Origin of the sequence: Flavobacterium soyangense (assembly GCF_015277675.1) — a bacterium.
GTDB classification, from domain to species: Bacteria; Bacteroidota; Bacteroidia; order Flavobacteriales; family Flavobacteriaceae; genus Flavobacterium; species Flavobacterium soyangense.
Genome location: NZ_JADHEC010000025.1, coordinates 1 through 52,385 on the forward strand (window position 1 = coordinate 1; position 52,385 = coordinate 52,385).

General features: G+C 34.7%; 61 protein-coding genes. 13 read left to right on the forward strand and 48 right to left on the reverse strand.

Annotated elements, in window-relative coordinates; genetic code table 11:
- Positions 1-13: 13 nt before the first annotated feature.
- Together IR213_RS11150 and IR213_RS11155 are read left to right on the forward strand one after the other, a co-directional pair.
- Positions 14-5,314, forward strand: a complete 5,301-nt coding sequence (locus IR213_RS11150; protein ID WP_228479171.1) for a LamG-like jellyroll fold domain-containing protein — start codon at positions 14-16, stop codon at positions 5,312-5,314.
- A 167-nt stretch (positions 5,315-5,481) separates the two neighbouring features.
- Positions 5,482-5,736 (forward strand): hypothetical protein, encoded by a 255-nt coding sequence (locus IR213_RS11155; protein WP_194312398.1) that lies wholly within the window; start codon positions 5,482-5,484, stop codon positions 5,734-5,736.
- Positions 5,737-5,795: 59 nt separating this feature from the next.
- On the opposite strand, the gene hisS is transcribed toward IR213_RS11155, so the two are convergent.
- Positions 5,796-7,166 (reverse strand): histidine--tRNA ligase, encoded by a 1,371-nt coding sequence (hisS, locus tag IR213_RS11160; RefSeq protein WP_194312399.1) that lies wholly within the window; start codon positions 7,164-7,166, stop codon positions 5,796-5,798.
- A 180-nt stretch (positions 7,167-7,346) separates the two neighbouring features.
- Between hisS and IR213_RS11165 the strand changes: the two genes are divergently transcribed.
- Positions 7,347-8,588, forward strand: coding sequence for an ABC transporter permease (locus tag IR213_RS11165; RefSeq protein WP_194312400.1), 1,242 nt, complete (start codon positions 7,347-7,349; stop codon positions 8,586-8,588).
- 5 nt (positions 8,589-8,593) lie between these two features.
- Here IR213_RS11165 and prmC read toward each other — a convergent pair whose 3' ends face one another.
- Together prmC and IR213_RS11175 are read right to left on the reverse strand one after the other, a co-directional pair.
- Positions 8,594-9,448 carry a peptide chain release factor N(5)-glutamine methyltransferase gene (gene prmC / locus IR213_RS11170; RefSeq protein WP_194312401.1) on the reverse strand — a complete coding sequence of 285 codons (855 nt, stop codon included), beginning with the start codon at positions 9,446-9,448 and terminating at the stop codon, positions 8,594-8,596.
- A 10-nt stretch (positions 9,449-9,458) separates the two neighbouring features.
- Positions 9,459-9,947, reverse strand: a complete 489-nt coding sequence (locus tag IR213_RS11175; protein ID WP_194312402.1) for a GNAT family N-acetyltransferase — start codon at positions 9,945-9,947, stop codon at positions 9,459-9,461.
- A 104-nt stretch (positions 9,948-10,051) separates the two neighbouring features.
- On the opposite strand from IR213_RS11175, the gene ribD reads away from it, so the two are divergent.
- The 3 genes from ribD to IR213_RS11190 are packed head-to-tail and all read left to right on the forward strand — an operon-like array spanning position 10,052 to position 12,360.
- The gene (gene ribD, locus IR213_RS11180) at positions 10,052-11,116 is read left to right on the forward strand and encodes a bifunctional diaminohydroxyphosphoribosylaminopyrimidine deaminase/5-amino-6-(5-phosphoribosylamino)uracil reductase RibD (protein ID WP_194312403.1); all 1,065 of its coding nucleotides are present in this window, start codon (positions 10,052-10,054) and stop codon (positions 11,114-11,116) included.
- Entirely contained in the window at positions 11,109-11,717 is a 609-nt protein-coding gene (locus IR213_RS11185; protein ID WP_194312404.1) for an HAD family hydrolase, read from the forward strand. The genes ribD and IR213_RS11185 overlap by 8 nt, the downstream gene beginning before the upstream one ends.
- Before the next feature lie 34 nt (positions 11,718-11,751).
- Positions 11,752-12,360 carry an IMPACT family protein gene (locus IR213_RS11190; RefSeq protein ID WP_194312447.1) on the forward strand — a complete coding sequence of 203 codons (609 nt, stop codon included), beginning with the start codon at positions 11,752-11,754 and terminating at the stop codon, positions 12,358-12,360.
- Between the two features lie 49 nt (positions 12,361-12,409).
- Here IR213_RS11190 and IR213_RS11195 read toward each other — a convergent pair whose 3' ends face one another.
- Positions 12,410-12,814 (reverse strand): acyl-CoA thioesterase, encoded by a 405-nt coding sequence (locus IR213_RS11195; RefSeq protein WP_194312405.1) that lies wholly within the window; start codon positions 12,812-12,814, stop codon positions 12,410-12,412.
- 184 nt (positions 12,815-12,998) lie between these two features.
- Here IR213_RS11195 and dnaA point away from each other — a divergent pair, with 184 nt between their 5' ends.
- The 4 genes from dnaA (at position 12,999) to IR213_RS11215 (ending at position 16,623) form a co-directional block, all read left to right on the forward strand.
- On the forward strand, positions 12,999-14,426 hold the full coding sequence (gene dnaA / locus IR213_RS11200) for a chromosomal replication initiator protein DnaA (protein WP_194312406.1): 1,428 nt from the start codon (positions 12,999-13,001) through the stop codon (positions 14,424-14,426).
- Positions 14,427-14,433: 7 nt separating this feature from the next.
- On the forward strand, positions 14,434-14,904 hold the full coding sequence (locus tag IR213_RS11205; protein ID WP_194312407.1) for a low molecular weight protein-tyrosine-phosphatase: 471 nt from the start codon (positions 14,434-14,436) through the stop codon (positions 14,902-14,904).
- A gap of 21 nt (positions 14,905-14,925) precedes the next feature.
- Positions 14,926-15,648 (forward strand): SAM-dependent methyltransferase, encoded by a 723-nt coding sequence (locus IR213_RS11210; RefSeq protein WP_194312408.1) that lies wholly within the window; start codon positions 14,926-14,928, stop codon positions 15,646-15,648.
- 453 nt (positions 15,649-16,101) lie between these two features.
- Entirely contained in the window at positions 16,102-16,623 is a 522-nt protein-coding gene (locus IR213_RS11215) for a hypothetical protein (protein ID WP_194312409.1), read from the forward strand.
- A gap of 74 nt (positions 16,624-16,697) precedes the next feature.
- Here IR213_RS11215 and IR213_RS11220 read toward each other — a convergent pair whose 3' ends face one another.
- The 5 genes from IR213_RS11220 to dapF form a co-directional block, all read right to left on the reverse strand.
- The gene (locus IR213_RS11220) at positions 16,698-17,333 is read right to left on the reverse strand and encodes a peptidoglycan-binding protein LysM (protein ID WP_194312410.1); all 636 of its coding nucleotides are present in this window, start codon (positions 17,331-17,333) and stop codon (positions 16,698-16,700) included.
- 97 nt (positions 17,334-17,430) lie between these two features.
- Positions 17,431-18,345, reverse strand: coding sequence for a DUF2279 domain-containing protein (locus IR213_RS11225; RefSeq protein WP_194312411.1), 915 nt, complete (start codon positions 18,343-18,345; stop codon positions 17,431-17,433).
- A 2-nt stretch (positions 18,346-18,347) separates the two neighbouring features.
- A complete protein-coding gene (gene mltG, locus IR213_RS11230; RefSeq protein ID WP_194312412.1) occupies positions 18,348-19,388 on the reverse strand; it encodes an endolytic transglycosylase MltG in 1,041 nt (346 codons plus the stop codon).
- Between the two features lie 162 nt (positions 19,389-19,550).
- Positions 19,551-20,078, reverse strand: a complete 528-nt coding sequence (locus IR213_RS11235; protein ID WP_194312413.1) for a GNAT family N-acetyltransferase — start codon at positions 20,076-20,078, stop codon at positions 19,551-19,553.
- Positions 20,079-20,100: 22 nt separating this feature from the next.
- Positions 20,101-20,883, reverse strand: a complete 783-nt coding sequence (gene dapF, locus IR213_RS11240) for a diaminopimelate epimerase (RefSeq protein ID WP_194312414.1) — start codon at positions 20,881-20,883, stop codon at positions 20,101-20,103.
- Positions 20,884-21,017: 134 nt separating this feature from the next.
- On the opposite strand from dapF, the gene IR213_RS11245 reads away from it, so the two are divergent.
- Entirely contained in the window at positions 21,018-22,421 is a 1,404-nt protein-coding gene (locus tag IR213_RS11245; RefSeq protein WP_194312415.1) for a trypsin-like peptidase domain-containing protein, read from the forward strand.
- 45 nt (positions 22,422-22,466) lie between these two features.
- Here the strand turns inward: IR213_RS11245 and IR213_RS11250 are convergent, their stop codons facing one another.
- On the reverse strand, positions 22,467-22,925 hold the full coding sequence (locus IR213_RS11250; protein WP_194312416.1) for an Lrp/AsnC family transcriptional regulator: 459 nt from the start codon (positions 22,923-22,925) through the stop codon (positions 22,467-22,469).
- Positions 22,926-23,136: 211 nt separating this feature from the next.
- On the opposite strand from IR213_RS11250, the gene ald reads away from it, so the two are divergent.
- Positions 23,137-24,270, forward strand: coding sequence for an alanine dehydrogenase (gene ald / locus IR213_RS11255; RefSeq protein WP_194312417.1), 1,134 nt, complete (start codon positions 23,137-23,139; stop codon positions 24,268-24,270).
- 163 nt (positions 24,271-24,433) lie between these two features.
- On the opposite strand, the gene IR213_RS11260 is transcribed toward ald, so the two are convergent.
- Positions 24,434-25,855, reverse strand: a complete 1,422-nt coding sequence (locus IR213_RS11260; RefSeq protein ID WP_194312418.1) for an APC family permease — start codon at positions 25,853-25,855, stop codon at positions 24,434-24,436.
- Positions 25,856-26,162: 307 nt separating this feature from the next.
- On the opposite strand from IR213_RS11260, the gene IR213_RS11265 reads away from it, so the two are divergent.
- Entirely contained in the window at positions 26,163-26,375 is a 213-nt protein-coding gene (locus IR213_RS11265; RefSeq protein ID WP_194312419.1) for a hypothetical protein, read from the forward strand.
- A 156-nt stretch (positions 26,376-26,531) separates the two neighbouring features.
- On the opposite strand, the gene IR213_RS11270 is transcribed toward IR213_RS11265, so the two are convergent.
- From IR213_RS11270 to rpsL, 37 genes are all read right to left on the reverse strand, one after another.
- Positions 26,532-27,983, reverse strand: a complete 1,452-nt coding sequence (locus IR213_RS11270; protein ID WP_194312420.1) for a peptidoglycan endopeptidase — start codon at positions 27,981-27,983, stop codon at positions 26,532-26,534.
- A 229-nt stretch (positions 27,984-28,212) separates the two neighbouring features.
- On the reverse strand, positions 28,213-30,480 hold the full coding sequence (locus IR213_RS11275) for an aconitate hydratase (RefSeq protein WP_194312421.1): 2,268 nt from the start codon (positions 30,478-30,480) through the stop codon (positions 28,213-28,215).
- Positions 30,481-30,752: 272 nt separating this feature from the next.
- Positions 30,753-31,706 carry an AAA family ATPase gene (locus IR213_RS11280; protein ID WP_194312422.1) on the reverse strand — a complete coding sequence of 318 codons (954 nt, stop codon included), beginning with the start codon at positions 31,704-31,706 and terminating at the stop codon, positions 30,753-30,755.
- Positions 31,707-31,729: 23 nt separating this feature from the next.
- On the reverse strand, positions 31,730-33,160 hold the full coding sequence (locus IR213_RS11285) for a peptidylprolyl isomerase (RefSeq protein WP_194312423.1): 1,431 nt from the start codon (positions 33,158-33,160) through the stop codon (positions 31,730-31,732).
- A gap of 412 nt (positions 33,161-33,572) precedes the next feature.
- Complete coding sequence (carA, locus tag IR213_RS11290) at positions 33,573-34,670, reverse strand: glutamine-hydrolyzing carbamoyl-phosphate synthase small subunit (protein WP_194312424.1); 1,098 nt, start codon at positions 34,668-34,670, stop codon at positions 33,573-33,575.
- Between the two features lie 136 nt (positions 34,671-34,806).
- Positions 34,807-35,343, reverse strand: coding sequence for a 50S ribosomal protein L17 (gene rplQ, locus IR213_RS11295; protein ID WP_194312425.1), 537 nt, complete (start codon positions 35,341-35,343; stop codon positions 34,807-34,809).
- A gap of 40 nt (positions 35,344-35,383) precedes the next feature.
- A complete protein-coding gene (locus IR213_RS11300; protein ID WP_194312426.1) occupies positions 35,384-36,376 on the reverse strand; it encodes a DNA-directed RNA polymerase subunit alpha in 993 nt (330 codons plus the stop codon).
- 21 nt (positions 36,377-36,397) lie between these two features.
- Positions 36,398-37,003 carry a 30S ribosomal protein S4 gene (gene rpsD, locus IR213_RS11305; protein WP_194312427.1) on the reverse strand — a complete coding sequence of 202 codons (606 nt, stop codon included), beginning with the start codon at positions 37,001-37,003 and terminating at the stop codon, positions 36,398-36,400.
- A 91-nt stretch (positions 37,004-37,094) separates the two neighbouring features.
- Complete coding sequence (rpsK, locus tag IR213_RS11310) at positions 37,095-37,478, reverse strand: 30S ribosomal protein S11 (protein WP_024981527.1); 384 nt, start codon at positions 37,476-37,478, stop codon at positions 37,095-37,097.
- Between the two features lie 8 nt (positions 37,479-37,486).
- Positions 37,487-37,861 (reverse strand): 30S ribosomal protein S13, encoded by a 375-nt coding sequence (rpsM, locus tag IR213_RS11315; RefSeq protein ID WP_194312428.1) that lies wholly within the window; start codon positions 37,859-37,861, stop codon positions 37,487-37,489.
- Positions 37,862-37,863: 2 nt separating this feature from the next.
- Positions 37,864-37,980, reverse strand: a complete 117-nt coding sequence (ykgO, locus tag IR213_RS11320; RefSeq protein WP_073370549.1) for a type B 50S ribosomal protein L36 — start codon at positions 37,978-37,980, stop codon at positions 37,864-37,866.
- Between the two features lie 11 nt (positions 37,981-37,991).
- Complete coding sequence (gene infA, locus IR213_RS11325; protein ID WP_007136545.1) at positions 37,992-38,207, reverse strand: translation initiation factor IF-1; 216 nt, start codon at positions 38,205-38,207, stop codon at positions 37,992-37,994.
- 3 nt (positions 38,208-38,210) lie between these two features.
- Positions 38,211-39,557, reverse strand: a complete 1,347-nt coding sequence (gene secY, locus IR213_RS11330; protein WP_194312429.1) for a preprotein translocase subunit SecY — start codon at positions 39,555-39,557, stop codon at positions 38,211-38,213.
- A 13-nt stretch (positions 39,558-39,570) separates the two neighbouring features.
- Positions 39,571-40,023, reverse strand: coding sequence for a 50S ribosomal protein L15 (gene rplO, locus IR213_RS11335; protein WP_194312430.1), 453 nt, complete (start codon positions 40,021-40,023; stop codon positions 39,571-39,573).
- Positions 40,024-40,033: 10 nt separating this feature from the next.
- Positions 40,034-40,216: a 50S ribosomal protein L30 gene (rpmD, locus tag IR213_RS11340; RefSeq protein ID WP_027310825.1), complete on the reverse strand. Its 183-nt coding sequence runs from the start codon at positions 40,214-40,216 to the stop codon at positions 40,034-40,036.
- Between the two features lie 12 nt (positions 40,217-40,228).
- Positions 40,229-40,756 carry a 30S ribosomal protein S5 gene (gene rpsE, locus IR213_RS11345; RefSeq protein ID WP_144256165.1) on the reverse strand — a complete coding sequence of 176 codons (528 nt, stop codon included), beginning with the start codon at positions 40,754-40,756 and terminating at the stop codon, positions 40,229-40,231.
- Positions 40,757-40,762: 6 nt separating this feature from the next.
- On the reverse strand, positions 40,763-41,113 hold the full coding sequence (gene rplR, locus IR213_RS11350) for a 50S ribosomal protein L18 (RefSeq protein ID WP_194312431.1): 351 nt from the start codon (positions 41,111-41,113) through the stop codon (positions 40,763-40,765).
- An 11-nt stretch (positions 41,114-41,124) separates the two neighbouring features.
- Entirely contained in the window at positions 41,125-41,667 is a 543-nt protein-coding gene (rplF, locus tag IR213_RS11355; protein WP_194312432.1) for a 50S ribosomal protein L6, read from the reverse strand.
- 18 nt (positions 41,668-41,685) lie between these two features.
- Positions 41,686-42,084 carry a 30S ribosomal protein S8 gene (gene rpsH, locus IR213_RS11360; RefSeq protein ID WP_194312433.1) on the reverse strand — a complete coding sequence of 133 codons (399 nt, stop codon included), beginning with the start codon at positions 42,082-42,084 and terminating at the stop codon, positions 41,686-41,688.
- 73 nt (positions 42,085-42,157) lie between these two features.
- Positions 42,158-42,427 carry a 30S ribosomal protein S14 gene (gene rpsN, locus IR213_RS11365; protein WP_194312434.1) on the reverse strand — a complete coding sequence of 90 codons (270 nt, stop codon included), beginning with the start codon at positions 42,425-42,427 and terminating at the stop codon, positions 42,158-42,160.
- 3 nt (positions 42,428-42,430) lie between these two features.
- A complete protein-coding gene (rplE, locus tag IR213_RS11370; RefSeq protein ID WP_194312435.1) occupies positions 42,431-42,982 on the reverse strand; it encodes a 50S ribosomal protein L5 in 552 nt (183 codons plus the stop codon).
- 2 nt (positions 42,983-42,984) lie between these two features.
- Positions 42,985-43,299, reverse strand: coding sequence for a 50S ribosomal protein L24 (gene rplX / locus IR213_RS11375; protein WP_194312436.1), 315 nt, complete (start codon positions 43,297-43,299; stop codon positions 42,985-42,987).
- A gap of 10 nt (positions 43,300-43,309) precedes the next feature.
- Positions 43,310-43,678 carry a 50S ribosomal protein L14 gene (rplN, locus tag IR213_RS11380; protein WP_194312437.1) on the reverse strand — a complete coding sequence of 123 codons (369 nt, stop codon included), beginning with the start codon at positions 43,676-43,678 and terminating at the stop codon, positions 43,310-43,312.
- A 2-nt stretch (positions 43,679-43,680) separates the two neighbouring features.
- On the reverse strand, positions 43,681-43,941 hold the full coding sequence (rpsQ, locus tag IR213_RS11385) for a 30S ribosomal protein S17 (protein ID WP_194312438.1): 261 nt from the start codon (positions 43,939-43,941) through the stop codon (positions 43,681-43,683).
- An 8-nt stretch (positions 43,942-43,949) separates the two neighbouring features.
- Positions 43,950-44,141: a 50S ribosomal protein L29 gene (rpmC, locus tag IR213_RS11390; protein WP_073370563.1), complete on the reverse strand. Its 192-nt coding sequence runs from the start codon at positions 44,139-44,141 to the stop codon at positions 43,950-43,952.
- Positions 44,142-44,154: 13 nt separating this feature from the next.
- Complete coding sequence (gene rplP, locus IR213_RS11395; RefSeq protein WP_194312439.1) at positions 44,155-44,580, reverse strand: 50S ribosomal protein L16; 426 nt, start codon at positions 44,578-44,580, stop codon at positions 44,155-44,157.
- Between the two features lie 19 nt (positions 44,581-44,599).
- Positions 44,600-45,361 (reverse strand): 30S ribosomal protein S3, encoded by a 762-nt coding sequence (gene rpsC / locus IR213_RS11400; protein ID WP_194312440.1) that lies wholly within the window; start codon positions 45,359-45,361, stop codon positions 44,600-44,602.
- A gap of 6 nt (positions 45,362-45,367) precedes the next feature.
- Positions 45,368-45,781 carry a 50S ribosomal protein L22 gene (gene rplV, locus IR213_RS11405; protein WP_073370567.1) on the reverse strand — a complete coding sequence of 138 codons (414 nt, stop codon included), beginning with the start codon at positions 45,779-45,781 and terminating at the stop codon, positions 45,368-45,370.
- A 6-nt stretch (positions 45,782-45,787) separates the two neighbouring features.
- A complete protein-coding gene (rpsS, locus tag IR213_RS11410; RefSeq protein ID WP_194312441.1) occupies positions 45,788-46,066 on the reverse strand; it encodes a 30S ribosomal protein S19 in 279 nt (92 codons plus the stop codon).
- 6 nt (positions 46,067-46,072) lie between these two features.
- Entirely contained in the window at positions 46,073-46,897 is an 825-nt protein-coding gene (gene rplB, locus IR213_RS11415; protein WP_143391051.1) for a 50S ribosomal protein L2, read from the reverse strand.
- A 9-nt stretch (positions 46,898-46,906) separates the two neighbouring features.
- Positions 46,907-47,197: a 50S ribosomal protein L23 gene (gene rplW / locus IR213_RS11420; RefSeq protein WP_194312442.1), complete on the reverse strand. Its 291-nt coding sequence runs from the start codon at positions 47,195-47,197 to the stop codon at positions 46,907-46,909.
- A gap of 6 nt (positions 47,198-47,203) precedes the next feature.
- The gene (gene rplD, locus IR213_RS11425; protein ID WP_194312443.1) at positions 47,204-47,833 is read right to left on the reverse strand and encodes a 50S ribosomal protein L4; all 630 of its coding nucleotides are present in this window, start codon (positions 47,831-47,833) and stop codon (positions 47,204-47,206) included.
- The gene (gene rplC, locus IR213_RS11430) at positions 47,833-48,450 is read right to left on the reverse strand and encodes a 50S ribosomal protein L3 (RefSeq protein WP_194312444.1); all 618 of its coding nucleotides are present in this window, start codon (positions 48,448-48,450) and stop codon (positions 47,833-47,835) included. Before rplC ends, rplD begins: the two co-directional genes overlap by 1 nt.
- A gap of 103 nt (positions 48,451-48,553) precedes the next feature.
- Positions 48,554-48,859 (reverse strand): 30S ribosomal protein S10, encoded by a 306-nt coding sequence (rpsJ, locus tag IR213_RS11435; protein WP_040473603.1) that lies wholly within the window; start codon positions 48,857-48,859, stop codon positions 48,554-48,556.
- 11 nt (positions 48,860-48,870) lie between these two features.
- Positions 48,871-51,027 carry an elongation factor G gene (gene fusA, locus IR213_RS11440; protein ID WP_194312445.1) on the reverse strand — a complete coding sequence of 719 codons (2,157 nt, stop codon included), beginning with the start codon at positions 51,025-51,027 and terminating at the stop codon, positions 48,871-48,873.
- Positions 51,028-51,037: 10 nt separating this feature from the next.
- Positions 51,038-51,514 carry a 30S ribosomal protein S7 gene (gene rpsG / locus IR213_RS11445; RefSeq protein ID WP_194312446.1) on the reverse strand — a complete coding sequence of 159 codons (477 nt, stop codon included), beginning with the start codon at positions 51,512-51,514 and terminating at the stop codon, positions 51,038-51,040.
- Between the two features lie 74 nt (positions 51,515-51,588).
- Positions 51,589-51,972, reverse strand: a complete 384-nt coding sequence (gene rpsL, locus IR213_RS11450) for a 30S ribosomal protein S12 (RefSeq protein ID WP_007136570.1) — start codon at positions 51,970-51,972, stop codon at positions 51,589-51,591.
- Positions 51,973-52,385 lie beyond the last annotated feature (413 nt).

A 52,385-nucleotide genomic window follows, 5' to 3' on the forward strand; every position in this document is an offset into this window, starting at 1 on the left:
TAGTAAAACCACTTTGTCTGTCACTGTAAATGCTCTACCAATTGTAACTGCACCAACACAAGTATGTATTGGAAGTACTGCAACTTTATCTCCAACAACCAACGGAACTTGGACAAGCAGCAATACCGCAATAGCCACGGTAACCAATGCTGGAGTAATAACTGGTATATCTGCTGGAACAGCAACTTTTACTTATATTCAGACTGCAACAGGCTGTAGTAAAACCACTTTGTCTGTCACTGTAAATGCTCTACCCACAGGTTCTGCTTCAAATCAAACTATTTGCAATGCTAGAACGAGTAGTGTTGCTCTAAACTCAACTATAAGTGGTACAACATTTACTTGGACAGCTGGATTAATAACAACGCCAACTGGAGGTACAATAACTGGATTTAGTGGTTGTCCAGGGGCTTGTGGAACTTCAATTGCCCAGACCTTGACCAACACGGGAACAACTGCAGGTGCCGTTCGATACACTGTTACTCCAACAGCTAACTCTTGCTCTGGCTCAACATTTACAGTGGATATAACTGTAAATCCAAAACCAATAATAACTTTATCTAATGTATTAGCACAATGTTCAGCTACATTAACAGCTCCAACTTATACAGATGCTTGTGGAGTGACTGTAACCGGAACAACAGGAGATACAACTTCATATAATACTCAAGGAACATACACTGTCGTTTGGTCTTTTGCATTTGGAACAGTTATTACAAGCACACAAAATATTATTATTGACGACACCATTGCACCAGTCGCTAGCATTACAGCATTACCCACATTATCTTATTCAGGATGTCAAATAACTAGTTTGCCAATACCAACTGCACTTGATAATTGTATTGGTATCATAAACGGAATTCCTAACATTACTTTCCCTTTTACGACTCAAGGAGCTACAGTGGTCACTTGGACCTATAATGATGGTAACGGAAATACTTCTATCCAAACGCAAAATATTACGCTAACAGCGCCACCAATTTCTGGAGGTAATTTGTTAGGATATATTACCAGTTTAAGTCCAGCAGCCATTCCTAGCGACAATGTCGCCATCACTTCTTGTCCCGGAACAATAACTCCTGTTACAATAAATTTATCAAGTCAAATAGGCACCATTGTACGTTGGGAAAAATTCGAAGCTGGAGCTACAAATTGGAGTATAATTCCAAATACAACTACTTCTTATAATGTTAATTTTGACTTTAATAATACTAAATCCACTTTATTTAGAGTGCTGATTCAAGTTGGTGATTGTACGCAATATTCAAATATGATAAACGTACATGCTATTCCTCCAAATGTTCCACCTATTTTAGATCAAAGTTTATTCAACATATGTCTGAATGATCCAGTTTCATTGGTTGCTAGAAGTGGATATATTTCTACTGTAAAAGTGGGAGAAGGCGGAGATTTTAATTCGGGCCAGTTCCCAGATAAATGGGATCCAACCCAATGGAGAATAGATGGTCAAACAGCAGGAGCTCAATGGACTGCTTCAGGAAATAATACAAAATTTAACAACTGGTCAGGAACAAATAATCATCCTGTAGGAACTTTATACGAAATTGAATATGATTCCAATAATTTAAAATTTGGTATAGCACATGGTAATTACAACAGTGCAGGTTATATAACTAAGTTTGGTGTTGGCCCAACAACTCTTGAAACTCCTATTTTTAGCCTTGTAGGCTTAGGAACAGCAGCCGTTGCGTTTGACCAAGCATATAATCTCCATTCAGGAGATATAGCCAAATTGGAATTGTCTTTAGATGGCGGATTAACGTATACAATTGTATTACAAGATTTAATTGGAACCAGCCCACATGCTCTTTCTTGGGGAGATTCACACGGAATACCAGTTACTTATCCATATTTAGCGCCAGTCTCTAATAATTCAACAACTACTAAATTTAATTTTTCAAATGACAATTCCTCATTCGACATATCGGATTATATTGGAAATAACAACGTTAGGGTGAAGTGGACCTTTTTTGGAACTACAGACGAAAGTGCTTGGGCTATTGACAACATCACGATTCCAATTAGGCCTTATAGTGATGCCGTAGAATGGACCGACGGACTTGGTAGCCCAGGGCAGTATATCATACGAGATAAATTAGATGTTACCTATAATTTTGTTCCTACAGCACCTGGTGTTCATCAATATGGCGCAACTGCCTTGGTAAACGGATGCAGGGCATACGATCCAGCGGGAACGGCAATAGCCACAGTAAAAGTAAATTACGCCTATGCCGGTCAAGCACAAGCGTATACCAATGCTGAGTGCGGTGAAAGAACAGTTAATTTAAATGCTTACGACAATACTAAATCAGCGAATACTAATAACGATAATGGCGCCTACCCAACATTAGTCCGTAATAATTTTAGTGATGATCCGGGCACAGGTACAACAGGAAAATGGTCTGTTTTCAGTGCTTCAAATTCATGCGGAACATATAGTTTTTCTAATGACACCAGTCCAACTTCGTCCTTCTCGGGCGATGCAGGCGTCTATACTTTAAGATGGAAGCTAAATGGATCACCTTGCTATAGTGATGTTCAAGTAACATTGACAAGTTGTCAAGTTGTCGATTTTGACGGGGTTAATGATTACGTCACTTTCAAAGATAATTATGGTTTAGATAATACATTACTAAATACATTTAGTATTGAAGTTTGGGTTAAACCTGATCCACAACCTGCAGGTGCACCTAGTAATATTCAAACCATTATTTCTAAACGAAATGCAAATAGCTTAATTAACGGTTATGACATAAGACTTGTTGGAAGCGCATTATCTTTCAATTGGAATAATGGAAGCCAAATAACATCTCCTTTCCCTCTAACTACAAATAGATGGTACCATGTTGCAGTAACTTTCAGTGGTGGAATTTACAGATTATATGTAGACGGAATTGAAGTTATTAACGCTGCTGGTTCTGCTCCTATCACCAATACTTTTGCTTGTATTGTTGGAGCAATGGATCAAACAGGAAACCCTCCAAACAAACCTGTAAATTATTTCTCTGGATGGATAGATGAATTGAGAATTTGGGGTGTTGGTTTAAGTCCTGATCACGTTCGACAAATGATGAACCAACAAATCATAAGTAATGGCACGGCAGTTAGAGGTGAAATAATACCAATAAATATTAATGGCCCTGATGTTAATTTAGATGGAATCGACGACCAACCGTTATTATGGGCAAATTTAAATGGGTATTATCGTATGGACCAAATCGTTTGCGGATATCTTAAGCCTTACGGAGGAAAAGGTGTTGATGGCCAATTAAGAAATATTACAAGTGCCCAAGAACAAACTGCTCCATTACCATATACATCAATCAGAGATGGTAATTGGATGGATAAAGGCATTGGAACAACTCCATGGAAATATGGTGATTCTGTTTGGGATTATCCTAATAGCACAGGCTATAATGGAACTCCAATAGATTGGAATATTGTACAAACCGGACACAATATTAATTCTGGCAATAAAGACATCACCGTTTTAGGTTTAATTTCAACTGCAAATAAATTAACCATTGCAGATCCAATTGTAACTACGCCTATTGAAAAAAATGATGGCCAAGGTTTATGGATTACCCATTATTTAAAATTGAATGGAAACATTGATTTAGTGGGTGAATCACAATTATTAGAAAAAAGATATACATCAACCCAGTTCAGCGAAAGCATTTTAGACGTAACCAGTACAGGATATATTGAGCGTGATCAACAAGGCAAGAAAAATAGTTTCAATTATAATTATTGGTCATCACCAGTAAGCAATATTCAAGGAGTCATCAACAATACGCCATACTCGCCTTCAAGTGCTTTAAGAGATGGAACAAATTCTGCTAATCCATTGGCTATAACCTTTGGAGATGGTGCTTATTTTGCTGACGGTGCCTTATCAAACCCAATAAAAATTAGCAACCGTTGGATATGGTCATACAATTCCAAAACACTCGAAACAAATACAGATTGGCAAGATTATTTCCAATGGAACTATATTGGAAACACCGGGCTACTTAAAACAGGAGAAGGATTTACCATGAAAGGAACTGGCGGAATAGCTCCGATTACATCGACACAAAACTATGTTTTTGTTGGTAAACCAAATAACGGAACTATTGCACTCCCATTACCTTTTGACCAAACCTATTTAGTAGGAAACCCATATCCATCTGCCCTTGATGCCAATGAATTTATATTAGATAATTTAGCAGGTAGAGCCGGAGTCAATGTCTTCAATGGTGCACTTTATTTCTGGGATCATTTTGGCCTATCAAATGATCATATTTTAGCACTATATCAAGGTGGTTATGCAACTTATACTTTAGTTGGAGGCGTAAAAGCCATTAATGACAGCTCTTTAAATCTACATGATGGTGCTAGAGGATCAATTACGCCACAACAATACGTTCCGGTAGGACAAGGATTTTTTGTAGATGCCTATTTAGACCCTGCCATTTCAGGAACAACAGCAACGGTTACTGGAGGAACTATAAATTTCAAAAATAGCCAGCGTATTTTTAAAAGAGAAGATGCCAACCCAGCAACAGCAGCAAGTTCCGTCTTTATGAAAAAAAGAGGAGCCCCTAAGGGAAGTGCCGATGTAAAACCAAAAATTAGACTAGGCTTTGATTCTTCCATTGGTGCTCATCGACAACTTTTAGTTGGAGCTGACCGTAACACTACTAATTTATTTGATATCGGTTATGATGCTCCAATGTTTGACACCAATGAAAATGATATGTTCTGGGAAATTAGCGACAGTCAGTTTGTGATTCAAGGAGTTCCTGATTTTAATGTAAATCAAGTTCTTCCTCTAGGTATTGTAATTGCAAACGAAGGTGAAGTGACCATAAAAATAGATGAACTGGAAAACGTTTCATCAAATACCAATATTTATTTGCACGACACGCTAACAGGAATATATCACGACCTTAAAACTAGTGATTTTAAAATAGCTCTTGCCGAAGGAGAATACAACAAACGATTCTCATTACGATTCGAAAGCCAAACTAAAACTCTAGACGTAGCTGAAAACGATTCGAGTGATGGAATTGTCGTTTTATATTCTAACAACTATAAAACATTAATTATCAGAAATAACATACTGGATTCAACGGTAAATACTGTTTCTCTTTATAACATGATAGGTCAATCTATCAACAAATGGGATGTTGAAGACAAAGAGCAAACCAATATTCAGATTCCAATTAAAAATATGCCTTCTGGAATTTATATTGTAAAAGTCAAAACTTCGAAAGGGGAAAGCAGCAAAAAAATCATAATCAAATAATGAATGAGTAAGTGATTATTAAAAAAGCAGACAAGAAAAAACGTTAGATATATTAAGGAAACATTAACCTTTTTAGTGTTTTGCAAATGTTTTTTCTTAATACATTTGTCGTTAACTTTGGACTTTATCCCAATAAAAAATAAATATAAACCCATTACCCAAAAAACATGAAAAAAATCATTACCCTCTTAGCAATTGTTTTATTTACAATTAATGTTGGTGCACAACAAACAAAACATGTTGCTACAGAAACCAAAAAAGAATCTTGTTGCGCAAAAGCAAGTACTAATGCAAAAAAAATGAGTACTGACGAAGTTGCAAAAGGGAAAGCAAAATGTAAAGCCGAAGGAAAAGTTTGCACCGCTAATGAAAAAGCTAAATGCAAAAAAGATGAAAAAAAATGTTGCGCAAAAAAAGCATAGCGAAACATCTTAATCAAGAAAAAATGCCTCAAGAGGCATTTTTTTTATTCGAAACAGAATTATAGCAATGCTGCTTTCAGCCCTTCAAAATCAAGCAAAACCTGTTCACCGGAAATTAAATTTTTAAGGGCAAATTTTCCTTCATTCATTTCGGTTTCCCCAACGATGACAACATAGGGAATCGCGCGTTTATCAGCATGTTGAAATTGTTTTCCGACTTTTACATTATCAGGATAAAGTTCCACTTTTATTCCAAAACTTCTCAATTTTGTTATGGCTTTCATCGAATAAAAAGCTTCCTTTTCGCCATAATTAATAAACAAAGCTTTTGAAGTATAAGTCACGGTTTCAGGAAATAAATTCAATTCTTCGATAACCAAATAAATTCGGTCCAAACCAAAAGAAATCCCAACACCACTCACATTTGGCAGACCAAAGATTCCGGTCAAATCGTCATATCTTCCGCCACCACCAATGGAACCCATAGAAACAGATTTTGGTGGAGCCACTTCAAAAATAGCACCCGTATAATAATTTAATCCACGGGCTAAAGTCACGTCTAAATCTAAAATCGCTTTATTTAAACCAAGATTTGTAACATTATCACATATAAAACGCAATTCTTCAACTCCTTTCAACCCTTCTTCGGAACCAGCTAATAATGAGGAAAGTTTGCTGATTTTCTCCAAAATTGTTCCTGTAAAATTGAATAACGGTTGCACTTTTTCGATTGCAGATTCCGATATTCCTTTTTCAATCATTTCCTTTTTTACGCCGTCCTCGCCTATTTTGTCGAGTTTGTCTAAAGCAACCGTAAAATCGATTAATTTATCTTTTGCACCAATAACCTCAGCAATTCCCGAAAGAATTTTACGATTATTGATTTTAATCGTTACGCCTTCCAAACCTAATTCCATAAAAACCGAATCATACAATTGTACCAATTCGACTTCTTGCCACAAGGATTTTGAACCCACAACATCAGCATCACATTGAAAAAACTCTCTGAAACGCCCTTTTTGCGGACGATCGGCACGCCAAACCGGTTGGATTTGATATCTTTTGAATGGAAAATCAATTTCACTTTGATGTTGCACAACATATCGAGCAAAAGGAACGGTTAGATCGTAGCGCAGCGCTTTCTCGGAAATACTTGACGTCAATTTATTACTTTCTTTATTTTGCAATAATACAGGATTAGCTTTCGCCAAATAATCTCCCGAATTCAAAATTTTAAAAATCAATCGATCTCCTTCTTCCCCGTATTTCCCCATCAAGGTTTCGGAATTTTCAAACGAAGGAGTTTCTATTGGTTGGAAACCAAATTTCTCGAAATTGCTTTTTATAACGGATATAATATATTGACGTTTTGCCACCTCAGCTGGTGAAAAATCTCTTGTCCCTTTTGGAATGCTTGGTTTTTGAGCCATTTTAATTAATTACAAATTACGAATTCCGAATTTCAAAAAATAAAATTGATTTCTTCAAAATCGCAATTCGTAATTTGAAATTCTTAATTCTTACTGCAAATATCTTGTTTTTAAAATAAATATCACATCTTCTAAAGCAAACTTGTAACAAAAATTGTAATTTCGTGTCAAATAGCCACTATGTTTAAATTATTCCGAGAAAACGTCCGAATTGCTTTTGGTTCAATCAGAACCCAATTGTTGCGCACCATTCTTACCGTGCTGATTATTGCCATTGGAATCACTGCTTTGGTTGGGATTTTAACAGTTGTTTCGGCTTTAGAAAATACAATTTCCACAGATTTTGCTTCAATGGGAGCCAATACTTTTAACATCAATCAATATGAAACCACCACACGAAGACACGGAAGCGATTTTATAGAAAAAGTAAGCCCTATCATTTCTTATCCCGAAGCGGTAGCTTTCAAGAACAAATATAAATTTCCCCTTACCGAAACTTCAGTTTCTTTTACGGCAACTTCAACAGCCGAAATTAAATATGAATCCACTAAAACTGATCCCGAAAATACAATCGTGGGAGTTGATGAGTTTTTTATGGTCAACTCGGGTTTAGAAACTAGTTTAGGGAGGAATTTCACTGGGTTTGACATTCAAAACAATACCTATAATTGCATCGTAGGATCTGATTTTCAAAAAGGAATATTAAAGGATATTAATCCTATCGATAAAGTAATTTCGATTCGCGGCGCCAAATTTAAAGTTATCGGAGTCCTAAAAGAGAAAGGCTCCACCTTTGGCAACAGTCAGGATTTAAGGGTGTTAATTCCTATTCAGGTAGCCCGTTCACTGTTTACTGCGCCCAATATAAATTACACGATGAGCGTTATGGTAGCCAAAAAAGAAATGCTTGACGAAGCCATCGATAACGCCACTAGTACGATGCGAAGAATTCGAAAATTAAGCCCTGTAAAAGACAATAATTTTGCCATCGTACGAAGCGATGATCTGATTAACAGAATCCTGGGCATCACTCAATATCTTGGAATTGCATCTTGGTTTATTAGTATTATTACGATTCTTGGATCGTCAATTGCTTTAATGAACATTATGATTGTTTCGGTTACGGAACGCACTCGCGAAATTGGAGTTCGGAAAGCACTTGGCGCCAAAAAAAGCACCATCGCATTTCAGTTTTTTATAGAAACTTTGCTTATCGGTCAAATGGGTGGTTTAGTGGGGATTATTTTTGGAATTTCGATAGGTTTTGCAATTGCAACCGCCATGAAATTTGTTTTTGTGATTCCGTGGGGTGCAATTTTGGCAGCCTTTATCACAAGTTTTGCCGTTGCAATAGTTTCCGGATTATATCCCGCCATCAAAGCCGCAAAACTGGATCCTATTGAAGCGTTGAGATATGAATAATAATTTTATAATTTTGCCTTAATCATTCTGTCATTCCCGTAAATATCTTGTCTTAATTCGATGTTTTTGAAACCCATTTTTCCAAGTAAATCAATCGTTTCTTTTCCTAAATATTGATTGATTTCAAAGAATAGTTCTCCGTTTTGAGACAGATTTTTTTGTGCTAATTCAGCGATTTTTTTATAAAACACCAAAGCATCATTATCTTCTACAAAAAGAGCCAAATGCGGTTCATTATCCAAAACATTTTTCTTTATTTCCTTTTTTTCCAACTCCCGAACGTACGGAGGATTTGAAACAATAATGTCAAATTGCTGCTCCAAATCTTCGGTTTCGAGAATGTTTTTCTTAAAAAAAGTAACATTCACTCCATTAATTTTGGCATTTTTTTTGGCTATAGCCAAAGCTTTTTCAGAAACATCAATTGCAAAAACCAAAGCGTTTGGAATGTTTTTTGCCAAAGAAATCGCGATGCAACCGCTTCCTGTTCCGATGTCGATAATCTTTACATTTTGGCTATTGCCTTTCGACTTTTGGCTTTCTAAAATCCATTCTACCAATTCCTCGGTTTCGGGTCTTGGAATCAAAACCGAAGGATTTACCTCGAAATCCAAACCGTAAAAACTGGCTTTTCCCAATAAGTATTGCACAGGAATTTCCTCTTTCAGTTGATTTAAAATTGAATTCCAATCTTGAATTTCTTCATCAGAAAAAGTCAAATCCGGATTCAAAGCCAAATCGATTCTTCTCAAATGACATTTTTCCTCCAGAATCAAATAAAAAAAACTCTCCGCTTCGCCGGAATCGTAAATTGGCGTAAGCTCTAAAATGAAATGAGTTCTGTATTGTTTTATTTTCATAATTTATAACTTAGCTTAAATCCTTCAACATCCAAACTGGGCAAGAAACGTGACCCGTACTTCCCATTGGCGAACAAATATATTCGAATCCCGCTTTTTTATAGAGTTTTTGGGCATCGTGCATAAAAGGCATTGTTTCGAGATAGCATTTTTCGAAACCGAAGTCCCTGGCAGCTTGTAAACATTTATCCATCATTTGGCTACCAATTCCCAAACCACGAGCTTCAGCTAGGAAATACATTTTTTGCAATTCGCAAATGGTTTCAGCTTCATTTTCAAGTAGCGCCACACCCGCTCCGCCAATTATTTTTCCATTATTTTCAACAACAAAATAAACAGACTTTGGTTTACTGTATTCCTCAAACATTAAATCCAGATAAGGATCAGCATAGGCAGTTCCTACTTTTGGAATATCTAATTCGCCAAAAACAGCTCTAATTAATCGTGCAACGGCAGGATTATCTTTTTTTTCAATTTTTCTAATGACCCAGTTTTCCATTTTTTAAAACGATAATTTATTGTACAAAAATAGATATTGTTTATTGTTATTTTCCAAAGATTCAAAACTAAATCCTAAACACAAAAATCATTACTTTTGTAATTGTGAAAAAAGATGAAAAATACATGCGCCGTTGCATTGAATTGGCAAAAAATGGTTTAGGGACAACTTATCCCAATCCTTTGGTTGGAAGTGTAATTGTGTATAATAACAAAATCATTGGCGAAGGCTGGCATAAAAAATCGGGAGAACCTCACGCCGAAGTTAATGCGGTGAATTCCGTGAAAGACAAATCGCTGTTGAAAAAATCAACTATTTATGTGAGTTTAGAACCTTGCAGTCATTTTGGAAAAACGCCACCTTGTTGTGATTTAATTATTGAAAACGAGATTCCAAATGTAGTTATTGGAACCATTGACCCTAATATAAAAGTTGCCGGAAACGGAATCAAAAAATTAATTGAAACAGGTAAAAATGTTACTGTTGGCATTCTTGAATCAGAATGCATGGAGTTAAACAAGCGTTTTTTTACATTTCACTTAAAGAAAAGACCCTATGTGATTTTGAAATGGGCCGAAACTCAGGATGGTTTTATTGCGCCAATAATCCATGGGCAAGCTCAAGATGACATAAAAAAGAGAAAACCAGTTTGGATAGCTAATGAGTTTTCGCGTCAATTAGTTCATAAATGGCGAAGTGAAGAACAAGCTATTCTTGTTGGCACCAACACTGTTATTAATGATAATCCAAAATTAGACGTGAGAGATTGGGAAGGAAATAGCCCAATTAGGATAATTTTGGATCAGAATAATCGAATACCAAAAAACAGTCATATATTTGATAACAAAGTAAAAACTATAATTTTTTCAAATTTGGCAAATGCTAATAATAAAGAAAACACTACCTTTGAGATAATTGATTTTAAACAAAATCTTGCAAATCAAATACTGAAAGCATTATATAAACACAAAATTCAATCCGTGATTATTGAAGGAGGCACGCAGACCCTACAAACTTTTATTGACGAAAACCTTTGGGATGAAGCGCGAATATTCATTGGGAATAGTTGCTTTGAAAATGGAACAAAAGCACCAATTATAGCTTTAAAAAACATTAAAAAACATTCCATTGGAAACGACACACTTATAATTTCTAGAAATAATGATTGATACTATTATTTTTGATTTTGGAGATGTTTTTATCAACTTAGATAAACAAGCAACCATTAATTCCTTGAAAAAATTGGGATTATCACAATGGAATAAAGATTTAGATCAATTGAACCTTCAATTTGAAAAAGGACAAATCTCACAAGAAAATTTTCTGTTCGGTATCCAAAAACACATTCCTAATGCTTCTATTGATGAAATTTTAAATGCTTGGAATGCCATACTTTTGGATTTCCCTTTAAAACGATTAGAATTTCTACAAAAGCTTTCAAAAAAATATCGTTTGTTTCTTTTAAGCAATACCGATGCAATTCATATAGAAACTTTCGAACGAGAAAATGGCACTTCATTTTATAGTGATTTTTACCAATGTTTTGAAAAAATCTATTTTTCATTTGAATTGGGAATGCGAAAACCAGATGCCGAAATATTTAATTACTTATTAAAAAAACACGATTTATCTGCAAAACGAACCTTATTTGTCGATGATAAAAAAGAAAACACCGATGCTGCACTTTCGCTAGGTTTCAAAATCTGGAATTTACAAGTAGGAAAAGAAGATGTTATGGAACTATTTTCGAAAAAAGATTTACTGCTATGATAAATTTCAATGGCAATGATAAATTCAATTTTCAATAAATTTGGAAGACACCTACAAAACCATAGCTTATCCATCTGATGAACTTCTTTTTAAAGAAAAAAACAGCAAATTCTTTGGGTACGCATATCCTATTCAATCAGAAGCAGAAGTAAAACCCATAATTGATAGTTTACGAAAACTACATCCCAATGCGGGACATTATTGTTATGCTTATCAAATTGGCACGGACACCATAGTTTACAGAGCAAATGATGACGGCGAACCAAGTAACACAGCAGGAATGCCTATTTATGGGCAAATTCAGTCTTTTGCAGTCACGAATGTTTTGCTTGTGGTTGTCCGAATTTTTGGCGGAGTTAAATTAGGAGTTGGTGGTTTGATTTCAGCTTATAAAACTGCAGCCCAAATGACTTTGGAATCTTCTGAAATAATCGAAAAAACCATAGATATTCATTATCTAATTTCCTTTGACTATAAAAACATCAATAAAGTAATGCGAGTTATTAAAGAAAAAAACATAGAAATTGCAACCCAAAAAATGGAATTGAGTTGCGAAATCGAAATTATCACCCGAAAAAAAAATGCCGAAATGATTTTCGACATTTTTAATTCGATGTTTGAGATAGAAATAAAGCTTCTTTAAAACACTCAAAAAGTTAGCTCTTTTTTTATATTATCAAAAAGCAAAACCATTATTTCTTTCTGTCCAAAATTTCTAAAATATATTGCGGTGGAGCAACAGGCCTTCCTGTTTTCATATCGACAAATACTAAAATTGAGTTGCCAGTTGTTAATAACTCTTCCTTTTCATTATAGAGTTCATAGTCAAATTCAATCTTGACAGATGTCTTGTTTTTTAATATTGTTTTCAAAGTCAAAAGCTCATCATATCGAGCCGGTTTTTTATAATTCATGGTTAAAGAAACCACAGGGAGCATAATTCCGTTTTCCTCCATCCATTTATAAGAAATCCCTTTGTTTCTAAGCCATTCGACCCTTCCTATTTCAAAATATTGAGCATAATTACCGTGATAAACTACACGCATTTGATCTGTTTCTGAGTAGCGAACACGAATTTGAATTTTATGATATTCCATTGATTATTTATTAAAAAATTAAAATTTTACAAACTCTATACGACAATATTTTATAAAAATTACATGCAAAATATTTTTTTTTTGTTAATTTTATTCACATATTTGTTATCCCAAAAAGCAACACTAACTCAACCCGTTTTTTATTAGAAAAACAGATACCAAACGAAATAATTTAACCAAATTTATGAACAAGACTGCTCAATCAGTATGGGAAAACTGCCTATCTTTTATTAAAGACAATATCGCAGACCAAGCATATAAAACCTGGTTTGAACCTATTAAGTCAGTTGAACTTACGGATAATGCACTATACATTCAGGTTCCCAGTAAATTTTTCTACGAATGGCTAGAAGAGCATTACGTTAAATTATTAAAAGTAGCACTGACCAAAGAACTCGGGAAAAATGCAAAGTTACTCTATAAAATCAAAATGGAAAACACTTATGGCAATAAACAACCGTTTACGGAACAATTGCCTAGCGCTAATCGTGTGCCTATGAAACCACAAGATGTTGATGCTCCATATAAGAATCTTAATCCGGAATTAAGAAATCCATTCGTCATTCCTGGTATACGAAATTTAAAAATCGAATCACAACTAAATGCAAATTATAGTTTTGACAATTTTCTTGAAGGAGACTCTAACAGATTAGCTCGTTCAGCAGGCATGGCTGTAGCCAATAAGCCAGGTGGGACTTCATTTAATCCATTATTAATTTTTGGCGGTGTTGGTCTAGGTAAAACGCATTTAGCTCACGCTATAGGTGTTGAAATCAAGGACAAATATCCAGAAAAGACCGTTTTATACATTTCAGCAGAAATTTTTACCCAACAATATATTGATTCCGTAAAGAAAAATAATCGAAATGATTTTATTCATTTCTACCAACTTATAGATGTATTAATCATTGACGATGTGCAATTCCTTTCCGGAAAATCAGGAACTCAGGATGTATTTTTTCATATATTTAACTACTTACATCAAAACGGAAAGCAGGTAATATTGACTTCGGACAAGGCGCCAGTTGATATGCAGGACATTGAACAACGATTATTATCTCGTTTCAAATGGGGATTATCGGCAGAATTACACCAACCAGATTATGAAACCAGAATTTCTATCCTGAAAAACATTTTATATCGTGATGGTGTAGAAATTCCTGAAGAAATCATAGAATATGTAGCCCGAAATATCAAATCGAATGTTCGAGAACTGGAAGGTGCCATTATTTCTTTGATTGCACAATCTTCTTTCAATAAAAAAGAAGTGACTCTGGAACTAGCCAAAAATGTGGTTGAAAAATTTGTTAAAAATGTAAAACGAGAAATTTCTATCGATTACATTCAAAAGATTGTTTCCGATTATTTTCAATTGGATTTAGAAACTCTTCAATCAAAAACCAGAAAAAGACATATCGTACAAGCTCGACAATTGGCAATGTTTTTTGCCAAGAAATTCACTAAAGCTTCTTTGGCAAACATTGGTTCCCAAATAGGGGATCGTGATCATGCAACCGTATTACACGCTTGTAAAACCGTTGACAATTTAGTTGCAACTGACAAACAATTCAAGAAATTTGTCGAAGATATCAACAAAAAATTAACGCTATAAACGCATTATGCCCATAAAAATTTTAATGGTTTGTCTAGGCAATATTTGTCGGTCACCTTTGGCCGAAGGAATATTGGCTTCAAAACTCCCAAAAAAAAAATTCACGGTGGACTCTGCCGGAACGGGTTCTTGGCACATTGGCCATCAACCTGACGAGCGCTCCATTGCAATTGCAAAAAACAATAAAATAGATATTTCGCAACAAAAAGGGCACCAATTTACAGCAAGTGATTTTGATGCTTTTGATTATATTTACGTCATGGATAATTCTAATTATTGGGATGTTATTCAACTTGCCGATAATCAAGCCCAAACCGAAAAAGTGCAACTCATTTTGAATGAATTATTCCCTGATGAAAATGTAGATGTTCCTGACCCATACTTTGGAATGCCAAATGGATTTGATTCCGTTTATAAAATGCTCGACGAAGCCTGTGATGTAATTGCTAAAAAATTAATTGAAAAGCATTCTATTTAGCTTCTCAAGAATAATAAAAAAATGAAACCAAACCATCTTCCAGGAAAACTATACTTAATCCCAACAACTTTAGGAGAAGGAAATCCTATGGATGTTTTGCCACAAACTGTAAAAAGAACTATTGATTCCATTGATGATTATATAGTAGAAAATGAAAAAACGGCTCGAAAATTTATAAAAAGTATTCAACCGGAAAAAATTCAAGCCACACTCAGATTAAGTGCTTTAAATAAATATACCGAAGTTTCTGAACACGCCAAAATGCTTCAACCTTGTTTAGAAGGAAAAAACGTTGGATTAATGAGCGAAGCAGGTTGTCCCGGAGTTGCTGACCCTGGTGCTGTGATTGTAAAATTAGCCCACGAAAAAGGAATTCAAGTTGTGCCTTTAGTTGGTCCGTCTTCCATTTTATTAGCAATAATGGCCTCTGGAATGAATGGCCAGAGTTTTGCTTTCAACGGTTATATTCCAATTGACAAATCCGAAAAAAAGACTGCATTAAAAAACTTAGAAAAATTATCTCAAGATAAGAATCAATCACAAATATTTATTGAAACTCCTTTTCGAAATAACAAAATGCTTGAGGATATAGTACAAGCTTTAAATCCTTCAACTTACCTTTGTGTTGCAACCGATATCACTTTACCTACAGAATTCATTAAAACAATGCGGGCTTCGGATTGGAAGAAAATAAAGGTTGATTTACACAATCGTCCCACTATTTTTATCATCCACAAAATGTAAACACCTGTTTGTAAATCAATTAGATAGACATTTTCCGATTTGAATAGCAAAATGTTTATTTAAAATTCTACATACTACATTATCCAAATTTTGACTCTTTTCATTACTTTTCAAAATCAATTCAAAAAGCTTTCCATTCAATTCTAACTAAAAATTAAAGTCTTGAAAAATTAAATATTTCTACCAAAAGAAATATTAGAACCTCAATTTTGATGTTAATTCGTGTTAATATCACGCATTAATATCCAGATATTTTAACATAAATTACAGAATAAATTAACTGAAAAAGCAAAAATAAAAACCTAACTTTAAATAATTAAAAATTAACCAATTGAATTTAAATATTTATACATCACTGATAAACAATAAATTAAATTAAAAAGTTACTTGCCCCAAAACATATTAGTTAATGTAAAATTATTCAAACCAGTATTAATTTAAAAATAAAATATTATGAAAACATTTATTATTATTTTGATTTTGGGCTTTACCACATCCTCCTATTCGCAAAAACAAACTAAGGAAGGAAGAATGGATATAATAAATTTACCTGAAATTGTAATCAAAAAGGCTGGAGCAGATTTTTCTGTATATGTACCTGATAAAAATCCCGACCCAACTGTAAGAAAATTGCAAGAAAAATTTGTTGCCTATGACCTTGGTAAAGATTATGAAGGTAATGAAAGCTATTTACTAACAATGTACATAAAAAACGGCTCTTTGGCTGCAACTTATAATGAAAAAGGGAAATTAACACGTGTAGTGGAAAACTATAAAAATGTAGCCCTTCCAAGTGATGTGATCTATTCTATTTATAAAAAATATCCCGAATGGACAATTGTAAACGATAAATTCCTTTACACTCAAACAGAAGGTGATATTATAAAAAAACAGTATAATGTCAAAATCAAAAGAAATAAAGACGTTCGCAAATTAGTGGTTCGTCCTAATGGTGAAATTGTAAAAGAACTTTAAAAAGAAAATTTTAATTAAAAAAGCTGTCTAAAAATTGATTTTAGACAGCCTTTTTATTATTATTTTATCGAGTTCTAATAGACATTTGCATTGCTATCAGCCACAATTCCAGAAGTTTCATAACCTCCAAAATCGATCATATAACTTCGTATCGATGTTCCGTAAGCATCTTTAAAATAGCGACCTCTATTATTTCTAAAAAACTTTTTTACAGAACCTACACCGCCAAGATGTGCTGCTGCTAATATTCCAGATTCAGTAACTTGAATACCACTAATAACTCTACCTTCATATCTGTCGATAACATCTCTTAACTCCCATTTATTTTGAGCAAGAAGTGCAATAAAGGCTTTTTCCTGCATTTTGGGACTGTTTAAAAACCGGTTTTTATCATTTACACCAACGGTTTTTAAAGTTTCAGTACCAAACTGGTATTTTCCAAGATAACCCAGAGAATTAATTTTTTTGTATTTGCCTTGAGATTCCCTGAAAGCAATTGCTTCTCTGTAGCCAATAAAGAATTTTCCTGTATAAGGAACACTTAAATTAGCATAATCGTTTTGTTTTTGAGATGGATATAAGTAGGATGTTCCATCGGTTTTATTTGTAAGAAACCATTGGTTGGTATCTAAATCGAAAGGCTTAAAACCTGAGCTTAAAAAAGCAATAATAAGAGTCAAAATTGTATAAAAAGACCACTTCTTTATCATAAATTGTTTTTCTTCAAACGCTGTCCCGTATTGAAATTTCTACAATGCAAATATACAATAAAAATCATAAACCTGAATATCAACCTATTAAACTTGTTTAAAAATACAAGGTGTAAAACTTGAAACCGCTGTGAGATGAGTACTCAATCGTTGGCGCTGGAATTTTCATTGTGTTTAAAACTGAAAAAATTGTCTTCAAAAAGTGGGATTTTGTGTCGATTTTTGTCAAATCTACATCCAAACTAAGGTAAAATTGCCTGAATCTTTCTGGTTTTGGAACCAAGATCGGAGAATTATTGTTGTCATTTCCGCTAATCATTCCTTCCGCTCCATAACCAAAAGCGAGATTAATCCATTTGGGAATTTTTGAGCCTTTGGAAAAAGAATATAAATTGTAAGAAAGCCAATAGGTTTGACCGTTATAATCCTTTATGATTTGTTCTGGAAATGTGCTTCCCAAAACATCAGGTCTATAATTTGAATATTGGGTTTTATGATAGGAAAATTTAGGAATAATACGTTGTTCATTCCAAATTAATTCCTGTGAAACATACAAAGCCGTACCCGAAGCATTAGCAATTACATCACCTATCGACGCTCCCCATTCTTTAGAAAACCCGTCCATAACCTCAACAGTGGTTTGGAATACAAATCCTAAACTAGCCCCGTAAATGAGTTGATTTTTTTTGCTGGTTCCACTCCAATTCAGAACTTCAGCACCAAATCTCCCAATTTGATAGGATGAATAAAGGTGTCCAATCTTATCCATTTGCAACCACTCAGAATTGTCATTTATAAAATGGAAATTGGATCTGGGATAATCAGCATACCAAAGTTGGTTCAAACCAATCAAAGCTCCCGATGCTAATACCGCTTCGGAAATAAATACAGTGTTTTGTCTTTTCTTGTTTAAGGAATCGGATTGTTTTAGAAGATTTTCAAAGGAATTTTGTGCAAAAACACTTTGGAACACAATCAGAAACAAAAAAAATAATTGATTTTTGAATTTCAAAATTATCTTGTTACTCCTTGACTGTTGATCCAATCGGAATATTTTTTGGCGTTTTTATTATGCTCTTCTAAAGTAGCAGCAAACTCGTGATACCCAAAACGATCAACGCTGGCACAGAAATAAATGAAGTTATTCTTTTCTGGATCCAAAACCGCTTCTAAGGCCGTAATGTCAGGCATTGCAATTGGCCCAGGAGGAAGGCCAATCACTTTATAGGTGTTGTATGGGGAATTCAAAAACAAGTCGTTGTAAAACACTCTTTTGATTACTTGGTTAAAATCATTTGATTTCTTTTTTATGGCAAAAATCACTGTTGGGTCTGCCTGAAGAGGCATTCCTTGTCTCATTCTGTTCAAATAAACTCCTGCGATTCTTGGTCTTTCATCTTTTTTTACAGATTCTTTATGTACAATTGAAGCCAGAATTGTTGCTTGAATTGGAGTCAAGCCTTGTTTTGCTGCTTTATCTGTTCTTTCTTTATTCCAAAAATTGCGATATTCTTTAATCATTTTATCTCGGAATTTCTCTGCCGAAATATTCCAATACACCTCGTAAGTATTTGGAATAAAAACCGCTAAGACATTTTCTTCGGTAAAACCATTTTCTTTCAGAAAAATAGAATCTTTAAAGGTTTTCAATAAAGTCAAACTATCCGGTTCAATTTGTGAACCCACTCGTCCTGCAAAATTCTCCAAACGCTCTTGATTGTTGAAAGCCAGTTTCACGGGAATATTGCTTCTCAAAGCTTTGACCAAGTCATAACTATTCATTCCTTTAGCAAATAGAAAACGCCCTGGTTTTACATTTTCGGGATAACTTCTTTTGTTGGCGACCAATTCAAAACGATCCATATTCTCCACAAAAGGTGTAATTATTTTCTTGACATCTTCGTAGGTGGAACCTGTTGGAACATAAACGTATAATTCCGTTTCGGAAAATTTGGTGTTTTTGGAGAAAATTTGACGTGCCAAAATAAATCCGTAAATCAATAATACTGACATTAAAACTACGGATGCGATTGTTATGATTTTTTTTAAATTCAAAACTAAATTTTTTAAAATTTATTAATTAATTGACAGTCCGTTAACGGACAAAATTCTTTTTTTGCCATAGATTATAGGGGTTTTCACAGATTTTAACTAAGAAAAAATATTTTTCTTATTGATCTGTGAATCTGTGGCTAATATTTTTTAAACAAAACATTACTAATGATTTATTAATTGAAAAACAGCCTCATCTTTATAAACTCCATTGACTAAAGTCCAATCTTTTTTTGTCCCAATCTTTTGGAACCCAAATTTAGTAAAAAGCGCAATACTAGCTCCATTTTCTGTGCCAATATTTGCATACAATTGGTGTAAATTAAGATAATAAAAAGAATACCGAATCAAAAGTTCCAAAGCTTCGGAACCAATATTCTGTTTTTTGTTTTCATTTCCTTGAATCACGATGCCAACTCCTGCCCTATTATTCTTTGGATCAAAATCGAATAAATCAATTAATCCTAAAGCCGGAAAATCTTTATCTTGACAAATTGCCAATCGCAATTGCTTGGCTTCGTAAATATCTTGTTGCGCATTCTCGAGATATTGCTTCACTAAAAACCGACTGTAAGGCGTTTGCGTATTGCTTACTGCCCAAATACTTTGATCGTTTTCCATAGCATAAACAAACTCCAAATCATTGGGTTCGAGTGCTCGGATATAGATGTTTTCGCCTTTTAATGTTATCATTTTAAATAATTACGGATTTTGGTTAAATAGTAATCTCGCCTTTAAAAACAAACTCTGCTGGACCAATCAAGAAAACATTGGTAAACTGATTAGCCATTTTATCAAAAGACACTTCTAATTTGCCACCTTCTACGTTCAAATGTATGGAGGTTGAATCGGTTTTCCCTGTTGCATTCATCGCAATGGCAGCAGCTGTTGCGCCCGTTCCGCAGGAAAGTGTTTCGTCTTCCACGCCTCGTTCATAAGTACGAAGAGAGAAAGTATTGTCGTCTATTTGTTTTACAAAATTAACGTTGCTTCCTTCTTTTCCATATAATGCTCCGTATCGAATGGCAGCTCCGTTTTCTTTTATATTATAGTTTTCCAAGTCATCTACCATTTGCACATGATGCGGCGAACCAGTGTTGAGAAACACATATTCCGGTGTAATTTTTACATTGGGAACATCAATCATTTGCAGAGAAACTTGTCCGTTTTCGGTGATTGTGGCGTGGTGTAAACCATCAGTGGCAAAAAATGTGCAACTGTTGTTAATCACGTTCAGTTTTTTGGCGAAAGCCACTAAACAACGACCGCCATTACCACACATTGAACTTTGGTTTCCATCTGAATTGTAATAGACCATTCTGAAATCTGTTTCAGAATCATTTTCCAATAAAATCAATCCGTCGCCACCTATCCCGAAACGTCTGTCGCACAAATGCGCAATGAGTTGAACATTCTCCTTTGGAAAAAAATCAGACCGATTGTCAATCATCACAAAATCGTTTCCCGTTCCTTGGTATTTATAAAAGTCTATTTGCATTTTAGTTGAATTGTGTTGCACAAAAGTACAAATATTAATGATACGTTAAAGAATGTTAAACGAGCGTTAAACTGTTTTTTTGAAATATCAAATTTTATAATTTTACGTAGTAAATTCTTAAATAACTATAAACTATGAAACGATTTTCAAGCCTATTTCTAGTATCATTGTTAAGCGGAGCCGTAACATTGGGCTCCTACAAATTGTTATTTGATGACAATGGCTATTTTTCTAAAAACAAAAACTCAGTTGTAACATTAGCTCCAAATTCGTATGGAAGACAAGTGGGATTATCTACAGAAACACTTGATTTTACTGAAGCTGCCGAAAAAACCATTCACACGGTTGTTCACGTAAAAAATGTTTCCCGAAAAAGTGTTTCTAATCCTATTTTAGAATATTTCTACGGCTATAGAGGAGACCAATTGCAAGAACAAGTGGGAACAGGATCAGGTGTAATCATTTCTGAAGACGGTTATATTGTGACCAATAATCACGTGATAAAAGATGCCTCGGAAATTGAAATCACATTGAACAACAAGAAATCCTATACAGCAAAACTCATTGGAACCGATTCGAAAATGGATATTGCCTTGTTAAAAATTGATGCCGATGAAAAATTACCTTACACCGCTTTCGCCAATTCCGATTCGGTGAAAATTGGCGAATGGGTTTTGGCGGTTGGAAATCCTTATAATTTAACATCGACCGTGACAGCGGGAATTATTTCGGCGAAAGCCAGAAATTTGGATACAAGTGGAATTCAATCTTTCATTCAAACCGATGCTGCTGTAAATCCCGGAAATAGTGGTGGCGCATTAGTGAATACTCGAGGAGAATTAATAGGAATCAACACGATGATTTCATCACCAACTGGTTCTTATGCTGGATATTCGTTTGCAATTCCCTCAAATATTGCCCGAAAAATAATTGAGGATTTAATGGAGTTTGGAAACGTGCAAAGAGGAATTCTAGGCGTTGAGGGTGGCGAATTAAACTCTTTAGCTTCAAAAGAATTGGGCGTTCCGGAAACACAGGGTTTTTATATCCAAAAAGTTTCTAAAAATTCCGGTGCAGAAAAAGGCGGATTAGAAAAAGGTGATATTATCATAAAACTGGACGATCAAAATATTGCCACTTATGCTGATCTTTCGGGCTATATCAATACCAAAAGACCAAACGACAAAGTACAAGTCACTTTTATCCGAGACGGAAAAAACAAAGTCCTTCCGGTGATTTTGAGCAAAAAAGAGTTTTTTAGCACCGAGTTCAAGGGAATGGAATTGGAAAATATTGATGCAAGCGACAAAAGTAAATTTCACATTGATTCTGGTGTAAAAATCATATCGGTTTCCAATGAAAATTTGAAGCAATATGAAAGCCAACTTAGGGGAAATATTATTCTTAGTATTGACAATGTCAAAATTAAAGATATCGAATCCGCTTCTAAGATTTTGAACAACAAGACTGAAAACCAAAGCATTCAAATGGAAATGATCAATAATAAAGGGGAAATTATTAGGATTATCCTCCAATAGAAAATCTGACTAGAAAACCGTTTCATTCATTTGAAACGGTTTTATTTAAATTGGTAAAACGGTAGTACTCTTCACTTCCGAGATAATAAAAAAACTATTAATCAAAGAAACTTCCGGTAAAACGGATAATTTTTTTTGATGAAAATGGTGATAACTTTCCATATCTGGTAAGACAATTTTGAGCATATAATCAAAACTTCCCGAAATAAAATTACACTCGACCACTTCGGGCATATCCATAATAGACTGATTAAATCCTTCTGAAACATCAAAAGTTTGTTTCACGAGGGTAACTTGACAATACACCATTAGATTATTACCCAGTTTCTTTTTATTCAAAATAGAAACATATTTTTCAATTATACCTTCTTTCTCCAATCGTTTCACGCGGTCGTGAACAGGTGTAAGCGAAAGGTTTATTTTACCAGCAATATCCTTCAAGGTCAAATGGGCATTTACTTGAAGAAGGCGTAATATTTTTTTATCAGTTTCGTCTAAATTCATAGCACAATTTGATTAAATGAAAAAAATTATATTTTTTTCACTAGTTTATTTTTCGTTTTAGAAATATAAAAAGTATTATTTTTAGAAATATTTTATGCTAAAATACTAAATAAAATGAATATTTACTTAGATAACAACGATATAGTGCATATATTTTCTTTATATATTACTTTTGTATTTAACCATTCACTAACAATTAAATTCATATATTATGATAATTGGAATCCCAAAAGAAATCAAAAACAACGAAAATCGTGTAGCACTTACTCCAGCCGGTGTAGCTGAGTTCAAAAAACAAGGACATCCTGTATACGTTCAAATGGGTGCAGGAGAAAATAGTGGTTTTACCGACGAAGCATATAAAATTGCTGGAGCAGAATTATTGCCAACAATAGAAGATGTTTACAGCATTGCCGAAATGATAATCAAAGTCAAAGAACCTATAGCTTCTGAATATCCTTTAATCAAAAAAGATCAATTACTATTTACCTATTTCCACTTTGCCTCTTCAGAGCCATTAACCCACGCAATGATAGAATGCGGAGCAGTTTGTTTAGCTTACGAAACCGTTGAAAAAACAGACCGAAGCTTGCCATTATTAGTGCCAATGTCAGAAGTGGCAGGTCGTATGGCAATTCAAGAAGGAGCTAAATATTTAGAAAAACCATTAAAAGGAAAAGGAATTCTTCTTGGTGGAGTTCCCGGAGTTCCTCCAGCAAAAGTTTTAGTTTTGGGTGGTGGAATCGTAGGAACACAAGCCGCAAAAATGGCCGCTGGTTTTGGAGCGAGTGTCGTGATTATGGATGTAAGTTTAGCGCGTTTGCGCCATTTGTCCGACATTATGCCTGCCAATGTAATTACCGTTATGTCGAACCATTACAACATTCGCGAAGCAATTGCCGAAGCTGATTTGGTTATTGGTGCTGTTTTAATTCCGGGAGCCAAAGCGCCTCACTTGATTAGTCGTGAAATGCTAAAATTGATGAGCCCAGGAACAGTTGTAGTAGATGTAGCAGTGGATCAAGGTGGTTGCATTGAAACTTGCACCCCAACAACACACGAAAACCCAACCTTTATCATTGACGATATTGTTCATTATTGCGTAGCAAATATGCCCGGTGCCGTTCCGTACACTTCTACCCTAGCCTTGACAAATGCCACTTTGCCTTATGCGTTGCAATTAGCCAACAAAGGCTGGAAAAAAGCTTGTGCCGATAACGAAGAACTAAAAAAAGGACTTAACGTTGCCAATGGCAAAATTGTATACAAAGGAGTTTCCGATGCTTGGGGATTGCCGTTTAACGAAGTAGAAACCGTGTTGCAATCCGAATTGCAATTAAATTAGTAAAAAAATAATGCAAAGAGACAAGATAAAAGACTTGTCTCTGCTTAAAAATATAAATCCGTCACGCTACTGCCCCCAAAAAGTTAGACACTATATGGGGGTATTTTAATATCTCGGTGGAAATTTGTTTAATCCGCCAAATCTGTGGCTCATTTTTAGCTGATTAAACAACAAAACTACTCTTTCTGTTTTGTAAATAATAAATTGGTATTCCAATCAACATTATAAAAACGCCCCAACCACAAGTACTGGTTTTAGTAACCAATAATGTAACCGAAATTATTGATGAAATCACAATAAACAACATTGGCAGAAATGGGTATCCAAAAGCTTTATATGGTCTTTCGGCATCAGGCATTTTCTTGCGAAGAATATAAATTCCGTAAATCGTGAGGATGTAAAATATCAAAACAATAATTACCACGAAATCTAACAACGCTCCATATTTCCCCGTCAAACACAAAGCCGAAGCCCAAATACACTGTGCCCACAATGCCCATTCTGGAACCCTTGCTTCGTTAAGATGTGCCGCTTCTTTGAAAAACAAGCCGTCTTTTGCCATCGTATAATATACTCTTGCGCCAGCCATAATCAATCCATTATTGCATGCAAATGTCGAAATCATAATCATCAAAGCTATAATTAGTGTTCCAATATCACCAAAAATAACCTGAGATGCCACAACAGCAACTCTGTCAGATTTTGCTGTCGCAATATCTTGCAAAGGTAGCACTGCAATATACATTACGTTTGCCATTGTATAAATAACTCCAACGATTAATGTTCCAAGAAAAAGGCTTAAACCAACATTCCGTTTTGGGTTTTTAATTTCTTCGGCAATAAAAGTAACGCCTTCCCAAGCCACACTCGAAAATTGAGAACCTACAAATGCCGCTACAAATGCTGATAAAAGTGCCATTCCACTTATTGGAAGCCAAGAACCACTCGTTGTGTCAAGTGATTTTGAGCCCCAAGCATCAGTCCAGTTGGCGTCCCAAACTTCGGCTTTAGCAGCCAAAATAAATCCAAAAATAATTAATCCCAGTAGAGATGAAATTTTAATAACCGTTAAAACTGTCTGCAAAATCTTGCTGTTTTTTACACCACGACTGTTGATGTAAGTAAGCAGAATAATGGTAATTATAGAAACAATTTGCGCTGCATTGAGCTTGAAATCTCCCATTTCATATAGAATATTCTCATCACTAAATGATGGAAAAATATAGGCAGCAAATTTGGAAAAAGCGACTCCAACCGCAGCAATTGTGCCAGTTTGAATAACAGCAAAGAAACTCCAACCATATAAAAATCCTATCAGTTTTCCGTAAGCTTCTTTAATATACACATATTGTCCGCCAGCTTTGGGAAACATCGCGCTCAACTCACCATAACTAACTGCTGCTACAATAGTTAACAAAGCAGTAAGTATCCAAATTGCTATGAGCCATCCTGCAGAACCTACTTGGCGAACCATATCTGAACTTACAATAAATATTCCCGAACCTATCATCGAGCCCACAACGAGCATCGTTCCATCGAGTAATCCAAGTTCTCTTTTAAAATGTTCCTGATTGTTGTCTTGCATATTGTTTTGGTTTTTTTGGTTGGCTAAAGATATACTTTTTTTGGAAATAGTGTAATAGTTGGTTTTAAATTAGAAAATTAGTTCGGATAGTTTGTTAGTATTTATAACTGCTTTTACAATAAGAAAAGGATGATGTTTATTAGAAAAAAAGACTCGAATAGGCGGGGATTGAGATGGTTTTGTTAGATTAATCTAAAAGTTACACAGAGTTTTATGTGAAACGAGCAAAATCAATATCTAAAGTAAAAATGAAGTATCAATTATTATAAATAAAAATATGAACGAATTGATTTTTCCTAAACACAAAATGAAACTTGTTAAATCAATTGAAACGGCAATTTGGGAAGAATATAAAACTTATCGAGAAGTTCGAATTTACATCGAAAAATGGCATCAAAGTGATTATAATAATAATTGGGAGAATTTTAGAATTGCACAAAAGAATAATAATGAAACAGATTTAATGCAAACATTGCATAATATGGATGGAGAACCAACTCCGCAAAGTCTTCGACTTTGAGGATATGTTAGTCAGTCTTTGACTGAAATTATATTTTAAAAAAAAATCGGTTGAAAACCGAAAGTCACTACCTCAAAGTCGGAGACTTTGCGGAGCAAAAAGACCTCTTTCGAATGCAATTATAGTATTGAAAAAGTAAAAAAATATACCCAAAAATTACAATACTCGATTAATCTGAACCAAATTCTTCTCATAATAAGATTCTTTAGTAGAAGAAATAATCACACCACCATGATTGGAGGAATGAATGAATTTAATTTCTCCATCAAGAACCTCGACCACCATTCCTACGTGATTGATTTGCCGGCGACCGTTAGTTTTAAAGAAAATCAAATCTCCTTTTTGAGCATTTTCTGTGTTAACTATGGAGCCATAAGAGGACATTTCAATAGATGACCTAGGCAACCTAATATCGAAAGTGCTAAAGGTTGAATACATTAATCCTGAACAATCAAAACCATCTTTTGTGGTTCCTCCTGTACGGTAACGGGTTCCAATATTTTCTGAAGCGGTCATTATTAATTGATCTACAAAAGCATCATCGTGAGCCATACTTGTATTCACATTTAAATCCTCGTTAACGACTTTATCTTTAACAACAGTTTCTTCAACTGGAACAGTAGATTCAATAAATTTAGAACTTTGAATTTTTAGTACGCTTCCCTTAGTAAGTTTTTTTACAATATTTGGATTTTGTATTTCTAATTCAGCAACTGTAATACCGTACTGTTTTGCAATTCCGTATTTAGTTTCTTTTGGCAAAACTGTATGAGTGATTTCAGTTTCATCTGAATTATCATTAAGGACAGTTTGTGAAATGACAGCAATTTGCTTCGGCTGCTCACTATCATTCTTGTATTTTTCAGTTTTAGCGGCCTCTTTGTCTGCAACCAGATTTGAATTGTTTTCCACTTTTACAGGAACAACAATCTTTTGCCCAACTTTTAAACCTTTAGTTCCTATTGTTGAATTAGCATTTTGTATATCGGAGACTTTAATTCCATATTGCCTTGCAATAGAATATAAAGTTTCTTTTGGTAAAACTTCCCGAACAATTTCTTCAGTAGAAGTTTCCTCTTTCTCGACTAATTTTGGAAAACCGATAACTTCTTGTTTTGGAATAATTTTTTCTGAAACAGTAGTTTTTTGAATTTCTTTCGCCTTTTCAGGTGTTTCTGTCAAAACCAAATTATCTAAAGCAGTTTGAGGTATTTTAATTATTTGCCCTATTTTTAACCCTTCTTTTTCCAACTCAGGATTGATTTTATACAAAACTTCAAGACTTATATTATGCTTTTTCGCAATACCATACAAGGTTTCTTTAGGCAGTACTTCATGTGTTTTTTCAAGAGAATTGGTTACAATTTCGGGACTTGAAGTTGTGTGTTTTTTTACTTTAGTTGGAATTAATAAAACTGTATGAAATTTTATTCCCTTCTTAGCTTTTGGATTTAGCTCGTAAATTGCTTTAGAACTTACATTAAATTGTTCAGCAATTTCGCTGATGGTTTCCCCTTTTGAAACAGTATGTTGAATGTGCTTTTCTTGCGAAAAAACACTCATACTACTAAATAAAATAAAGAGAAACACACAACTAAAATACTTCATAAACTCAATTTAAATTTCACATTCATCAACCAATTTATTCTCAAAAAATTGATAATTCTCTTTACTAAAACGGCAAAAGTTACCAAAAAAGTATTTTGAAAAGCTAATTTAATTCATGAGTACAAATGTCGCAATTTTTTAACAACTCTTTATGTTCAATTTAACAAATTTTCAAACAAAAAACTCCCAAGTTACCTTGGGAGTTTTTTGAAATAAATTATTTAATTGCTTATGCTTTTCCAGCGGCAGCAATCAAGTTTAACGCTGAACCAGCAACGAACCAACCTATTTGTCCTTCGTTGTAAGTATGATTAGCCAATATAGTATCTTTAGTTCCATCAGCGTGAACGAATTCCAAAGTCAATGGTTTTTCTGGTGCAAAATCCACTAAATCAACAAAATTAATAGTGTCATTTTCCTGAATTATGTCGTAATCCGCTTCATTGACAAAAGTCAATCCAAGCATTCCTTGTTTTTTCAAATTTGTTTCGTGAATACGAGCAAATGATTTTACCAAAACCGCTTTCACACCAAGAAAACGAGGTTCCATTGCAGCATGTTCACGAGAAGAACCTTCACCATAATTATGATCTCCCACAACAACAGAAGCAATTCCAGCAGCTTTGTATGCACGAGCTACAGCAGGAACAGTATCATATTCGCCAGTCAATTGATTTTTAACTGAATTTGGCTTTTGGTTGAAAGCATTAACTGCTCCAATCAACATATTGTTAGAAATATTGTCCAAATGCCCTCGGAAACGCAACCAAGGTCCAGCCATAGAAATATGGTCAGTAGTACATTTTCCAAAAGCTTTGATAAGCAATTTAGCTCCCATAATATTTTTTCCATCCCAAGCTTCGAAAGGTGCTAATAATTGCAATCTATCTGATGTTTCACTTACTGCAATTTTAACTCCTGAGCCATCTTCGGCTGGAGCTTGAAAACCTGCGTCTTCAACAGCAAAACCTTTAGTTGGTAATTCATCCCCTGTTGGAGGATTGAATTTTATTGCTTCTCCATTATCATTTAATAAAGTATCGGTAAGCGGATTAAAAGATAAATCACCTGCAATTGCAATGGCAGCAACCATTTCTGGAGAAGCTACAAAAGCGTGTGTGTTTGGATTTCCGTCTGCTCTTTTAGAAAAGTTTCTATTGAATGAATGAATAATCGTATTTTTTTCTCCTTTATCTGCTCCATCTCTATCCCATTGACCAATACACGGTCCACAAGCATTAGTAAAAACCTTGGTTCCCATTTTTTCGAAAGTAGCAATAATTCCGTCTCTTTCGATAGTGTAACGTACTTGTTCAGAACCTGGATTAATTCCGAATTCTGCTTTTGGAGTAATTCCATGAGCCACTGCCTGCTCAACAATTGAAGCTGCGCGAGCCATATCTTCGTAAGAAGAGTTAGTACAAGAACCTATTAATCCCCATTCAACTTTTAGAGGCCAACCATTTGCAGCGGCTTCCTTTTTCATTTCTGAAACTGGAGTTCCTCTGTCTGGAGTAAAAGGTCCATTGATGTATGGTTCCAATTCAGAAAGATTAATTTCAATCAATTGGTCAAAATATTTCTCAGGATTTGCATATACTTCTGCATCTCCTGTTAAGTAACTTGCTACTTTATCAGCTGCATCAACAACATCTTGACGACCAGTTGAAGCTAAATATCTACGCATTGAATCATCATAACCAAATGTAGAAGTAGTTGCTCCAATTTCGGCACCCATATTACAAATAGTTCCTTTTCCTGTACAAGACATATTCAGCGCCCCTTCACCAAAATATTCAACGATAGCGCCAGTTCCTCCTTTTACAGTAAGAATATCTGCCACTCTAAGAATTACATCTTTTGGAGCTGCCCAGCCTGATAATTTTCCGGTTAATTTGACACCAATAAGTTTAGGAAATTTTAATTCCCAAGCCATACCAGACATTACATCTACAGCATCAGCACCACCAACACCAATAGCTAACATTCCTAATCCACCAGCATTTACTGTGTGTGAATCGGTTCCAATCATCATTCCTCCTGGGAATGCATAATTTTCCAATACTACTTGGTGAATAATCCCAGCACCCGGTTTCCAGAAACCAATTCCATATTTATCAGAAACTGAAGAAAGAAAATCAAAAACTTCACTTGATTGTGTTTTGGCAATAGCCAAATCTGTTTTTGCACCTACTTTAGCCTGAATCAAGTGATCACAATGAACTGTTGTTGGGACAGCCACTTTACTTTTTCCGGCATGCATAAATTGCAATAAAGCCATTTGAGCAGTTGCATCTTGGCAAGCAACTCTGTCAGGAGCAAAATCTACATAATCAGCACCTCTTGTAAAAGTGCGGGTCGGACTCCCTTCCCAAAGGTGGTTGTACAAAATTTTCTCAGTTAATGTTAGTGGACGTCCAACTAATTCGCGTGCTTTATCTACACGAGTTGTCATATTTGCGTACACTTTTTTAATCATTTCAATGTCAAAAGCCATAATATATAGGATTTTTTTTGTTTTGTCCTGCAAATTTAAGAATTTAAGACGAGAATATAAAAAAAATAACAAAAGACAGCTTTCTGAAAATTATAATTACCAAATAAGAAGTTTACACTTGAAATATTGCGATATAGCTAAAAATAAATTATCCTATTGCACTATCAACAATATTATTTCCATTTATTAATAAAGCTGGAATTAAAGGAACAAAAAAAAAGCCCATATTCCTATTTGAATAAAGACTCTTTCTATAATGAAACTATTAATTATTAAATCAGTTTGTCTATAATCATTTCTTCAGTAATTCCTTCAGCATCGGCTTTGTAGTTTTTGATGATTCTATGACGAAGTATCCCTGTGGCTACCGCTTTTACATCTTCAATATCCGGAGAGAATTTGCCATTGAAAGCCGCATTGGCTTTGGCTGCCAAAATTAAATTCTGAGATGCTCTTGGACCTGCACCCCAATCTAGATAATTTTTCACAAATTCGTTTGACAAAGGATTATCAGGACGTGTTTTGCTGACCAAGGTAACAGCGTATTCAATTACATTATCAGCAACTGGAATTCTACGAATCAGATGTTGGAAATCGATAATTTCCTGAGCCGTAAACAATGGATTTATTGTGTTATTTTCATTTGACGTGGTTTGTTTCACCACTTGAACTTCTTCTTCAAAAGATGGATAATCCAGTTTTATGGCAAACATAAATCGGTCTAATTGAGCTTCCGGCAAAGGATAAGTTCCTTCTTGTTCAATAGGATTTTGGGTAGCCAAAACAAAATAAGGCAATGCTAATCTATAATTTTGACCGGCAATAGTAACCGAACGTTCCTGCATTGCCTCAAGCAAAGCTGCCTGCGTTTTTGGAGGTGTTCTGTTAATTTCATCAGCCAGAATAATATTCGAAAAAATAGGCCCTTTAATGAATTTAAATTGGCGATTTTCATCCAAAATTTCACTTCCAAGAATATCCGAAGGCATCAAATCAGGCGTAAATTGGATTCTTTTAAAATCAAGTCCCAATGCCAAAGCCAACGTATTGACCATCAAGGTTTTTGCTAATCCTGGAACTCCCACTAAAAGCGCATGACCACCAGAGAAAATACAAAGCAAGATTTGGTCAACCACAGCATCCTGACCCACAATAATTTTTGCGATTTCGGATTTTAGCTTGTTCCTTTTTTGAACCAAGTTATGTATTGCTGCTACGTCAGACATTTTTGTAATTAGAATTTTTTAATCTATTTTTTTAACCAATTATTGGTAAAGGTACAATCTCTATATTCACCAATAATTTTGATATACGTTTGCTGAATTTTTTCATCAAACCATTTTCCAATAGCTTTAATTTGTTTTTCTTTCAAAGCTAAATCTTTAATTTTGATATAATCTTTGGCGTAATTCGCCGTATGAGCATCAATCCTATTGGTAACAGTAATTAACTTGAATTTTTTCTTGCCGTTTTGATCATCATCTAATAATGGCAAAGAAATTTCATTATCTTTCAAATTGGAAACCTGACTGTATAAAGCGGGATCCATTTTTGTTAACTCAAAACGAGTGTCTTGTGTTTTTGGATTAATTAAAGCACCACCGTTTGCTTTGGTTTCTTTTTCATCTGACATAGTTCTTGCTGCTTCTGCAAAAGTGATTTCCTTATCAATAATTCTTTTCCTGATTAACGAAATTTTTTCTTTGGCTTCTTTTAAATCTTCAGGAGTAACTGAAGGTATCAATAATATATGACGCAATTCTACATCTTGACCTTTTATTTTTTCGATGTAAATAATATGATATCCAAAGTCCGTCTCAAAAGGCGCTGAAATTTCTCCTTCGGCAAGACTGAAAGCTACATCCTTAAATTCTTTTACAAAAGGCGTTTTCCTATTCATTTTATAATAACCACCCGTTGTTCTTGAACCTGGATCCTGAGAATACAAAACTGCTTTTGTTGCAAAACTCGACCCTCCTTCTTGTATTTCTTTTTTGAATTCATTCAACTTATCAATAACTTTTTGCTTTTCTGCTTCAGAAACTTTAGGAGTCACAATAATTTGTGCCACTTCCATTTCGGCACCAAAAACAGGAAGATCTGCTGCGGGTATTTTTTTGAAAAAATCACGAACTTCTTCGGGAGTAATTTCTACTCCATCAATGATTTTCTTTTGCATTTCTGAAGTTAGTTTTTGCTCTTTCAAAACGTCAAAAAAGTATGTTCTAAATTCTTCTTCAGAATTCTTCTTATAATATTTTACCACTTTATCCATAGAACCAATTTGTTCTACCATATAGTTTAGCCTTTCATCCATCATAGATTTTACTTCAGAATCGGTTACTTTTAAACTATCCTGAATGGCTTGATGAGCATACAATTTATCTTCCAATATTTTTCCTAAAATTTGACATCTTGTAATATCCTTTATAGAACCTCCACTACTTGAAATTTCCAGGTATGATTTATCAATATCAGAATCTAACACAATATAATCCCCAACTTTTGCAATTACACCATCAATTTTTTGTTTCTTGTAAGGAGCAACTTTATTAATCGTATCAACACTTTCCTTGATAATTTCTTGTGCTATCGTGATTCCACCAGAAAAAAGCAAAAGAAAAAATGTGAGTACAATTTTATTATTAATGAATTTCATTTGTATTGTTTTTAAAAGCATTATTTTGATATTATATTTAAATTATAAATTATTATGAAACCAACATTGAATTCAATTGAAATTTAGTCCTAATTAATTTAAGTCCAAATATACATTTAAGAATCAAGAAATAGAGTTCTTTTAATAATCAATTGACAAGTATTCTTGATACTTAAAGCTAACAAAAATAAGAATTCAATTATATAATACAAGTTTACTTACGAGTATTAACAAAAATTTATATCAAGTAATTTTAAACTTAATCTTGCTTACTAGAACTTATTCAAAAATAGCCTAATTGAAGCAAGAAATCAACCTATTGAAAAAAACCGATTAATTTAACAAAACACAATTTCAACAAGAAAAACCATAAAAAAAGCTGTCGGAAATGGCAGCTTTTTTTTAAATAAAAATCCAACTCTGTTAAAATTTATTATTTTAAGTTTTCAATAAATTGATCAAACAAATAGTCAGAATCATGCGGTCCTGGAGATGCTTCAGGGTGATACTGAACCGAGAAACAATTTTTGTTTTTCATTCGCATTCCCGCAACAGTTCCGTCGTTAAGATGGAGGTGGGTAATTTCCATATCAGGATGATTTTCCAATTCTTCTTTATTAACGGCAAAACCATGGTTTTGAGAAGTAATTTCTCCTTTTCCGGTAATGATATTTTTTACAGGATGATTAATACCTCTATGCCCGTTGAACATCTTATAGGTCGAAATTCCGTTTGCTAGAGCAATTACTTGATGCCCTAAACAAATCCCAAACAAAGGTCTGTCATTTGCCAAAATTTCTTTTGCAACCTCGATTGCACAAAATAATGGATCTGGATCACCAGGGCCATTAGACAAGAAATAACCATCAGGATTGAATGATGCCAACTCAGCATATTTCGAATCATATGGATACACTTTGATATAACAATCTCTTTTGGCAAGGTTACGAAGAATATTGGTTTTAATTCCTAAATCCAAAGCAGCAATTTTATAAGTTGCATTTTCATTTCCAAAAAAGTAAGGTTCTTTTGTTGAAACTTTTGAAGCCAATTCTAATCCTTTCATATCAGGAACTTTTGCCAATGCTGCTTTTAGCTCTTCGATTGGTGTTCCATCAGTGCATATAACGGAATTCATCGCACCATTGTCTCGAATATAACTCACTAGTCCACGTGTATCCACATCAGAGATACAGATTAGGTTTTGTTTTGCAAAATAGGTTTCTAAACTTCCTGAAGCATTTTCACGAGAGTAATTAAAACTGAAATTTTTACAAACCAAGCCTGCAATTTTAATACTGCTAGATTCTATTTCATTTTCATTTACTCCGTAATTTCCAATGTGTGCATTGGTTGCAACCATAATTTGTCCAAAGTAGGAAGGATCAGTGAATATTTCTTGATAACCCGTCATTCCGGTATTAAAACATACTTCACCAAAAGTAGTTCCAGATATTCCTATAGATTTTCCGTGGAATATGGTTCCGTCACTTAATAGAAGTATTGCGCTTTTTCGTGTTGTGTATTTCATTTGTTGTTAATTGTTGTGCAAATTTAAATTTTTACCTGTAAGGTCACAAAGTTTTTGCAAAGTAATTTTGGACAAAAAAAAAGGACAAACTAATAAAAGTTTATCCTTGATTTTTATAGAATGAATATTTTCATAATTATTCAGCAGCCTCTGTTGGGTTTTGCTCCGCCTGTTCGCTAACGCTCGAGTCAGGTTCAGTGGAAGGAGTTTCTGCTTGAGCAACTGATGCTTCAACAACTTCATCCGCTTTCTTTGCTTTTCCACCACGACGGCTTTTGGCTTTTTTAACTTCTTTTTTACCACCATTGTAAAGTTCATTGAAATCTACTAGTTCGATCATTGCCATATCGGCATTATCTCCTAAACGATTTCCAACTTTAATGATACGTGTGTATCCACCTGGACGGTCGCCTACTTTAGCAGCAACGTCTCTGAACAAGTCAGTTACGGCATATTTGCTACGTAAGTATCCAAAAACAATACGACGATTGTGTGTCGTGTCAGCTTTAGATTTTGTTATTAATGGCTCAACAAATTGTTTAAGAGCTTTTGCTTTTGCAACAGTGGTATTAATACGTTTGTGCTCGATAAGAGAACAAGCCATATTAGCTAACATAGAACTTCTATGCGCAGTCTGTCTGCTTAAGTGATTGAATTTTTTTCCGTGTCTCATTGTGTTTTATCAAATTTAACCCTAATTAATCAGGATTAGATTACTCTTTATCTAGTTTGTATTTTGCTAAATCCATTCCAAAGTTTAAATTTTTAACTGCAACAAGTTCATCAAGTTCAGTTAAAGATTTTTTGCCGAAATTACGGAATTTCATTAGGTCATTTTTATTGAAAGATACTAAATCCCCAAGTGTATCAACTTCAGCAGCTTTTAAGCAATTTAATGCTCTTACAGAAAGATCCATGTCAACAAGTTTGGTTTTAAGCAATTGTCTCATATGTAATGACTCTTCGTCATAAGATTCTGTTTGTGCGATTTCGTCAGCCTCAAGAGTAATTCTTTCGTCAGAAAACAACATAAAATGGTGGATTAAAACTTTGGCGGCTTCAGTAAGTGCATCTTTTGGATTGATTGAACCATCAGTTTTTATTTCGAAAACTAATTTTTCATAATCTGTTTTTTGCTCAACACGAAAGTTTTCTATTGCATACTTAACGTTTTTTACTGGAGTAAAAATAGAGTCAGTAAATATAGTTCCAATTGCAGCATTTTGTTTTTTGTTCTCTTCAGCAGGAACATATCCCCTACCTTTTTCGATAGTTAAATCGAAATGCAGTTTGATTTTAGGGTCTAAATTACAGATTACAAGTTCTGGATTCAAAACTTGGAAACCTGAAATAAATTTCTGAAAATCACCAGCTGTTAATTGATCTTTACCTGTTACTGAAACAGTAACTGATTCATTATCTATATCTTCTATCTGACGTTTAAAACGTACTTGTTTAAGATTAAGAATAATTTCTGTAACATCTTCAACAACTCCTGAGATAGTAGAAAACTCATGATCTACACCTTCGATTCGAACAGATGTAATTGCATAACCTTCTAATGCTGAAAGCAAAACTCTTCTAAGTGCGTTACCAACTGTCAATCCGTAACCAGGTTCTAAAGGTCTAAACTCAAATTTACCTTCAAAATCGGTTGAATCGATCATGATAACTTTATCGGGCTTCTGAAAATTAAATATTGCCATAAATTTCGACTAAGTCAATTATTATTTGTTGTACAACTCTACGATTAATTGTTCCTTAATGTTTTCCGGAATTTGAAGTCTAGCTGGTACAGAAACAAAAGTACCTTCTTTTAAATCATTATTCCAAGTAATCCATTCATAAACATGACTTGAATTAGATAAAGAACGTTCGATAGCTTCTATAGATTTAGATTTTTCACGAACTGCAACTTTATCACCAGGTTTAAGGTGGTAAGAAGGAATATTGACGTTTTCACCATTTACGGTTATGTGTCTATGAGAAACGATTTGACGAGCACCTCTTCTAGAAGGAGCAATACCCATTCTAAAAACAACATTGTCTAACCTAGCTTCACATAATTGCAATAAAACTTCACCAGTAACACCTTTAGTAGCTGATGCTTTTTCGAATAAATTTCTGAATTGTTTTTCTAAAATACCATAAGAATATTTAGCTTTTTGCTTTTCCATTAATTGAACAGCATATTCAGATTTTTTACCTCTTTTTTTTGCCATCCCGTGTTGTCCGGGAGGATAGTTTCTTTTTTCGAAAGCTTTATCATCTCCGAAAATTGCTTCGCCGAATTTACGGGCGATTCTTGTACTTGGACCAGTATATCTTGCCATTTTAAATTGTTTAAGATTGAGATTATGAATTCAGGTCTTATCCTTCGATAATCGTTATCCAATCTAGGTTATACTATAAATATTTTGAGTATTAAACTCTACGTCTTTTAGGAGGACGACATCCGTTGTGAGGCATTGGGGTAACATCAATAATTTCTGTTACTTCAATTCCACCATTATGCAAAGATCTGATAGCAGACTCACGTCCGTTTCCAGGTCCTTTCACATAAACTTTTACTTTTTTAAGTCCAGCTTCTAACGCTACTTTACTACAATCTTCTGCTGCCATTTGGGCTGCATACGGAGTATTCTTTTTAGAACCTCTGAAACCCATTTTACCAGCTGATGACCAAGAAATAACTTCACCTTTTTTGTTAGTCAAAGAAATGATGATGTTATTGAAGGTAGCAGAAATATGAGCTTCTCCAGTTGATTCAACGATAACTTTACGTTTTTTTGCAGTTGCTTTAGCCATATTACTTATTATTTAGTTGCTTTTTTCTTGTTGGCAACAGTTTTTCTTTTTCCTTTTCTTGTTCTAGAGTTGTTTTTAGTTCTTTGTCCTCTTAATGGAAGACCAGATCTATGACGAATACCTCTATAACATCCAATATCCATTAAACGTTTGATGTTTAAGGAAACTTCTGAACGTAGTTCACCTTCAATTTTAAAGAATGAAACTGCATCACGGATCGCGTGAATTTCATCATCATTCCAATCTTGAACTTTTGTATCTTGGCTAACTTGAGCTTTTTCTAAAATCTCAACTGCTCTACTTTTACCAATTCCGAAGATGTAGGTTAAAGCGATAACTCCTCTTTTGTTTTTCGGGATGTCTACCCCTGCTATTCTTGCCATAACTATCCTTGTCTTTGTTTAAATCTAGGATTCTTTTTGTTGATTACGTATAATCTGCCTTTTCTTCGTACAATTTTGCACTCGGCACTTCTTTTTTTAACTGATGCTCTTACTTTCATTTTGAATATCTTTAATATCTATAAGTAATTCTTGCTTTTGACAAATCATAAGGACTCATTTCTAGTTTCACTTTATCACCAGGTAATAATTTGATGTAATGCATACGCATTTTTCCAGATATATGAGCAATTACAATGTGTCCATTTTCTAACTCAACACGAAACATAGCATTTGATAATGCTTCAATTATTGATCCGTCTTGCTCTATTGCTGATTGTTTTGCCATAAGTTAAGCTACTGCTTTTCTATTTTTACCACTTTTCATTAAACCATCATAATGCTTATTCAACAAGTATGAATTGATTTGCTGAATCGTATCAATTGCGACTCCAACCATAATTATTAATGATGTACCTCCAAAAAACATTGCCCAAGATTGTTGTACATCCATAAGACTTACTACAATTGCTGGGAACACAGCTATTAAGGCAAGAAATAATGAACCAGGAAACGTTATTAAAGACATCACTTTGTCAAGAAAGTCAGATGTTTCAACTCCAGGTCTAACACCCGGAATAAAACCTCCACTTCTTTTTAAATCATCAGACATTTTATTAGTAGGAACGGTGATTGCTGTATAAAAGAAAGTAAATACAACAATAAGCGTTGCGAAAACTAAATTATACCAAAAACCGAACAAATTACTAAAAGCACCAACGATTGATTGTGAAGCATCTGATTTTGACAACCCTGCTACTGCGGCTGGAATAAACATAATTGCCTGAGCAAAGATGATTGGCATAACACCAGATGCATTTAATTTTAATGGAATCCATTGTCTGTTTCCACCCATCATATCTTTTTCAAAATCACCAGATGTTGTACGTCTTGCGTACTGTACAGGGATTTTTCTTATTGCCATCACTAACAATATACAAGAGATGATTACTAATAACCAAACAATAATTTCTACAACCAATAACATTGGACCACCATTATTATTAGTAACTCTGGCAGCAAATTCCTGAATAAAAGCTTGAGGCAATCTAGCCAAAATACCAACCATAATCAATAACGATATTCCGTTTCCGATTCCTTTATCAGTAATTTTTTCTCCTAACCACATAGCGAATATTGTACCAGTTGTCAAAATAACTACTGAAGAAAATACAAATTCGACAGAGTTAAATCCTAACAAGAATGCACTACCTGGTAATGTTCTGTAAAGATTGTAAATGTAACCTGGTCCTTGAACCAAAGTAATACCAATTGTTAACCAACGGGTGATTTGATTGATTTTTTTTCTTCCACTTTCTCCGTCGTTTTGAAGTTTTTGCAAATATGGAATCGCAATTCCCATTAACTGAACCACAATCGAAGCAGAAATATAAGGCATAATACCTAAAGCAAAAACAGACGCTTTAGAAAAAGCACCACCTGTAAACATATCCAGGATAGAACCCAGACCGCTTTTAGTTTGCCCTGCTAAACCTGTTAATTGGGTAGCATCAATACCTGGCAGAGTAACGTGAGCTCCAAAACGATAAACCAAAAGAATACCTAAAGTTATTAGGATTCTATTTTTAAGTTCCTCGATTTTCCAAACATTAATTAGTGATTCAATAAATTTCTTCATCTTAATCGGAAAATTAAATGATTACAACTTCTCCGCCAGCAGCTTCAATAGCCGCTTTTGCAGTAGCAGTAAATTTGTGAGCGGTTACTGTTAATTTAGCTTTCAATTCTCCTCTACCTAAAATCTTAACGATTTCATTTTTAGTAGCCAAACGATTTGCAACATATACAGTCATATCAACTGAATTTGTTACGATACCATTATCCACCAATAATTGAAGCGTATCAAGATTTACGCCTTCGTATTCTTTACGATTGATGTTTGTGAAACCAAACTTAGGCACACGCCTTTGAAGTGGCATTTGACCACCTTCAAAACCAATCTTTTTAGAATAACCAGAACGAGATTTTGCTCCTTTGTGGCCACGTGATGCGGTACCACCTTTACCAGAACCTTCTCCTCTACCCAATCTTTTATTTTGATTGTGTGTTGACCCTTCAGCCGGTTGTAAGTTACTTAAATTCATAACGTATTTGTTATTTAGCTTCTTCTACAGAAACTAAGTGTTTAACTTTATTTATCATTCCAAGGATAGTTGGATTTGAATCATGTTCTACAACCTGACCCATTTTACGTAGACCTAAAGCTTCCAATCCTCTTTTCTGAGTAAGAGGACAATTGATTTTGCTTCTAACTTGTTTTACTAATAATTTAGCCATATTTTCCTTGAATTAACCTTTAAAAACTTTTTCTAAAGAAACGCCTCTTTGTTTTGCAACAGTATGAGCACTTCTCATTTGTAATAAAGCATCAAAAGTTGCTTTTACCACATTGTGAGGATTTGATGATCCTTGAGATTTTGATAATACATCATGTATACCAACTGACTCAAGAACTGAACGAACTGCTCCACCTGCAATAACTCCAGTACCATGAGAGGCAGGAATTAAAAATACACGTGCTCCACCAAATTTACCTTTTTGTTCGTGAGGAACAGATTGTCCATTCAAAGGAATCTTTACAAGATTTTTCTTTGCATCTTCTACTGCTTTCGCAATTGCTTCAGAAACGTCTTTAGATTTTCCTAATCCATGACCCACTACTCCATTCTCATCACCTACAACTACAATAGCAGAAAAACCAAATGCTCTACCACCTTTTGTAACTTTAGTAACACGATTTACACTTACCAAACGATCTTTTAATTCAAGACCACTTGGTTTTACTAGCTCTACATTCTTGTATTTACTATTAGACATACTATATTAGAATTTAAGTCCAGCCGCTCTCGCGCCTTCCGCTAATGATTTAATACGACCGTGATATAAATAACCTCCTCTGTCGAAAGTTACTGTTTCAATACCAGCTTTTAACGCTTTCTCTGCAATTAGTTTTCCAACCGCAGTCGCCACTTCAATGTTCGTACCTTTTCCTATTTCTTTTTCTCTTGAAGAAGCAGCTAGCAAAGTAACTCCGTTTACGTCATCAATAAGTTGAGCATAAATTTCTTTGTTACTTCTAAATACAGATAGCCTTGGATTAGTAGGAGTACCACTAATTGTTTTTCTAATTCTGAATCTGATTCTCTGTCTTCTTTCAGGTTTTGTTAATGACATAATGTTATTTTTTACGCTGATTTACCTGCTTTTCTTCTTAATACTTCACCTACAAATTTAACACCTTTTCCTTTGTACGGTTCTGGTTTGCGGAAACCTCTGATTTTCGCGGCAACCTGGCCTAAAAGTTGTTTATCAAATGATGTTAATTTTACAATTGGATTTTTACCTTTTTCAGATATAGTTTCCAAAACTACCTCCGGGGCTATTTCCAAAACAATATTGTGAGAATATCCAAGAGCTAAATCTAATTTTTGTCCTACATTTGAAGCTCTATAACCCACTCCAACTAATTCCAAAGATTTTGTAAAACCATCAGTTACACCGATAATCATATTATTGATTAAAGATCGGTATAAACCGTGTTTTGCTCTTTGGTCTTTGTGATCAGATGATCTGTTCACTTGAACTTGATCTCCTTCAACTGTTACAGTAACATCTGAATATTCCTGTGTAAGTTGACCATTTTTTCCTTTTACTGTAATAATACCATTTGCAACTTCAACAGTTACTCCGGCAGGGATTACAACGGGATTTTTACCTATTCTTGACATCTCTTATAAGTCTTTTAATTAGTATACGTAACAAATTACTTCACCACCTACATTTAATTGCTTCGCTTGTTTCCCAGTCATAAGACCTTTTGAAGTTGAAACAATCGCAATTCCCAATCCGTTAAGGATTCTTGGAATGGTAGAAGAACCTGAATACTTACGTAAACCTGGTTTACTAATTCTTTGGATATCTTTAATCACTGACTCTTTAGTATCCTTATCATACTTCAAAGCTATTTTAATTGAACCCTGAACAGAGTTGTCTTCAAATTTGTAACTTAAGATATATCCTTGATCAAATAAGATCTTAGTTATTTCTTTTTTTAGATTAGATGCCGGAATTTCGACAACTTTGTGGTTTGCAGCCACAGCGTTTCTAACTCTCGTCAAATAATCTGCAATAGGATCTGTATACATATGTATTGATTTGCGGCAACGGTTTTCGACAGAACTAATCTATTGAACCTGAAACCAATTTATAAATATTTGATTACCAAGAAGCTTTTTTAACTCCAGGAATTAGTCCGTTATTTGCCATTTCACGAAATGTTACACGTGAAATACCGAACTGACGAATATATCCTCTTGGTCTACCTGTCAATTTGCAACGATTGTGCAAACGTACTGGTGAAGCATTTTTAGGTAATTTTTGCAAACCTACAGAATCTCCGGCTTCTTTCAAAGCTTTTCTTTTCTCAGCATACTTCACTACCGTTTTTTCTCTCTTCACCTCGCGGGCTTTCATTGATTCTTTAGCCATATCTTAATTCTTTTTAAAAGGTAAACCTAATTCAGCCAATAACGATTTTGCTTCTTTGTCCGTAGCAGCAGAAGTAACAAAAGTAATGTCCATTCCAGATATTTTATTTACTTTGTCAATATCAATTTCAGGGAAAATGATTTGCTCTAAAACACCAAGATTGTAGTTTCCCCTTCCGTCAAAACCAGTAGCTTTAATTCCACTGAAATCTCTAACACGTGGCAAAGAAGAAGTAACTAATCTATCTAAAAATTCATACATCCTTTCTCCACGCAAAGTAACTTTTGCTCCAATAGGCATCCCTTTTCTCAATTTGAATGACGCAACGTCTTTCTTTGAAATTGTAGATACTGCTTTCTGTCCAGTGATCTTTGTTAACTCATCAACTGCATAGTCAATTAGTTTTTTATCAGATACAGCTGCACCAACTCCTTTACTTAAAACGATTTTTTCCAATTTTGGAACTTGCATTACGTTTTTGTATCCGAATTCCTCTTTAAGAGCAGATATTACTCTGTTCTTATACTCTTCTTTTAGTCTAGGTATATATGCCATTACTATAGTACTTGATTAGATTTTTTTGAAAATCTCACTTTCTTATCTCCTTCAACTCTAATACCAACTCTAGTTGTTTCCTTAGTTTTAGGATCAATTAGAGATATGTTTGATATTTGTATAGAAGCTTCTTTTTTTACAATACCACCTTGAGGGCTTTTCGCACTTGGTTTCGTGTGTTTTGAAACCATGTTTACACCTTCAACAATTGCTTTATTTTTCTCACGGTATACACGTAAAACTTTACCTTCAGCACCTTTATGGTCTCCAGCAATTACTCTTACGATGTCTCCTGATTTTACTTTTAGCTTTATCATCTTAAAATAATTAAAGCACTTCTGGTGCTAATGATACAATTTTCATGAATTGTTTTTCACGAAGTTCTCTTGCTACCGGTCCAAAAACGCGAGTTCCTCTCATTTCTCCTGCAGCGTTCAAAAGAACACATGCATTGTCATCGAAACGGATATAAGAACCATCAGCTCTTCTCACTTCTTTTTTGGTACGTACAACAACTGCAGTTGAAACTGATCCTTTTTTAACGTTTCCGTTAGGAGCAGTATCTTTGATAGAAACTACAATCTTGTCACCAACAGAGGCATACCTTCTTTTGGTACCTCCTAAAACACGGATAGTTAAAACTTCTTTTGCTCCCGTATTATCTGCTACTTTTAGTCTTGATTCTTGTTGTACCATAATTATTTAGCTCTTTCAATGATTTCAACTAACCTCCAACATTTTGTTTTACTTAAAGGACGAGTTTCACTAATCCTTACAGTATCCCCAATGTTACAGTCGTTCTTTTCGTCGTGTGCATGATACTTTTTAGTTTTCAACACGAACTTACCGTATAGTGGGTGTTTTACTTTACGCACTTCAGCAACAACAATAGATTTATCCATTTTGTCTGAAGTTACAACACCAACTCTTTCTTTTCTTAAATTTCTTTTTTCTTCCATCTTTAGAATTATTGTAATTCTCTTTTAGTAAGTTCTGTAGCTAATCTTGCAACTGTTCTTCTAACACTTCTAATTTGAAGCGGATTCTCAATTGGAGAAATAGCGTGAGCCATTTTTAAGTCAGCATATGCTTTCTTAGTTTGGTTAAGTTTTTCTTGCAACTCAGCTGCAGAAAGATCTTTTATTTCTGATTGTTTCATAATATATAATTAATTATGCTTCGAAATCTCTAGCAACGATGAATTTAGTTTTACATGGAAGCTTTTGAGCTGCAAGACGTAACGCCTCTTTCGCAACTGACAAAGGTACTCCTCCAACTTCAAACATTATTCTTCCGGGTCTAACAACGGCAGCCCAATACTCGACTGCTCCTTTACCTTTACCCATACGTACCTCAAGAGGTTTCTTTGTGATTGGTTTGTCTGGAAATATTTTGATCCATAATTGTCCTTCTCTTTTCATAAAACGAGTTGCAGCAATACGTGCAGCTTCGATTTGACGTGAGGTTAAGAACATTCCATCTTCATGTACAGATTTAATACCAAACATTCCATTAGAAAGTTCGTGCCCTCTTTGAGAGTTCCCTTTCATTTTACCCTTTTGTACCTTACGGTATTTTGTTCTTTTAGGCTGTAACATTTTTCTTTAGTTTAAAAATTTACTTTCTCTTACGAGCGTCTGGTTTTCCACCTTTATTAAAAGGTTTTCTATCTCCTCGCGGAGAATCGCCACCTTTACCACCACCAGTTCCGGATTGTTTTTTATCCATTCCTGCAAGCGGAGAAAGATCTCTCTTTCCATAAACTTCACCTTTCATGATCCAAACTTTGATACCCATTCTACCATAAGTAGTATGAGCTTCAGCTAGAGCATAATCGATATCGGCTCTGAAAGTTGATAGAGGAATTCTACCTTCTTTGAAACCTTCTGAACGTGCCATTTCTGCACCATTCAAACGACCAGAAATCAAAACTTTGATACCTTCTGCGTTCATACGCATAGTAGCAGCAATAGCCATTTTGATTGCACGTCTGTAAGAAATACGGCTTTCGATTTGACGACAGATACTTGTAGCAACTAAAAAAGCATCAAGTTCAGGTCTTTTGATTTCAAAGATGTTGATTTGAACCTCTTTGTCAGTAACTTTCTTAAGTTCTTCTTTCAACTTGTCTACCTCTTGGCCACCTTTTCCGATAATAATACCAGGTCTAGCAGTAGTGATAGTAACGGTTACAAGTTTCAAAGTTCTCTCGATGATTACTTTTGATACACTAGCTTTTGATAAACGAGCATGGATATACTTTCTGATTTTGAAATCTTCGGCAAGTTTATCACCGTAATCATTTCCACCATACCAGTTAGAGTCCCATCCTCTGATGATACCAAGTCTATTTCCAATTGGATTTGTCTTTTGTCCCATCTTTAATTATTTTGCTTGTGTGTTATCATTAATAGCTCCTAACACGATGGTTACGTGGTTTGAACGTTTTCTAATTCTGTGTGCTCTACCTTGTGGAGCTGGACGAAGTCTTTTCAACATCATTCCACCATCTACAGTGATAGTTTTAACGAATAAGCCTGCTTCTTCCATATTAGCATCAGGGTTTTTTGCTTGCCAGTTGGCAATTACAGATAAAACCAATTTCTCTAATTTTCTTGAAGCTTCTTTAGAACTAAATCTTAAAATATTTAGTGCTCTCTCTACCTTCTGACCTCTTACTAGATCTGCTACTAAGCGCATTTTTCTAGGTGAAGTAGGGCAGTTATTTAACTTTGCGAAGGCCAAAGACTTATTAGCCTCTTTTCTTGCGTCTGCTGTTTCTCTTTTACGAACTCCCATTGCTTCTTATTTTTTACCTTTATTTTTTGCTCCAGCATGACCTCTAAAAGATCGAGTTGGTGAAAACTCTCCTAATTTGTGACCTACCATGTTTTCTGTTACGTAAACTGGTACAAATTGACGACCGTTATGAACTGCGATTGTTTGTCCAACAAAGTCCGGAGTAATCATAGAAGCTCTAGACCAAGTCTTTACAACTCCTTTACTACCTTTTTCAATGTTTTCTTGAACTTTCTTGTCTAACTTATAATGAACGAAAGGTCCTTTTTTTAATGAACGTGCCATATCTTATTATTTCTTTCTACGTTCTACAATATACTTATTACTCGGGTTTTTCTTAGAACGTGTTCTATAACCTTTAGCAGGTATACCGTTTCTAGATCGTGGATGTCCACCAGAAGAACGTCCTTCACCACCACCCATTGGGTGATCGACAGGGTTCATTGCTACTGGTCTTGTTCTAGGTCTTCTTCCTAACCATCTTGTTCTACCTGCTTTTCCAGATACAACTAATTGGTGGTCTGAGTTAGAAACTGCTCCAATTGTAGCCGAACAAGTCAACAAGATTAATCTTGTTTCTCCCGAAGGCATTTTGATTGTTGCGTATTTTCCGTCTCTTGCCATTAATTGTGCGAATGTTCCAGCAGAACGAGCGATTACAGCCCCTTGTCCTGGTCTCAATTCGATACAAGATATTACAGTTCCTAATGGAATTCTGCTTAATGGTAAAGTATTCCCTATTTCAGGCTGAGATTCTGGACCAGAAACTAATTTCTGACCAACTTTCAATCCGTTTTGAGCAATAATGTATGTTTTCTCACCATCAGCATAAGCTAACAATGCGATAAACGCAGTACGATTTGGATCATATTCGATTGATTTCACTGTCGCCGGAATTCCTTCTTTTGTACGTTTGAAATCAATGATACGATATCTCTGCTTGTGACCACCACCCGTATAACGCATGGTCATCTTTCCTTGACTATTTCTACCTCCAGAGTTTTTTATCGGCGCTATCAAAGAGCGTTCCGGCTTATCAGTTGTAATGGCGTCATAACCATTCACAACTCTAAATCGCTGACCTGGGGTAATAGGTTTTAATTTTCTTACTGACATTTTTCTATCTTAGATATTGTTGTAAAAATCAATTGTTTCTCCTTCTTGTACTTGTACAAATGCTTTTTTAGCAGCATTCGTCTTTCCACTGATAAGACCACTTTTAGTGTATTTTGTAGTTCTATCCGGCCTTACATTCATCGTGTTAACACTCAAAATAGTTACTCCATAAGCAGCTTCAACAGCTTTCTTAATTTGCACTTTGTTTGCTTTTTTGTCAACGAAGAATCCAAAGCGGTTTAATACTTCACTTTCTTTGGTTACTTTTTCTGTTACTATAGGTTTAATTATGATGCTCATATCCTATTATTTACTTAAATTTTCTTCAATTACCTCTAAAGAACCTTCTAAAAGTACTAAACTATTCGTGTTTAGAATGTCGTAAGTACTTAATTCTAAGCTACTTATCACCTTAGACGCCTTTAAATTGCGTGACGACAAATATACATTTTTATTCGAATCGCCCAACACAAATAAAGATTTTTTATTCTCCAACCCTAAAGCTTTCAAAACATTGATGAAATTTTTAGTGTTTGGTGTTTCAAAATTGAAGTCTTCAAGAACAATTATGTTTGCTTCTTTTGCTTTAATTGAGAAAGCAGATTTTCTTGCCAAACGTTTCAAGCTTTTATTCAATTTAAATGAATAACTTCTTGGTCTTGGTCCGAAAACTGTTCCACCACCTTTAAACAATGGATTCTTTGCACTACCCGCACGAGCAGTTCCAGTTCCTTTTTGTTTTTTAATCTTACGTGTACTTCCCGCTACTTCAGCTCTTTCCTTTGCTTTGTGCGTTCCTTGTCTTTGATTAGCAAGATATTGCTTAACATCAAGGTATACTGCATGATTATTTGGTTCAATTGCGAATACTGAATCAGAAAGTTGAACTTTTCTTCCAGTATCTTTTCCGTTGAAATCTAATACTTTTGCTTCCATTACTTGTGAATGATTACATAAGAGTTGTTACATCCAGGAACACATCCTTTAATAACAAGTAGGTTCTTTTCAGTCACTACTTTTAAAACTCTAAGGTTTTGAACGTTTACATTTTCGCCTCCCATACGTCCAGCCATACGCATTCCTTTGAATACTCTAGATGGATAAGAAGAAGCTCCTACAGAACCTGGCGCTCTTAAACGGTTGTGTTGACCGTGAGTTGCTTGTCCTACACCACCAAAACCGTGACGTTTCACAACCCCTTGAAAACCTTTACCTTTAGATACACCTTGTACATCTACAAATTCTCCTTCTACAAACATTGAAACGTCAATAACGTCTCCTAATTTTTGTTCAGTTGCAAAATTTTGGAATTCAACGACTTTTTTCTTAGCTACAGTTCCTGCTTTCGCAAAGTGACCAACGGCCGCTTTTGTGGAATGTTTCTCGTTTTTGTCATCGAAACCAAGTTGCAACGCTTCGTACCCGTCAACACCTTTGGTTCTGACTTGGGTAACAACACATGGTCCAGCTTCGATTACTGTACAAGGAATATTTTTCCCGTTTTCGTCGAAAATGCTGGTCATGCCGATTTTTCTACCAATTAACCCAGACATAATTATTATTTATTAATTATTAAAAAATTGCATATCATACAATGTAAATTGTATTAAGAAGTTTCTTAATACAATTTACAGTGCAGAATTAAATACAATATACCTATACTTTGATTTCTACTTCAACACCACTTGGCAATTCTAATTTCATCAAAGCATCAATTGTTTTTGATGATGATGAATAAATGTCAATTAATCTCTTGTATGACATTACTTCAAATTGCTCTCTCGCTTTTTTATTAACGTGTGGAGAACGTAGAACGGTAAAAAGTTTTTTATGAGTAGGTAACGGAATTGGGCCTGTTACTACTGCTCCGGTGCTTTTTACGGTTTTTACGATTTTCTCGGCAGACTTGTCCACCAACATATAATCGTAAGATTTTAATTTTATTCTGATTTTTTGACTCATTTTCTTAAAGATTAAGCGGTTCCTTTTGCTTTTTTGATAACTGCTTCCGAAATATTGGAAGGTGTTTCTGCGTAGTGTGAAAATTCCATAGTAGATGTTGCTCTACCAGATGAAAGTGTTCTTAATGTAGTAACATAACCGAACATTTCCGATAACGGCACATCTGCTTTGATGGTTTTAGCACCAGCTCTGTCACCCATATCATTCACTTGACCTCTACGACGGTTAATATCACCTACGATATCTCCCATGTTTTCTTCAGGTGTGATCACTTCCATTTTCATAATTGGCTCGAGAACAATTGCACCAGCAGCTTTTGCCACTTCTCTGTAACCCATTCTAGCAGCAAGTTCAAATGAAAGTGCGTCAGAATCGACAGGGTGAAAAGATCCATCCAATAAAGTTACTTTCAAACTATCAACTTGATATCCTGCTAAAGGACCTGTTTTCATAGCTTCACGGAAACCTTTTTCTACAGATGGAATATATTCTTTAGGAACGTTACCACCCTTTACAGCATTTATAAATTGTAAACCTTTAACAGCTTTACCATCTACTAAATCTGCTGGTTCTAATCTAAATACGATATCACCAAATTTACCACGACCACCAGATTGTTTTTTGTAAACTTCTCTGTGTTGAGCAACTTTTGTAAATGCTTCTTTGTATTCAACTTGAGGCTCACCTTGGTTTACTTCAACTTTGAATTCACGTTTCATTCTATCAACAAGGATATCTAAGTGTAATTCCCCCATTCCTGAGATAATTGTTTGCCCTGAAGCTTCATCCGTTCTAACAGTAAATGTTGGATCTTCTTCAGCTAATTTAGCCAAAGCCATACCCATTTTATCCACATCAGCTTTAGTTTTAGGCTCAATGGCAATACCAATTACCGGTGCCGGGAATTTCATTGACTCAAGAATGATTGGATGTTTTTCATCACACAATGTATCTCCAGTTTTGATGTCTTTAAATCCAACTGCTGCTCCAATATCACCTGCTTCTATATAATCGATTGGGTTTTGTTTGTTAGCGTGCATTTGATAGATACGAGAAATTCTTTCTTTATTTCCTGAACGAGTGTTCAAAACGTAAGAACCTGCATCTAGACGTCCTGAATAAGCACGGAAGAAAGCTAAACGACCTACAAATGGGTCAGTAGCAATTTTGAATGCTAAGGCAGCGAAAGGCTCTTTAACATCTGGCTTACGCAATATTTTTGTTTGATCTTCTTCTAATAATTCAGAATCATCAGGATGAATCCCTTCGATACCGTCTTTATCCATTGGAGATGGCAAGTATTTACATACTGCATCCAACATGAATTGAACTCCTTTGTTTTTGAAAGCAGAACCAGCAATCATTGGAATGATAGCCATATCCATAGTCGCTGCTCTTAATGCGTTATTAATTTCTTCCTCAGTAATAGATTCTTCATCTTCCATGAATTTCTCTAACAGGTTTTCATCATAATCAGCAACGGCTTCAATAAGTATAGATCTGTATTCTTTTACTTCTGCAAGCATATCTTCCGGAATAGGCACAATATCATAAGTAGCACCCAAACCTTCTTCATGCCATACAATAGCTTGATTTTTTACTAAATCAACTACTCCTCTGAAGTCATTTTCTTCACCAATTGGCAAAGTTATAGCAACAGCATTAGACTTCAACATATCTCTTACTTGTTGACATACCATCAAAAAGTTAGATCCTTGTCTGTCCATTTTATTAACAAATCCCATACGTGGCACTCTATATTGATCTGCTAATCTCCAGTTCGTTTCTGATTGAGGTTCTACACCATCAACAGCACTAAACAAGAAAACCAACCCGTCAAGTACACGTAAAGAACGATTTACTTCAACAGTAAAATCAACGTGTCCCGGGGTATCAATAATATTAAAGTGATAAGGAAGTGATTCAGGTAAAATTCTACCTTGTTCCGTTGGAAAATTCCATTCACAAGTTGTAGCAGCAGAGGTAATCGTAATACCTCTTTCTTGCTCTTGCGCCATCCAGTCCATTGTTGCAGCACCATCGTGTACTTCACCAATTTTATGTGACTTTCCTGTATAGAATAATATACGCTCCGTTGTTGTTGTTTTACCAGCATCAATGTGAGCAGCAATTCCAATATTTCTTGTAAATTTAAGATCTCTAGCCATTTCTTAAGAATTAAAATCTAAAGTGAGAGAAAGCTTTATTAGCTTCTGCCATTTTGTGAGTATCCATTCTTTTCTTAACGGCAGCCCCTTCTTCTTTAGCCGCAGCTAAACACTCTGAAGCTAATCTTTGAGCCATTGATTTTTCGTTTCTTCTTCTTGAATAAAGAATCAACCATTTCATGGCCATAGAGATTTTTCTATCTGGTCTAATTTGCATTGGGATTTGAAATGTAGCCCCACCAACTCTACGACTACGTACTTCTACGTGAGGCATAACATTAGTTAAAGCATCTTTCCAAATGTCTAATGATGGTTTTTCCGCATCTTGCTTTTTAGTTTCTATAATGTCAATTGCATCATAAAAAACTTTGAAAGCTGTTGATTTCTTACCGTCCCACATTAAGTTGTTTACAAAACGCGTTACCAATTGGTCGTTAAACCTTGGATCTGGTAAAAGTGGTCTTTTCTTTGCCGCTCTTTTTCTCATTTCTTTTTTTTAATTAAATGTCATACTTTATCTAGTCGCTATAAATCGCGCCTCAACAAGAACAACTTTTTAAATTACTTTTTTGCTTCTTTTGGGCGTTTAGCACCATATTTAGATCTTCTTTGCGTTCTTCCCGCTACACCTGATGTATCAAGCGCACCTCGAACGATGTGATATCTAACTCCTGGTAAATCTTTTACCCTTCCACCCCTAACTAATACTATCGAGTGCTCTTGTAGATTGTGTCCTTCACCAGGGATGTAAGCATTTACCTCATTACCATTTGTCAAACGTACACGCGCTACTTTACGCATTGCAGAGTTTGGTTTTTTTGGTGTAGTAGTGTAAACACGCGTACAAACCCCTCTTCTTTGAGGACAAGAATCTAAAGCAACCGATTTACTCTTCTTAGTTATCTGAGTTCTTCCTGTTCTTACTAATTGTTGAATTGTTGGCATAATTAATACTAAAATTTCTTATATATTAAATTTCCCGCTTTTTACGGGGTTGCAAATGTAGTAATTATTTTGTTGTAAACAAATCATAATTAATTAAATTTTGCGATAAGTAAATATTTGTTTTTTAATGGAATACAGAATTACCAATAAATGATTCCGCTTAGAAATAAAACAACCCCTTTTTAACTATTTTACAAAAGCATTTAAACTTATGCGTTTCATAAAAAAAATGAACCTTAAAAATATTTTCAATACTATTTACCTCAAAAACCGTAAGCACGCCCTTAGCGTCCCCACGTCAAACTGTCTAAAAACCTTCCTTTCCAATGTTTATTCTTTTGTATTAAAAATCGTTCAAAATATTTGGATAACTCCTTAGTTTTCTTTATCTTTAAGCAAGTATTTATCGCTTA

Bases quoted from the DNA above. Each gene is read 5' to 3' on its own strand.
- IR213_RS11155 (WP_194312398.1), top strand. From the start codon at position 5,482: ATGAAAAAAATCATTACCCTCTTAGCAATTGTTTTATTTACAATTAAT.
- hisS (WP_194312399.1), bottom strand. From the start codon at position 7,166: ATGGCTCAAAAACCAAGCATTCCAAAAGGGACAAGAGATTTTTCACCA.
- IR213_RS11165 (WP_194312400.1), top strand. From the start codon at position 7,347: ATGTTTAAATTATTCCGAGAAAACGTCCGAATTGCTTTTGGTTCAATC.
- prmC (WP_194312401.1), bottom strand. From the start codon at position 9,448: ATGAAAATAAAACAATACAGAACTCATTTCATTTTAGAGCTTACGCCA.
- IR213_RS11175 (WP_194312402.1), bottom strand. From the start codon at position 9,947: ATGGAAAACTGGGTCATTAGAAAAATTGAAAAAAAAGATAATCCTGCC.
- IR213_RS11185 (WP_194312404.1), top strand. From the start codon at position 11,109: ATGATTGATACTATTATTTTTGATTTTGGAGATGTTTTTATCAACTTA.
- IR213_RS11195 (WP_194312405.1), bottom strand. From the start codon at position 12,814: ATGGAATATCATAAAATTCAAATTCGTGTTCGCTACTCAGAAACAGAT.
- dnaA (WP_194312406.1), top strand. From the start codon at position 12,999: ATGAACAAGACTGCTCAATCAGTATGGGAAAACTGCCTATCTTTTATT.
- IR213_RS11205 (WP_194312407.1), top strand. From the start codon at position 14,434: ATGCCCATAAAAATTTTAATGGTTTGTCTAGGCAATATTTGTCGGTCA.
- IR213_RS11210 (WP_194312408.1), top strand. From the start codon at position 14,926: ATGAAACCAAACCATCTTCCAGGAAAACTATACTTAATCCCAACAACT.
- IR213_RS11215 (WP_194312409.1), top strand. From the start codon at position 16,102: ATGAAAACATTTATTATTATTTTGATTTTGGGCTTTACCACATCCTCC.
- IR213_RS11220 (WP_194312410.1), bottom strand. From the start codon at position 17,333: ATGATAAAGAAGTGGTCTTTTTATACAATTTTGACTCTTATTATTGCT.
- IR213_RS11235 (WP_194312413.1), bottom strand. From the start codon at position 20,078: ATGATAACATTAAAAGGCGAAAACATCTATATCCGAGCACTCGAACCC.
- dapF (WP_194312414.1), bottom strand. From the start codon at position 20,883: ATGCAAATAGACTTTTATAAATACCAAGGAACGGGAAACGATTTTGTG.
- IR213_RS11245 (WP_194312415.1), top strand. From the start codon at position 21,018: ATGAAACGATTTTCAAGCCTATTTCTAGTATCATTGTTAAGCGGAGCC.
- IR213_RS11250 (WP_194312416.1), bottom strand. From the start codon at position 22,925: ATGAATTTAGACGAAACTGATAAAAAAATATTACGCCTTCTTCAAGTA.
- ald (WP_194312417.1), top strand. From the start codon at position 23,137: ATGATAATTGGAATCCCAAAAGAAATCAAAAACAACGAAAATCGTGTA.
- IR213_RS11260 (WP_194312418.1), bottom strand. From the start codon at position 25,855: ATGCAAGACAACAATCAGGAACATTTTAAAAGAGAACTTGGATTACTC.
- IR213_RS11265 (WP_194312419.1), top strand. From the start codon at position 26,163: ATGAAACTTGTTAAATCAATTGAAACGGCAATTTGGGAAGAATATAAA.
- IR213_RS11270 (WP_194312420.1), bottom strand. From the start codon at position 27,983: ATGAAGTATTTTAGTTGTGTGTTTCTCTTTATTTTATTTAGTAGTATG.
- IR213_RS11275 (WP_194312421.1), bottom strand. From the start codon at position 30,480: ATGGCTTTTGACATTGAAATGATTAAAAAAGTGTACGCAAATATGACA.
- IR213_RS11280 (WP_194312422.1), bottom strand. From the start codon at position 31,706: ATGTCTGACGTAGCAGCAATACATAACTTGGTTCAAAAAAGGAACAAG.
- IR213_RS11285 (WP_194312423.1), bottom strand. From the start codon at position 33,160: ATGCTTTTAAAAACAATACAAATGAAATTCATTAATAATAAAATTGTA.
- carA (WP_194312424.1), bottom strand. From the start codon at position 34,670: ATGAAATACACAACACGAAAAAGCGCAATACTTCTATTAAGTGACGGA.
- rplQ (WP_194312425.1), bottom strand. From the start codon at position 35,343: ATGAGACACGGAAAAAAATTCAATCACTTAAGCAGACAGACTGCGCAT.
- IR213_RS11300 (WP_194312426.1), bottom strand. From the start codon at position 36,376: ATGGCAATATTTAATTTTCAGAAGCCCGATAAAGTTATCATGATCGAT.
- rpsD (WP_194312427.1), bottom strand. From the start codon at position 37,003: ATGGCAAGATATACTGGTCCAAGTACAAGAATCGCCCGTAAATTCGGC.
- rpsK (WP_024981527.1), bottom strand. From the start codon at position 37,478: ATGGCTAAAGCAACTGCAAAAAAACGTAAAGTTATCGTTGAATCAACT.
- rpsM (WP_194312428.1), bottom strand. From the start codon at position 37,861: ATGGCAAGAATAGCAGGGGTAGACATCCCGAAAAACAAAAGAGGAGTT.
- ykgO (WP_073370549.1), bottom strand. From the start codon at position 37,980: ATGAAAGTAAGAGCATCAGTTAAAAAAAGAAGTGCCGAGTGCAAAATT.
- infA (WP_007136545.1), bottom strand. From the start codon at position 38,207: ATGGCAAAACAATCAGCAATAGAGCAAGACGGATCAATAATTGAAGCA.
- secY (WP_194312429.1), bottom strand. From the start codon at position 39,557: ATGAAGAAATTTATTGAATCACTAATTAATGTTTGGAAAATCGAGGAA.
- rplO (WP_194312430.1), bottom strand. From the start codon at position 40,023: ATGAATTTAAGTAACTTACAACCGGCTGAAGGGTCAACACACAATCAA.
- rpmD (WP_027310825.1), bottom strand. From the start codon at position 40,216: ATGGCTAAATTATTAGTAAAACAAGTTAGAAGCAAAATCAATTGTCCT.
- rpsE (WP_144256165.1), bottom strand. From the start codon at position 40,756: ATGTCTAATAGTAAATACAAGAATGTAGAGCTAGTAAAACCAAGTGGT.
- rplR (WP_194312431.1), bottom strand. From the start codon at position 41,113: ATGTCATTAACAAAACCTGAAAGAAGACAGAGAATCAGATTCAGAATT.
- rplF (WP_194312432.1), bottom strand. From the start codon at position 41,667: ATGTCAAGAATAGGTAAAAATCCCGTTGTAATCCCTGCCGGAGTAACT.
- rpsH (WP_194312433.1), bottom strand. From the start codon at position 42,084: ATGTATACAGATCCTATTGCAGATTATTTGACGAGAGTTAGAAACGCT.
- rpsN (WP_194312434.1), bottom strand. From the start codon at position 42,427: ATGGCTAAAGAATCAATGAAAGCCCGCGAGGTGAAGAGAGAAAAAACG.
- rplE (WP_194312435.1), bottom strand. From the start codon at position 42,982: ATGGCATATATACCTAGACTAAAAGAAGAGTATAAGAACAGAGTAATA.
- rplX (WP_194312436.1), bottom strand. From the start codon at position 43,299: ATGATAAAGCTAAAAGTAAAATCAGGAGACATCGTAAGAGTAATTGCT.
- rplN (WP_194312437.1), bottom strand. From the start codon at position 43,678: ATGGTACAACAAGAATCAAGACTAAAAGTAGCAGATAATACGGGAGCA.
- rpsQ (WP_194312438.1), bottom strand. From the start codon at position 43,941: ATGGAAGAAAAAAGAAATTTAAGAAAAGAAAGAGTTGGTGTTGTAACT.
- rpmC (WP_073370563.1), bottom strand. From the start codon at position 44,141: ATGAAACAATCAGAAATAAAAGATCTTTCTGCAGCTGAGTTGCAAGAA.
- rplP (WP_194312439.1), bottom strand. From the start codon at position 44,580: ATGTTACAGCCTAAAAGAACAAAATACCGTAAGGTACAAAAGGGTAAA.
- rpsC (WP_194312440.1), bottom strand. From the start codon at position 45,361: ATGGGACAAAAGACAAATCCAATTGGAAATAGACTTGGTATCATCAGA.
- rplV (WP_073370567.1), bottom strand. From the start codon at position 45,781: ATGGGAGTTCGTAAAAGAGAAACAGCAGACGCAAGAAAAGAGGCTAAT.
- rpsS (WP_194312441.1), bottom strand. From the start codon at position 46,066: ATGGCACGTTCATTAAAAAAAGGACCTTTCGTTCATTATAAGTTAGAC.
- rplB (WP_143391051.1), bottom strand. From the start codon at position 46,897: ATGTCAGTAAGAAAATTAAAACCTATTACCCCAGGTCAGCGATTTAGA.
- rplW (WP_194312442.1), bottom strand. From the start codon at position 47,197: ATGAGCATCATAATTAAACCTATAGTAACAGAAAAAGTAACCAAAGAA.
- rplD (WP_194312443.1), bottom strand. From the start codon at position 47,833: ATGGAAGCAAAAGTATTAGATTTCAACGGAAAAGATACTGGAAGAAAA.
- rplC (WP_194312444.1), bottom strand. From the start codon at position 48,450: ATGTCTGGGTTAATTGGTAGAAAAATCGGCATGACCAGCATTTTCGAC.
- rpsJ (WP_040473603.1), bottom strand. From the start codon at position 48,859: ATGAGTCAAAAAATCAGAATAAAATTAAAATCTTACGATTATATGTTG.
- fusA (WP_194312445.1), bottom strand. From the start codon at position 51,027: ATGGCTAGAGATCTTAAATTTACAAGAAATATTGGAATTGCTGCTCAC.
- rpsG (WP_194312446.1), bottom strand. From the start codon at position 51,514: ATGAGAAAAAGAGCGGCAAAGAAAAGACCACTTTTACCAGATCCAAGG.
- rpsL (WP_007136570.1), bottom strand. From the start codon at position 51,972: ATGCCAACAATTCAACAATTAGTAAGAACAGGAAGAACTCAGATAACT.